Annotated in this window: 50 protein-coding genes and 1 tRNA gene (1 of these 51 running past the window's edge); 4 read left to right on the top strand and 47 right to left on the bottom strand. The window is 50.2% G+C overall.

Annotated elements, in window-relative coordinates; genetic code table 11:
* Both DW677_RS02640 and recQ read right to left on the bottom strand, forming a co-directional pair.
* Positions 1 to 295: the start of an ABC transporter substrate-binding protein gene (locus DW677_RS02640; protein WP_117566436.1), read on the bottom strand. The gene continues 743 nt to the left of window position 1, outside the view; the window shows 295 of its 1,038 coding nt (coding positions 1–295); its start codon is at positions 293 to 295; its stop codon lies beyond the left edge, outside the window.
* Positions 296 to 511: 216 nt separating this feature from the next.
* A complete protein-coding gene (gene recQ / locus DW677_RS02635) occupies positions 512 to 2,380 on the bottom strand; it encodes a DNA helicase RecQ (RefSeq protein ID WP_117566435.1) in 1,869 nt (622 codons plus the stop codon).
* 480 nt (positions 2,381 to 2,860) lie between these two features.
* On the opposite strand from recQ, the gene DW677_RS02630 reads away from it, so the two are divergent.
* Positions 2,861 to 3,445 carry a xanthine phosphoribosyltransferase gene (locus DW677_RS02630; protein WP_015554861.1) on the top strand — a complete coding sequence of 195 codons (585 nt, stop codon included), beginning with the start codon at positions 2,861 to 2,863 and terminating at the stop codon, positions 3,443 to 3,445.
* A gap of 71 nt (positions 3,446 to 3,516) precedes the next feature.
* Here DW677_RS02630 and DW677_RS02625 read toward each other — a convergent pair whose 3' ends face one another.
* The 13 genes from DW677_RS02625 to DW677_RS02565 all read right to left on the bottom strand — a co-directional run bounded on the left by DW677_RS02625 (position 3,517) and on the right by DW677_RS02565 (position 18,242).
* Positions 3,517 to 4,863 (bottom strand): hemolysin family protein, encoded by a 1,347-nt coding sequence (locus tag DW677_RS02625; protein ID WP_117469857.1) that lies wholly within the window; start codon positions 4,861 to 4,863, stop codon positions 3,517 to 3,519.
* Positions 4,864 to 5,129: 266 nt separating this feature from the next.
* Positions 5,130 to 5,480 (bottom strand): type II toxin-antitoxin system PemK/MazF family toxin, encoded by a 351-nt coding sequence (locus DW677_RS02620; protein WP_117469858.1) that lies wholly within the window; start codon positions 5,478 to 5,480, stop codon positions 5,130 to 5,132.
* A 176-nt stretch (positions 5,481 to 5,656) separates the two neighbouring features.
* On the bottom strand, positions 5,657 to 6,832 hold the full coding sequence (gene alr / locus DW677_RS02615) for an alanine racemase (RefSeq protein WP_117566434.1): 1,176 nt from the start codon (positions 6,830 to 6,832) through the stop codon (positions 5,657 to 5,659).
* On the bottom strand, positions 6,822 to 8,405 hold the full coding sequence (locus DW677_RS02610; protein WP_117566433.1) for an NAD(P)H-hydrate dehydratase: 1,584 nt from the start codon (positions 8,403 to 8,405) through the stop codon (positions 6,822 to 6,824). The genes alr and DW677_RS02610 overlap by 11 nt, the downstream gene beginning before the upstream one ends.
* Positions 8,402 to 8,770 carry a holo-ACP synthase gene (gene acpS, locus DW677_RS02605; protein WP_015554865.1) on the bottom strand — a complete coding sequence of 123 codons (369 nt, stop codon included), beginning with the start codon at positions 8,768 to 8,770 and terminating at the stop codon, positions 8,402 to 8,404. Before acpS ends, DW677_RS02610 begins: the two co-directional genes overlap by 4 nt.
* Positions 8,764 to 9,456 (bottom strand): redox-sensing transcriptional repressor Rex, encoded by a 693-nt coding sequence (locus DW677_RS02600; RefSeq protein WP_015554866.1) that lies wholly within the window; start codon positions 9,454 to 9,456, stop codon positions 8,764 to 8,766. Before DW677_RS02600 ends, acpS begins: the two co-directional genes overlap by 7 nt.
* A gap of 276 nt (positions 9,457 to 9,732) precedes the next feature.
* Positions 9,733 to 11,712 (bottom strand): ABC-F family ATP-binding cassette domain-containing protein, encoded by a 1,980-nt coding sequence (locus DW677_RS02595; protein ID WP_117552200.1) that lies wholly within the window; start codon positions 11,710 to 11,712, stop codon positions 9,733 to 9,735.
* A 433-nt stretch (positions 11,713 to 12,145) separates the two neighbouring features.
* On the bottom strand, positions 12,146 to 13,516 hold the full coding sequence (locus tag DW677_RS02590) for an MATE family efflux transporter (RefSeq protein ID WP_242992097.1): 1,371 nt from the start codon (positions 13,514 to 13,516) through the stop codon (positions 12,146 to 12,148).
* Positions 13,517 to 13,915: 399 nt separating this feature from the next.
* Positions 13,916 to 14,803, bottom strand: a complete 888-nt coding sequence (locus DW677_RS02585; RefSeq protein WP_117566431.1) for a MetQ/NlpA family ABC transporter substrate-binding protein — start codon at positions 14,801 to 14,803, stop codon at positions 13,916 to 13,918.
* Between the two features lie 179 nt (positions 14,804 to 14,982).
* Positions 14,983 to 15,663 carry a methionine ABC transporter permease gene (locus DW677_RS02580; RefSeq protein WP_015554874.1) on the bottom strand — a complete coding sequence of 227 codons (681 nt, stop codon included), beginning with the start codon at positions 15,661 to 15,663 and terminating at the stop codon, positions 14,983 to 14,985.
* Positions 15,656 to 16,690, bottom strand: coding sequence for an ATP-binding cassette domain-containing protein (locus DW677_RS02575; protein WP_117469863.1), 1,035 nt, complete (start codon positions 16,688 to 16,690; stop codon positions 15,656 to 15,658). The genes DW677_RS02580 and DW677_RS02575 overlap by 8 nt, the downstream gene beginning before the upstream one ends.
* Before the next feature lie 328 nt (positions 16,691 to 17,018).
* Positions 17,019 to 17,864, bottom strand: coding sequence for an Mrp/NBP35 family ATP-binding protein (locus DW677_RS02570; protein ID WP_117566430.1), 846 nt, complete (start codon positions 17,862 to 17,864; stop codon positions 17,019 to 17,021).
* A 114-nt stretch (positions 17,865 to 17,978) separates the two neighbouring features.
* Positions 17,979 to 18,242, bottom strand: a complete 264-nt coding sequence (locus DW677_RS02565; RefSeq protein ID WP_015554876.1) for an HPr family phosphocarrier protein — start codon at positions 18,240 to 18,242, stop codon at positions 17,979 to 17,981.
* Between the two features lie 298 nt (positions 18,243 to 18,540).
* On the opposite strand from DW677_RS02565, the gene DW677_RS02560 reads away from it, so the two are divergent.
* The gene (locus DW677_RS02560; RefSeq protein ID WP_117469865.1) at positions 18,541 to 19,545 is read left to right on the top strand and encodes an MBL fold metallo-hydrolase; all 1,005 of its coding nucleotides are present in this window, start codon (positions 18,541 to 18,543) and stop codon (positions 19,543 to 19,545) included.
* On the opposite strand, the gene DW677_RS02555 is transcribed toward DW677_RS02560, so the two are convergent.
* The 11 genes from DW677_RS02555 to DW677_RS02505 form a co-directional block, all read right to left on the bottom strand.
* Positions 19,525 to 20,187, bottom strand: coding sequence for an epoxyqueuosine reductase QueH (locus DW677_RS02555; protein ID WP_015554877.1), 663 nt, complete (start codon positions 20,185 to 20,187; stop codon positions 19,525 to 19,527). The genes DW677_RS02560 and DW677_RS02555 overlap by 21 nt on opposite strands.
* Before the next feature lie 230 nt (positions 20,188 to 20,417).
* On the bottom strand, positions 20,418 to 21,542 hold the full coding sequence (gene rpoD / locus DW677_RS02550; protein ID WP_021905985.1) for an RNA polymerase sigma factor RpoD: 1,125 nt from the start codon (positions 21,540 to 21,542) through the stop codon (positions 20,418 to 20,420).
* Between the two features lie 168 nt (positions 21,543 to 21,710).
* The gene (locus DW677_RS02545) at positions 21,711 to 22,646 is read right to left on the bottom strand and encodes a YegS/Rv2252/BmrU family lipid kinase (protein ID WP_347473012.1); all 936 of its coding nucleotides are present in this window, start codon (positions 22,644 to 22,646) and stop codon (positions 21,711 to 21,713) included.
* Between the two features lie 218 nt (positions 22,647 to 22,864).
* Positions 22,865 to 24,001, bottom strand: coding sequence for an A/G-specific adenine glycosylase (gene mutY, locus DW677_RS02540; RefSeq protein WP_242990529.1), 1,137 nt, complete (start codon positions 23,999 to 24,001; stop codon positions 22,865 to 22,867).
* Entirely contained in the window at positions 23,994 to 24,974 is a 981-nt protein-coding gene (locus tag DW677_RS02535) for a biotin--[acetyl-CoA-carboxylase] ligase (protein WP_015554880.1), read from the bottom strand. Before DW677_RS02535 ends, mutY begins: the two co-directional genes overlap by 8 nt.
* 4 nt (positions 24,975 to 24,978) lie before the next feature.
* The gene (locus DW677_RS02530; protein WP_015554881.1) at positions 24,979 to 25,287 is read right to left on the bottom strand and encodes a DUF6637 family protein; all 309 of its coding nucleotides are present in this window, start codon (positions 25,285 to 25,287) and stop codon (positions 24,979 to 24,981) included.
* A 104-nt stretch (positions 25,288 to 25,391) separates the two neighbouring features.
* Positions 25,392 to 26,537, bottom strand: coding sequence for a patatin-like phospholipase family protein (locus DW677_RS02525; RefSeq protein WP_117469867.1), 1,146 nt, complete (start codon positions 26,535 to 26,537; stop codon positions 25,392 to 25,394).
* Positions 26,521 to 27,456, bottom strand: coding sequence for an SPFH domain-containing protein (locus DW677_RS02520; protein WP_015554882.1), 936 nt, complete (start codon positions 27,454 to 27,456; stop codon positions 26,521 to 26,523). The genes DW677_RS02525 and DW677_RS02520 overlap by 17 nt, the downstream gene beginning before the upstream one ends.
* A 160-nt stretch (positions 27,457 to 27,616) precedes the next feature.
* Entirely contained in the window at positions 27,617 to 28,060 is a 444-nt protein-coding gene (locus DW677_RS02515; protein ID WP_117469869.1) for an NfeD family protein, read from the bottom strand.
* A gap of 12 nt (positions 28,061 to 28,072) precedes the next feature.
* Positions 28,073 to 28,855 (bottom strand): RNA methyltransferase, encoded by a 783-nt coding sequence (locus DW677_RS02510; protein ID WP_117566429.1) that lies wholly within the window; start codon positions 28,853 to 28,855, stop codon positions 28,073 to 28,075.
* A complete protein-coding gene (locus DW677_RS02505; protein ID WP_117469870.1) occupies positions 28,852 to 30,783 on the bottom strand; it encodes an NAD(+) synthase in 1,932 nt (643 codons plus the stop codon). Before DW677_RS02505 ends, DW677_RS02510 begins: the two co-directional genes overlap by 4 nt.
* An 850-nt stretch (positions 30,784 to 31,633) precedes the next feature.
* Here DW677_RS02505 and DW677_RS02500 point away from each other — a divergent pair.
* Positions 31,634 to 33,052 (top strand): spore germination protein, encoded by a 1,419-nt coding sequence (locus DW677_RS02500; RefSeq protein WP_117566428.1) that lies wholly within the window; start codon positions 31,634 to 31,636, stop codon positions 33,050 to 33,052.
* A gap of 125 nt (positions 33,053 to 33,177) precedes the next feature.
* Here DW677_RS02500 and DW677_RS02495 read toward each other — a convergent pair whose 3' ends face one another.
* The 17 genes from DW677_RS02495 to DW677_RS02415 form a co-directional block, all read right to left on the bottom strand.
* Entirely contained in the window at positions 33,178 to 34,731 is a 1,554-nt protein-coding gene (locus DW677_RS02495) for an ABC-F family ATP-binding cassette domain-containing protein (RefSeq protein WP_117552203.1), read from the bottom strand.
* A gap of 201 nt (positions 34,732 to 34,932) precedes the next feature.
* Positions 34,933 to 35,832, bottom strand: coding sequence for an AEC family transporter (locus DW677_RS02490; protein WP_117552204.1), 900 nt, complete (start codon positions 35,830 to 35,832; stop codon positions 34,933 to 34,935).
* A gap of 114 nt (positions 35,833 to 35,946) precedes the next feature.
* Positions 35,947 to 37,401, bottom strand: coding sequence for an IMP dehydrogenase (gene guaB, locus DW677_RS02485; protein WP_117469874.1), 1,455 nt, complete (start codon positions 37,399 to 37,401; stop codon positions 35,947 to 35,949).
* Between the two features lie 256 nt (positions 37,402 to 37,657).
* Positions 37,658 to 38,749, bottom strand: coding sequence for a histidinol-phosphate transaminase (locus tag DW677_RS02480; protein WP_117552205.1), 1,092 nt, complete (start codon positions 38,747 to 38,749; stop codon positions 37,658 to 37,660).
* A complete protein-coding gene (locus DW677_RS18215) occupies positions 38,746 to 39,981 on the bottom strand; it encodes a bifunctional adenosylcobinamide kinase/adenosylcobinamide-phosphate guanylyltransferase (RefSeq protein WP_117552206.1) in 1,236 nt (411 codons plus the stop codon). Before DW677_RS18215 ends, DW677_RS02480 begins: the two co-directional genes overlap by 4 nt.
* A gap of 12 nt (positions 39,982 to 39,993) precedes the next feature.
* The gene (locus DW677_RS02470) at positions 39,994 to 41,202 is read right to left on the bottom strand and encodes a cobalt-precorrin 5A hydrolase (protein ID WP_165859968.1); all 1,209 of its coding nucleotides are present in this window, start codon (positions 41,200 to 41,202) and stop codon (positions 39,994 to 39,996) included.
* 88 nt (positions 41,203 to 41,290) lie between these two features.
* The gene (locus DW677_RS02465; protein ID WP_021905969.1) at positions 41,291 to 41,521 is read right to left on the bottom strand and encodes a small, acid-soluble spore protein, alpha/beta type; all 231 of its coding nucleotides are present in this window, start codon (positions 41,519 to 41,521) and stop codon (positions 41,291 to 41,293) included.
* 82 nt (positions 41,522 to 41,603) lie between these two features.
* Complete coding sequence (locus tag DW677_RS02460; RefSeq protein ID WP_117552208.1) at positions 41,604 to 42,353, bottom strand: hypothetical protein; 750 nt, start codon at positions 42,351 to 42,353, stop codon at positions 41,604 to 41,606.
* A gap of 451 nt (positions 42,354 to 42,804) precedes the next feature.
* A complete protein-coding gene (rpsA, locus tag DW677_RS02455) occupies positions 42,805 to 43,884 on the bottom strand; it encodes a 30S ribosomal protein S1 (protein WP_117469879.1) in 1,080 nt (359 codons plus the stop codon).
* Complete coding sequence (ispH, locus tag DW677_RS02450; RefSeq protein ID WP_117469880.1) at positions 43,872 to 44,717, bottom strand: 4-hydroxy-3-methylbut-2-enyl diphosphate reductase; 846 nt, start codon at positions 44,715 to 44,717, stop codon at positions 43,872 to 43,874. Before ispH ends, rpsA begins: the two co-directional genes overlap by 13 nt.
* Before the next feature lies 1 nt (position 44,718).
* Positions 44,719 to 45,390, bottom strand: a complete 672-nt coding sequence (cmk, locus tag DW677_RS02445) for a (d)CMP kinase (RefSeq protein ID WP_117469881.1) — start codon at positions 45,388 to 45,390, stop codon at positions 44,719 to 44,721.
* A gap of 102 nt (positions 45,391 to 45,492) precedes the next feature.
* The gene (locus DW677_RS02440) at positions 45,493 to 46,722 is read right to left on the bottom strand and encodes an NAD(P)/FAD-dependent oxidoreductase (protein ID WP_117552209.1); all 1,230 of its coding nucleotides are present in this window, start codon (positions 46,720 to 46,722) and stop codon (positions 45,493 to 45,495) included.
* Positions 46,719 to 48,200, bottom strand: a complete 1,482-nt coding sequence (gene pap, locus DW677_RS02435; protein WP_117552210.1) for a polyphosphate:AMP phosphotransferase — start codon at positions 48,198 to 48,200, stop codon at positions 46,719 to 46,721. The genes DW677_RS02440 and pap overlap by 4 nt, the downstream gene beginning before the upstream one ends.
* Positions 48,201 to 48,276: 76 nt before the next feature.
* The gene (locus DW677_RS02430; RefSeq protein ID WP_117469921.1) at positions 48,277 to 48,651 is read right to left on the bottom strand and encodes a DUF3783 domain-containing protein; all 375 of its coding nucleotides are present in this window, start codon (positions 48,649 to 48,651) and stop codon (positions 48,277 to 48,279) included.
* A 159-nt stretch (positions 48,652 to 48,810) separates the two neighbouring features.
* Positions 48,811 to 48,884 (bottom strand) — tRNA-Pro (locus DW677_RS02425).
* 145 nt (positions 48,885 to 49,029) lie between these two features.
* Entirely contained in the window at positions 49,030 to 50,646 is a 1,617-nt protein-coding gene (locus tag DW677_RS02420; RefSeq protein WP_117469922.1) for a Na+/H+ antiporter NhaC family protein, read from the bottom strand.
* Between the two features lie 135 nt (positions 50,647 to 50,781).
* Positions 50,782 to 51,510 carry a YebC/PmpR family DNA-binding transcriptional regulator gene (locus DW677_RS02415; protein ID WP_015554900.1) on the bottom strand — a complete coding sequence of 243 codons (729 nt, stop codon included), beginning with the start codon at positions 51,508 to 51,510 and terminating at the stop codon, positions 50,782 to 50,784.
* Positions 51,511 to 51,887: 377 nt separating this feature from the next.
* Between DW677_RS02415 and DW677_RS18635 the strand changes: the two genes are divergently transcribed.
* Positions 51,888 to 53,816 (top strand): S9 family peptidase, encoded by a 1,929-nt coding sequence (locus tag DW677_RS18635; RefSeq protein ID WP_242992096.1) that lies wholly within the window; start codon positions 51,888 to 51,890, stop codon positions 53,814 to 53,816.
* A gap of 89 nt (positions 53,817 to 53,905) precedes the next feature.
* Here the strand turns inward: DW677_RS18635 and DW677_RS02405 are convergent, their stop codons facing one another.
* The 4 genes from DW677_RS02405 to DW677_RS02390 form a co-directional block, all read right to left on the bottom strand.
* On the bottom strand, positions 53,906 to 54,676 hold the full coding sequence (locus DW677_RS02405) for a TraX family protein (protein ID WP_117552211.1): 771 nt from the start codon (positions 54,674 to 54,676) through the stop codon (positions 53,906 to 53,908).
* A 149-nt stretch (positions 54,677 to 54,825) separates the two neighbouring features.
* Positions 54,826 to 55,824, bottom strand: a complete 999-nt coding sequence (locus DW677_RS02400; RefSeq protein ID WP_117552212.1) for a nucleotidyl transferase AbiEii/AbiGii toxin family protein — start codon at positions 55,822 to 55,824, stop codon at positions 54,826 to 54,828.
* Positions 55,821 to 56,435 carry a DUF6088 family protein gene (locus DW677_RS02395; protein ID WP_117502980.1) on the bottom strand — a complete coding sequence of 205 codons (615 nt, stop codon included), beginning with the start codon at positions 56,433 to 56,435 and terminating at the stop codon, positions 55,821 to 55,823. Before DW677_RS02395 ends, DW677_RS02400 begins: the two co-directional genes overlap by 4 nt.
* Before the next feature lie 298 nt (positions 56,436 to 56,733).
* A complete protein-coding gene (locus DW677_RS02390) occupies positions 56,734 to 57,600 on the bottom strand; it encodes a Sir2 family NAD-dependent protein deacetylase (RefSeq protein WP_117552213.1) in 867 nt (288 codons plus the stop codon).
* Between the last annotated feature and the right edge of the window lie 71 nt (positions 57,601 to 57,671).

Below are 57,671 nucleotides of genomic sequence, written 5' to 3'. Positions count from 1 at the left end.
AATCGCCGGATGCGTTCTGAAGATCAAATTTAACATTGTCACCGAGTTTATCTTTTAATGCAGCCTCAAAGCCTTCTGTCGCCGCGTCAAGTGCCGGATGCTGGACTAACTGGCAGATACCTACGTTATAAGTCTTGCCGTCCTCTTTTGCCGCCTCAGTGGAAGCTGCTGCCGCAGCTTCTGTTTTTGCCTCTGTGGCTGCTGCTGTTGTCTCCGCTGTGGAACTGGATCCACAGCCCGTCAGTGCAGAAGCCGCAACGACGGCTGCCATTGCAAGTGCTGTTACTTTTTTCATAATATCGATCTCCCCTCAATTTTTCTCTTTTCGGAATCCTTTCCTTCATGCGGAATCCCGTTCTTAAATGCGTTGTTGCGTTACGCTTTAACGCGTGTGAGTGAAACTGTCATTATCATACACCCGTTTCTGTGATTCGTCAAGTCGATTTCCTATTTTTATCTATGCAAAAAGCGCATAAATTTCGATATTTCGAAACTTTCTGCGCTTTTAAATTTATAATTCCCCACTCAAAGAGTCCCTGATTTTATCCAGGAACCTCTCCCCGTACTTCTCAAACTTAAACTCTCCAACGCCGGAAACCTTCAGCATTTCCCCCTTATTTTTCGGTTTTATAAGGCACATATGTACCAGCGTCTTGTCGGAGAATACGATGTAAGGCGGGACTTTTTCTTCCTTTGCGATCTCCCTGCGAAGTTCCTTTAAGAGGTCGAAAAGCGTCGTCTCCTCCTCCGTGAAGTTCTCGCTTCCGGCCGTCATCTTTGTCTTCTTCGCACCGGAAGTCTTTCCAGTCTTCACTCTCTCCTGCTCCTTCGGGAGCTTCATCGTGACTTTCTCATCATCACTGTTTAAGAGGGCCGCCGCGTTCTTTCCGAGTTTTACGATGGTGTACTCGTCGGAGGTCACCACAAGATATTCTTTCACCTGGAGGAAATTTAAGATCTGGCGCAGTCTGTATGTAGGAACCTTCGATGACTCTCCGTAATGGGAATTCTCATCCATGTGGTAGTTTCGGATCTTCACCGTCGCTGCCCCGTGGACAGTATCCAGGATCACCGTGGTTCCATACCGCTCCCGGCACTCTGCGACGCAGCCCACGATAGCCTTCGCAATCTCCGTCACATCCATCTCCTCAAACTGTGTCTTGCAGTTCGAGCAGTTCCCGCAGTATCCGCTTCCATACTCCCCGAAATACCGCAGGATATACTCTCTCAGGCAGTCGTTCGTAAAGCAGTAGAACGTCATCTTTTTCAAGCGATCCCGGTCTCTCTCCGCAACGATCGCTCTCGTCACATCGTCAAGCTCCTCATTATCCCGGTTGTTGTCGATAAACATCTGGTTTGTCACCACATCTCGGCCGCCGTAGAGCAGCAGGCAGTCCGCCGGTTCCCCGTCACGCCCCGCGCGGCCGGCTTCCTGATAATAGCTCTCCATGTTCTTCGGCATATTGTAGTGGATCACAAAGCGGACGTTCGACTTGTCAATTCCCATGCCGAAGGCATTGGTCGCCACCATGATCTGCGCCCGGTCGAAGATGAAATCCTCCTGATTCTGTTTTCTCTCGCTGTCGGACAGTCCCGCGTGGTATCTCGTCACGGAAAAGCCGTCCTTCATCAGCTTCTCCGTCACCTCCTCCACGAGTTTTCTCGTCAGGCAGTAAACGATGCCGCACTGACCGGCGTGTTCTTCGATATATGTCTTTACCGCCGCATACTTGTCCTTCGGGCTCTGGACCTCGAAATAGAGGTTTGGACGGTCGAATCCTGTTGTCGTCACCACCGGATCCTGGAGTTTCAGGAGATCGATAATATCATCCCGAACCTCCGCCGTCGCCGTTGCCGTGAAGGCGCTGACTACCGGACGTTTCGGGAGTGTACACAAAAATTCTTCTATTTTTAGGTAACCGGGCCTGAAATCCTGCCCCCACTGGGAGACACAATGGGCCTCGTCCACCGCCACCATAGCGATCTTCGCGTGGACGGCAAAATCGAGAAATTCCGGTGTCAGAAGGCGCTCCGGCGCGACGTAGATGATCGGATATCGACCCTCGCGGGCATATCCCAGCGCTTTATAATACTGCCCTGGCGTCAGGGAACTGTTTAAATAGGCCGCATGGACTCCCGCCTGGTTCAGCGCGCTGACCTGGTCCTTCATTAAGGAAATTAACGGTGAGATCACAAGCGTAATTCCCCCGTTCTCCCCCGCCATCAGCGCCGGGATCTGGTAACAGAGCGACTTTCCCGCACCCGTCGGCATGATTCCAAGTACGTCCCTGCCGGAGGTGATCGCGTCGATCATCTTTTCCTGTCCGTCCCGGAAAGCGTCATAGCCGAAATACTGTTTTAATACCTCATATTTATCCATAAAAGCATAATACCTTTCCAAATCTGATAAAGTATCGAGCAAAGTCTGCTATTGAAGCATTATTCAAATGGAACATAAAGAAAAACGATGCCGCAACGCAGCTAAGAGCATATCGAATATCAGATCATTCAGAATCAAGAATTTATTGTTGTTCCATAATATCACGCTCCTGCTCTCCGTGCAAGCCCGCAGTCCATAAACTTTTATAAAAGATGTCGCTTTTCCATCCCTGTGCCCATTCATTTTCCCGTTACTGTTCACGCTTTGCGCAAACAGTAACTGATTTTGCCGATGCTTCGCATTCCGAATCGGCAAAATCCACTACCACCACTGTATTGTACGGAATTTTCAGTTCAGAAAATTCCTACCCGTGTACAGTAATATTTTCCCCGACTTTTCATCTTGTAATCTCCCCCCAATATTGCTATAATTGGATACAATACAGATACACCCGAAAAGGGGAATTACGGAGGAAAGAACATGAACTTTTTAGAAGAGCGTATCGCGAAAGACGGTGTTGTAAAAGAGGGAAACGTATTAAAAGTTGACAGCTTTTTAAACCATCAGATGGATATCGAACTTTTTGACGAGATGGGCGCGGAGTTCAAGCGCCGTTTTGCCAATGAAAATATCAACAAGATCCTGACCATCGAGGCATCCGGTATCGGTATCGCCTGTATTGCGGCAATGCATTTCCATGTGCCGGTCGTTTTCGCTAAGAAATCCCAGAGCGTAAACCTTGACGGCGAAATGTATGTTGCTGAGGTAGAATCTTTCACCCATAAATGTAAAAATCAGGTCATCGTTTCCAAGAAATTCCTTTCCCCGGATGACCATGTTTTAATTATCGATGACTTCCTTGCGAACGGTTATGCCCTTCAGGGACTGATCTCCATTGTCCATGAGGCGGGCGCTACAGTTGAAGGAATCGGCATCGTGGTAGAAAAAGGATTCCAGATCGGCGGACAGGTCATCAGAAATCTGGGCTACCACTTAGAGTCCTTAGCCATCGTTGAGTCCATGGACCCGGCTGCCGGCACTGTAAAATTCCGCGAACAGGACTAATGTAAAAACGGATACTTTCGCTTCCGGCAGGAATGCCGGAGTGCAGAGTATCCGTTTTCTATTTCTTCTTTCTATTTCTTCTCTTCTTTCGGTAACGGAATCGCAAGAACCGTCTGGATCACCTTGTTCTCCACTTTCATGATCTTTAACAGATAGTCCCCGATCCGGACACTCCCCTTCTCTCCCGCTTTCGGGATATGTCCAAGCCTGGACACCATGAAACCGTTCAACGTGTCAAAGTTATCCTTATCTTCCTTATCAAATTCCACCCCAAGAGTCTCCTCCACATCATCTAAGAGTGTGAGACCGGTAAGCTCATATGTACCATTCTTTCTGGAAACGATATCTGGCTCTTCCTTATCATACTCGTCCAGAATATTTCCGACGATCTCCTCTAAGATATCCTCCATCGTGACGATACCCGCAAGCTGACCATACTCATCCACGACCAGCTCGATATGGATCTTCTGGGACTGCATCTCCTTAAAGAGAGAGTTGATATTCTTCGTCTCCGGAATAAAGTGTGGACTTCTGAGCAGACCCTTGATCTTTTTGATCGGCGTATTTAAATGTTCTTTCGAGTCTGTATAATGAAGCATGTCCCGCATGTGGAGAATACCGATGATATTGTCGATATCTTCCTCATAAACCGGGAATCTCGAGTAGTTTGCTTCCTTCACAACGAAATCCAGCGCTTCCTTAAGCGTGATCTCCCCGTCCAACGCAAGGACAGCCGTGCGGTGCGTCATGATATCCGCCGCCACTTTATCATCGAACTCGAAGATATTCGTGATCATCTCCGCCTCACTGGCCTCTAAGACCCCCTGCTCATGACCTTCATTGACCATATACATGATGTCTTCCTCGGTCACATTGTCATCTTTTTCGCGGATATTGATGCCCACCGCCTTCAGGGAGATATAGGCGAACTGATCCATCAGCCACGCGAACGGAAACAGAAATTTCGCCACGAGCTCCACCAGTGGAAGCACCTTATAGCAGAACCGGATCGGACTTTTCGCAGCGATGCGCTTCGGGATCACGATCCCCAGTCCCGTGAGCAGAAATGCGATTCCCACAAGTCCCGCGACATATGAAATTCCAACGGCTGCCAGATGCGGCAGCTTTGTGCGCACTCCGAGCAGTGCCGTCAGATTTCGTACCACAAACAGCAGGGAAGACGCTCCCATTGCCAGTGTCAGGATACTCGTTGCCAGCTGGTTTGTGCGGATAAAGAGATACGGATCCTCCTGGATCTTCAGAAGCTTTTCCGCCCTCTTATTCCCCTCGTCGCGCTCATCCTCCAGTGCACTGGTGTTCAGCGCCTGAACCGCCGCACCGAATCCGTACATCACCGCAAACAGGATCACCGATGCGGCAAATAAAACAATTCCTATCCACGAATTGCCATCGTCCATGAGAATTACCTACACTCCTTTATCATTTTCAGTACTGCATCCAGCCGTTTCCAGATCCACGGCTGAATTGTTTCAAAGATCCATTCCAAATCGGCTGTGCCGATAGGATTTTTGCCTTCTATTCTAAGTTTTCTTACGGTCAGCGCAGTAAATTCGCAGACCTACTGAACAGTTACTATTTGTCCACTATAGCATTAAATCCATGCCCCGTCAAGGAATACACCCGCGATTATGTAACAGGTTCCGCCCCTTTCACAGGCATTTTCCTAATAGCCTCCAAGTTCCAGGCTGACCTTCAGCGCCTCGTCCACCCGGCCTAACAGCTCCCCGTCGATATGGCAGATCTTTTCCCTGAGCCTCTGCTTGTCGATGGTCCGAAGCTGTTCTAAAAGGATCACAGAGTCCTTCACCATGTCACAGTCTCTGGCGGAAAGCTCCACATGGGTAGGAAGTTTTGCCTTATTCATCCTTGATGTGATCGCCGCGCAGATCACCGTGGGACTATGCTTGTTCCCCACATCGTTCTGGATCACGAGCACAGGCCGCACGCCTCCCTGCTCCGAACCGACTACCGGTCTCAGATCCGCATAATAGATATCGCCCCGTCTGATAATCACAAGTCTCACACTCCGCCTGAATTTCTATGCGGTCAGCAGATCCGGGGCTGTGCCTGCACCTGTCCCCGGCGGCTGCCGCGCTCCCTCAAGAAGCCTGCAACGCGTGCTTCTTATAGTCCAGAGTATTTCCCACTTATGATATTTTATTCAGACGTACCGGTTTTCGAGCATGACCGTCAGAAGCCTTCGTACTCCTCATCCCTGCACATCATGCCGCCCACTTCTTTTCCATTCTTCACGTACCGCCGCGGCACACGTTTTCCTATCAGGCATGGGATCTCGTAATGGAATCCGCCGGAAATCTCTGCAAGCTCCTCCATAGTGATCTCCTGATTCCCGTCTCTGCCCACAAGAGTCACAGAATCTCCCTCTTTGGCCTCCGGGATCCCCGTAAGGTCCACCATAAACTGGTCCATACAGATCCGTCCTAAGATCTTTGCCCGTTTTCCATGGATCAGCACTTCTCCTTTTCCGGAGAGATTTCTCGGATAGCCATCCCCGTAACCTGCAGAGACCGTAGCGATCCGCATCGTCTTCTCCGCCTTAAAGGTTCCGCCGTAGCTGACCTCCGTTCCCGGTCCGATCTCCTTGATGTAAGTGATAAAGCTCTTTAACGCCATCGCCGGTTTCAGAGAAATGATATCCTGTTTTACCTCATCCGACGGGTACAGGCCGTAGATCGTGATTCCCGCACGGACCGCGTCCATGTTAAAATCCGGGAGCTCCACGATTCCTGCGCTGTTGGAACAGTGGCAGACCGGTACTTCCACTCCCGCTGCCTTCCCAGCATCACAGAACGCATGGAACCGTCTGTACTGCTCCCCTGCTTTCGTCTTATCTGCCTCATCCGCCCGGGCGAAATGGGTGAACATACCGGCGATCCTGAGAGCCGGAAGCTCTGCGATCTCCTTTACGGTCTCCACGGATCCCTCATCCGGGAAAAGTCCGATACGGCTCATTCCCGTATCCACCGCGATATGGATCTTCGCGGTCTTTCCCTCTGCCACAGCGGCATCTGATAATTCTTTTGCTCTCTGGTATTCAAACATAGGCAGACTGATGTCGTTTTCAAGACATTCCTGATAGCGGCCGGCTGAAACCGGACCAAGACACAGGATCTCTTTTTCGATTCCATGTCTCCTGAGCTTAAGCCCCTCATCCACCGTTGCCACCGCGTACCCACAGACAAAACGGTCGATGGTCCTCGCCACCGGAACTGCCCCATGTCCGTATGCATCCGTCTTTACCACGCCGTACATCTTCGTTCCCGGACGAAGATGCTCCTTCATGGCCTTCATATTTTCTTCAATACGCCCGAGATCCACCTCTGCGTAGATTCTGTCAAATTCCATCTCTGTATACCTCCGGAAGGCAATCTGCGATCTCTCCTGCTAACACTCCGTGGACTCCAAAGTGTTTCTCAGCGGCCTCACCGGCGAGACCGTGTACATAAACGCCAAGGGCCGCCGCGTCACTCTCCTCCAGTCCCAGCGCTACGAGCCCGGCGATCACGCCCGTAAGCACATCACCGGAACCGCCTTTGGCCATAGCCGGAGTCCCGCTTCCGTTCACGAACGTCTTTCCGTCTCTTCCGGCGATCACCGTCGCCGCGTCCTTTAAGACGCATACTACGCCGTACTGATCCGCGAACTCCCTGGAGGTGCGGACCGGATTCTCCTTCATTTCTTCTATCTGAATTCCTGTGAGCCGCGACATCTCCTTCATATGCGGCGTCACGATAATATTCTCCGTAAAATAACCTGTAAGTTCCCGGTATTCCGCCGCAAGATTCAGGGCATCCGCGTCAAGAATGATCGGAACATAGGCGTCCTTCAGGACATTTTCCACCATGCATCTGGCATAGTCCTCCATCCCGATCCCGGGGCCCAGAACGATCACATCGGCCCATTCCGTCTCCCTCGCGATCTTTCGCGCAAAGTTTTCCGGATCTTTCTCGGCCTCCTTCGTGTCGTAGGTGGCTAAAATGGCCTCCGGAAGCTTTTCCTGTACGATCAGCCGGTTCTCCTCCGGGGTAAAGACCTTTACAAGTCCGGCTCCCATCCGGTATGCCGCTCTGGCGGAAAGCAGGGAAGCCCCCGCCATATTCTTCGCTCCTGCCATCACAAGGACCTTTCCGTATGTTCCCTTGTTGGAATCAGCCATGCGGGCCGGGATCCTCAAAAGATCTTCCCGATCCAGCATCTGGACATGCTTTTCTCGTTCTGCGCTGCTCTCCGGCACAAAGCCCACATCTTTCACGAAAAGATGTCCGCAGAGCTCCCGCCCCGGAAACAGCACCTGTCCAAGCTTCTTTTCTCCGAACGTGACCGTCACATCCGCGCGGACTGCATCTCCCATCACGCTTCCGTTATCGGAGCTGATGCCCGACGGGATATCGACAGCAATGACTTTCATGTCTTCCTGTCCATTGATCCACCGGATCAGCTTCCGGTATGCGCCCTCCACATTTCTCGAAAGGCCGATCCCGAAGATTGCGTCCAGGATCACGCCCCGGCAGCTTCTTTTTCTCTCCCCGGCCTTTCTAAACGGCTGCGCCGGGATCTTCTTTTCCACCAGGTCCGACAGATCTTCCGCCGTCATCACCGGGATTCCCAGCCGTTTTACGACATTTAGCTGGGCTTCCAGCTCCTCGCTTCCTTTTCCGTCCCGCTGCGGGAAAACGATCTTCACATCGTACCCCTTTAAAAACAGCATTCTGGCGGCGGCAACTCCATCCGCCCCGTTATTTCCAAAGCCGCAGACGGACCAGACGGTCCCTGCCTCTTCTTTTTCCAGTATCTCCTCTGCTTTCTCTGCAACTGCCATCGCTGCCCGTTCCATCAGGACTAAGGATGGAATCCCATACCCTTTGATGGACCTTGCATCGAACTCTTTCATTTCTTTTCCGCTGAGAACTGCTTTCATCCGGCCTCCCCCTCTCCGACGGCAAACGCCATCGCATGGTCCTTCGTGTCTGAGATCGACACTTCGATCTTTGTGATCCCGAGATCTTCTGCTGTTTTTGCGGCTCCCTCATGAAGCTCCACATAGGGCTTTCCAAGAGGGTCTCTTAAGACCTCCACATGAATCGGCATAAACTCCCGGAATCCCGTTCCAAACACCTTCGCCACTGCTTCTTTAACGGCAAAAGTGCCGGCAAGGACCCGGGGATCTCCCTTTGCCTGCCGGCGCTCACGCTCGGTATAAATACGCGACAAAAAAGCCTCTTTATCACAGGCTTTTTTTACGCGCTCAATTTCGATCAAATCACAGCCAACTCCAATCAACATGTCTCATTGGTTCCCGTCTGTTCTGCTTTTTCCTTTGCTTTCCGCTCCCGCTCATCCTGCATGCTGCAGACACGATAGGAAAGTCGCATCAGGCTCTCGGAGAGGTGGACATTCTCAACGACCACATCATCCGGAACATTTAGGTCGGTATGGGCAAAGTTCCAGATCGCCTTGATTCCGGCCTTTACCAGGCGCTCTGCGATCTCCGGAGCCTTGGACTTCGGGATCGTGAGAGCTGCGATCTGCACCTCGTTATCGATAATAAACTGTTCAAGGTCATCGATCCCGCGGATTTCCACACCACGGACCACGAGACCGATCAGCCGCGGATTGGTATCGAACATTCCCTTGATCATAAATCCGCGCTTCTCAAAATTTGTGTAATTGGCGATGGCCTGTCCAAGGTTTCCGGCTCCGATGATAATGAGGTTGTGCTGTCTGTCGATTCCTAAAATCCTTGCGATCTCCGTGTAGAGATACTTAACATTATATCCGTATCCCTGCTGGCCGAAGCCGCCGAAATTGTTAAGATCCTGACGGATCTGGGACGCCGTCACCTTCATTCTGGCGCTCAGCTCATTGGAAGAAATCCTTTCGATCCCCTCCTCCATCAGCTCACCCAGATATCTGTAATAGCGCGGAAGTCTGGAAATAACCGCCTTTGAAATCTGTCTTTCGTCTGTCATTTTCTGGTTTCACCTTCTCAAAACTTTCATATAACGATGGAATCTATTATACTCATATCTATATTATTTGTCAAATCCTTGTCAAAGAATTTAGGCGAATTGGGGCTGGAACTGCCCTATCCCATAAAAAAGAAAATGTCCCGCCCATGATCTCCCCGACCGGACGGAACATTTTTCTTTTGAGTATATCTATATCTGTTCAACAGGTTTGCTGCTGTTCACACCCTGCGCAGGCAGCAACGGACCTGAGACTCAGCGGATATTAATGATTGCTGCTTATTCAGCCAGCTCCTCCCACTTTTCATACAGAGTCTCAAGTTTCCCTGCGATCTCCTCTTTTTCTTTATTTAACTCCATGAGCTTCGCCACATCGGAGAAAACACTCTCGTCGCAGAGAAGTCCGTCGATCTCACCGTCTCTCGTCTCAAGTCTGTGGATCTCGTCCTCGACCTTTTTCAAGTCATTCTGACGTTTTCTCTGGCGGGCCTGCTCTTCCTTCTGGGCTTTCCAGTCAAGCTTTCCGCCTGCGTCCGCGCTGCTCTCCGCCGCTTTTCCGGAAGTTTCAGCCGCCGCTCCCGTCTTTGATGCGCCGAATCCGACGATTCCGCCGGTAGGCTCCACATTCTCGGTCCCGAAATGGGCGTTCATCATGGCCTCATGTTTTTCCAGATAATAATCGTAGTTACCGATATAATTCATCATCCGCTTTCCGGTGAGATCCAGGATCCTCGTTGCGGTCTTGTTGATAAAATAACGGTCATGGGAGACGTAGAGCACCGTACCGCCGTAATGGCTTAAGGCATTCTCCAGAATCTCCTTCGAAGTGATATCCAGGTGGTTCGTCGGCTCATCGAGGATCAGGAAGTTTGCCTCGGAAAGCATGAGCTTCGCAAGGGAAACACGGCCTCTCTCGCCGCCGCTTAAGTCCCCGATCCGCTTAAACACATCGTCCCCGGTAAAGAGGAATGCCGCTAACGTACTTCTGATCTGGGTGTTGGACATTCCCGGGTAGGCGTCGGAGATCTCCTCAAACAAAGTCTTTTCCATGTGGAGCACCTGATGATCCTGATCATAATATCCGATGTGGACTCTGGAACCAAGAATGATCTCACCGTCATCCGGCTCCACAAGACCGTTGATGATCTTTAAGATCGTGGTCTTTCCCGTTCCGTTGTCACCGATAATGGCGACCCGTTCCCCGCGCTTTACATCGAAATTCAGGTCTGTAAATAATGTCTGGGAGCCAAAGGATTTTGCCAGACCGTTCACCGTCAGCACATCGTTTCCGCTTAAGATATTCGGCTCCAGGCGGATATCCATGGCGTCATTGACCTCCGTCGGCTTCTCAAGGACTTCGATCTTATCTAACATCTTTTCCCGGCTCTCCGCTCTCTTAATGGACTTTTCCCGGTTGAAGGATTTTAACTTTTCGATGACCGCTTCCTGGTGCTTGATCTCCTGCTGCTGGTTTAAGTACGCCTTCATCTGGATCGCGCGCATCTGCGCTCTCTTTTCGCTGTAGGCCGTATAATTTCCGAAGTACACAATGGCATGTCCATTGTCCAGCTCAATGACCTTTGTGACGATCTTATCGAGAAAATACCGGTCATGGGCAACGATGAGAACAGCACCGCGGTAGTTTAAGAGATAAGTCTCTAGCCATGCGATGGAGGACATGTCCAGATGGTTCGTCGGCTCATCGAGAAGAATGATATCCGGGTTTGTGAGAAGAAGCTTGCCCAGGGAAACTCTTGTCTTCTGGCCGCCGGAAAGTGTGGAAATCTGTTTGGAGAACTCCTCCTCCGTAAAACCAAGTCCCTTTAAGACGCCCACGATCTCACTCTTCCAGGCATAGCCGTTGATGAGCTCAAACTCGTGGCTTAAACGGCTGTACTGATTCATCATGGTCTCCAGCTCTTCCCCGGATGCTGTCTTCATGGAATTTTCCAGATCCCTCAGACGATTTTCCATGGCGATGACGGACTTTTTCGCATCCAGCATCTCCTCATAGATAGTCCGGTGGCTCAAAAGATCCTGGTTCTGCGCCAGGTAGCCCAGCGTCTTCCCGCTTCCAAGCACCACCTCACCGGAATCCGGTGCCAGCTCGCCGACAATGATCTTTAAGAGCGTCGATTTTCCCGCTCCGTTGATGCCGACGATGGCAGCTTTTTCATGATCCTCAATATGAAAGGAAGCGTTCTTGATAATATCGTCGCTTCCGAATGATTTGCAGATATTGCTGCAGGATAATATCATAAAATCCTCCTGTTTCTATCACTGTAACAGCCTCACAGCCGCATACTTTTTGTACACCGCAGTTATTTTTACAACTGCTCTTTTATCTTTCAACCGCAAATACAGACTCTGTATTTGCCGTCATTTACTTTTTTATTTAAGCCCAGGGAAAATACGGCCACACCGACGTTTATGATCGTTCCAAGTCCAAACATTTTGTCCTTACAACCAACCGCTTTTTCAGTCCGGCTGCCTGCCTCTTTTCTCTTGTCAGTGTCATGTCACATCAAATCCGCCTGATATAACACCATATCGTATTCATATAAAACGACATACGCAGTTAAGTATAACACATATCTCCCATCAGCGCAACGAACACAAAATCAAAAATCCGCTGCCGTTTTCCATGACATTCCGTTCATGTTGAACCAGGCAGCGGACATCTTTATTCATTTTATGCTTCTTTCTCCACCTGCTCTTCCCATCTGCTTTTCTTATAGTAAAAGTAGGAGATAACCGCGCACACGATCCACCCAACCGGGTAGCCGAGACCTACGGTGTACTCGTTGAAGGCGATCTTTGTCACAAAGAACAGATAGATCTGCCTGCAGACAACGAAGCTGAAGAGCATGATGCACATCGGACCCTTCGCGTCCCCAGATCCCCTTAAGGAACCAGCCAGGATCTGGTTGAAGGAGCTGCAGAAGCGGAACGGCACGGTCATCAGGATAAACAGAGTTCCGTAATGCAGAACCGACGGATCCCTGTTAAAAAGGGATACCAGAGATCTCGCGGAGAGTGCCATGACGATGGAGATGCAGATCAGCGCGCCGACACCCATGAACACCGCCTGTCGGACGCCTTTTCTGGCACGCTTTACATTCTTCGCGCCGAGGTTCTGTCCCACGAAGGTGGTTGCCGCCTGGCCCATGCTCTGGGCCGACAGGATCGCGAACTGGTCGATCTTCGAGTGGCAGCTCCAGCCCGCCATGATCACCGAGGAACCAAGACCGTTGACGTATGCCTGTACCAGAGCATTGGAAAACGCTGTGAGTCCCTGCTGGACACCGGCCGGAAGTCCGATCCGGAAGATCTCACCGAGACAGGTCTTATTGATATGTAAATCTCTTAAGACAAGTTTATGGGCTCCATCTGTTCTTGTGAGTGTCATGCAGGCCAGGAACGCGGAAACTGTCTCCGCCATCACCGTGGCGATCGCTACACCGCTGATCCCCCAGTGGAATACCGCCACAAAAAGGATATCCAGAACAATATTTAAGCAGCTGCTGATGATCAGGAACAGGAGCGGACGTCTCGTATCCCCCACAGCCCTTAAGATCGCACTTCCCATATTGTAGAGGAACAGCACCGGAACTCCGACAAAGTAGATCTTTAAATACTCACCCGCCGGTCCGACCACATCATCCGGCGTGGACATCCACTTTAACATCACCGGAACGACCCCGATAGAGATCAGGGAGACAAAACATCCGACGATCACCGCGAAGAGGATCGTCGTCTCCACCGCCTCGTGAAGCTTCTCGAGGTTTTTCGCGCCGAAACTCGTGCTGATCACCACACCGGCTCCGATGGAGATTCCGTTAAAGAAGTTCACCAGCGTGTTGCAGATCGCCGTGGTAGCTCCCACAGCAGCCAGGGCCGACGTTCCGAGATAATTTCCCACAACGATGCTGTCCACGGTATTGTAGAGCTGTTGGAATACGTTTCCCATGATCAGCGGGATCGCAAACAACACCAGCTGTTTCCAGATCACTCCCTCCGTCATATCAATGTTTGTTTTTCGTCCACCTTGAGGTCTCGACATCCACATTGCCCCTTTCTGACTGTTATTTCTGTTTTATCTCATTTTTCATGTAAAATTTACCATTAAAATATAATATCTATGTAAATCATACGGGATTTCGGGAGAAAAAGCAAGCAGTTCCATGGCGTCGCTGTCACAGGAAAACCGTTGTCTGTTTCACAAGAAAATTTTGTGAATTCAAGTAACTATTCACCAGGTCTGCACATTTGCTGCTCTGACCGTAAGAAAACATAGACTAAAAGTCAAAAATCCCATCGTCGCAGCCGGTTCGGAATGGATTTTTGCTTGTAATTATGAAGGTACTGAATCATTACGAATTCACATAAAAGAAGCAGGAAACCCGCAAGTAAACGGGATATCCTGCCTCTTTGGCCATTCGCACTATTTAGATTCTAAAAATTACTCCCATGTTGGAATGTAAGCGCCCTTGTAAGTCTCCTCGATCACTTTCGCAACTTCCGGTGTGCGGAAATAATCTACAACTTTCTTGTAAAGCTCATTGTCCTTGTCCGCTGTTCTCGCAACGATGATGTTTACATACGGGTTGTCGCTTCCCTCTTCAACACTCTCAAGGAAGATCGAATCTTTCTCCGGGTTTAAACCGTTGTCAACCGCATGGCCGCCGTTGATGACTGCCGCTGCGACGTCCGGAAGAAGGCTTGCTGTGTTTGCTGCCTCAACCTCTTTAATGTCAAGGTTTAACGGCTTCTCTGTGATGTCCTTCTTCGTCGGTGTGTAACCAGCCTCCGGATCAACCTTGATGAGACCTGCGGACTCTAAGAGCTTTAACGCACGGCCGCCGTTTGTAGCATCGTTCGGGATCGCGATGATATCGCCGTCCTTGATCTCGGAAACGTCTTTGATCTTGTTGGAGTAAAGTCCTAACGGAGCGATGATGGTCTCACCGATGATGGAAAGATCATATCCGTTGTTCTTGCAGTCATCCTCAAAATATGCGATGTGCTGGAAAGAGTTTAAGTCGATCTCGCCGTCGTTTAACGCACGGTTCGGAAGCGGATAATCCGCAAATTTTACAAGTTCAAGATCAATGTTCTCCTCAGCAAGCTTCTCAATGACCGGCTGCCACTGCTCATTGTTCTCGCCGACTACGCCGAGCTTGATCACTGTCTTCTCGCCGGATGCTGCTGTCGTATCTGCTGCCGCGGAACCTGCTGCTGTTGTGTCTGCTGCCGCTGCTGTTGTCTCTGCCTTCTGGCTGCTTCCGCATGCAGTTAAGGATAATGCTAAAACTGCTGCAGTACCAAGTGCTAAAATTCTTTTCTTCATAATATGTCTCCTCCTAAACTGATTTGTCGCTGCCCGGTTCTGTCCGCATTCGCTGTACGGACCGGACAGTTCCATTCTATTGATACGGCTCAGAAAATTTCCGCGCCGCTTCAAGCTATATGATCGCTTCTTATGACCGGTATTGAAACATACCGACCGCCCAACAAGGGGATACCCTCTTAATGGGTCGTCTTTTTAATAACATAAGAACCTGTACTCTGAATGAGGCTTACCATAATCAGAATGATGATCACAGTCACATATGTGACGTCTGTCTGTCCTCTGGAATGACCGTAACGGATCGCGAAGTCTCCGAGTCCGCCGCCGCCGACAGCACCTGCCATCGCGGTAAGGCCTACCAGACTGATGAACGTGATCTGCATCGCGCGGACGATTCCCGGTACACTCTCCTTCAGATATACCCGGAAAATGATCTCCCAGGGACTGTTCCCCATGCTTTCCGCCGCCTCGATCAGTCCGTAATCCACTTCAGCGAGCGCACTCTCGATCTGTCTCGTGAAAAACGGGACAGTACCGAAGATCAAAGGTAAGATCGCGCCCTTCGTACCGATGGCGGTTCCCACTACCATACGGGTCAGCGGGATCAGAGCTGTCAGAAGGATCACAAACGGAATCGAACGGAAAATATTTACCAGCTTGTCTAAAATATTGAAAACAACCTTGTTTTTTAAAACACCCTTCGGAGCGGTCGCCGTGAGGACAATTCCGAAGAAAAGTCCGAATACCATGGAGATTGCTCCTGATACGATCACCATGTAGATCGTCTGTCCAAAGCTTTCAAGAAGTTCATCCGGCTTCGACATGACATTTGGGATGATTGCATTTAAAAAATCAGCCATTCTCAATCACCTCCACTCCTACATTCTTTGCTTTCAGATATTCAACTGCACCCTCAATATCCTCTTTCCTGCCGCTGGCGATCGCTACGGTTCCGCCGATCGGCGCGTCCTGAACGATCTCCAGATCCGCAAAGATGATATTTAAGTTGATGTTGAACTTTCTGGAAGTCTCGGAAATCAATGCCTCCGATGTATTTTTCTTAATATAGTTCAACCGAAGGATCTTCTCGCCCGGCTTTAATTCTACAAGCGGTGACTTATCCTCGATCAGTTTTTCGATCTTCTGAAGGTTTGAGGTGGTGCGGATGAAATCTCTCGTGATACCAGCCTTCGGTGCCGCAAAGATCGAGAACACATCGCCTTCCTCAACAACATTTCCGTGCTCCATAACAGCAACCCTGTCACAGATCTCCTTGACAACTGCCATCTCGTGGGTAATGATCACGATAGTGATTCCAAGCTTCTTATTTAAATGCTTTAAGAGCTGTAAGATCGCCCCCGTAGTCTGCGGGTCCAGAGCGCTGGTGGCCTCATCGCAGAGAAGAACCTTCGGGTCATTCGCAAGGGCCCTTGCGATCGCGACTCTCTGTTTCTGTCCGCCGGAAAGCTGGCTCGGATACGCATTTTCCTTCTCTGCGATATCAACGAGCTCCAAAAGCTCCTTCACTTTCGCCTTGATCTGCTGTTTTGTAAGCCCGCTTCCCTTTAACGGGTAAGCGACATTCTCTCCTACCGTTCTGGAACGCATCAGGTTAAAGTGCTGGAAGATCATTCCGATCTTCTTTCTCGCCTCTCTCAATTCCTTTGCTGGAAGATCCGTGAGGACCTTTCCGTCTACGGTGACGGTTCCGCTCGTCGGTCTCTCAAGCAGGTTGATGCATCGCACCAGTGTGGATTTTCCGGCTCCGGAGAATCCGATGATACCGAAGATCTCGCCGCTCTTGATATGGAGCGTTACATCGGAGACCGCGTGGACTTTATCCGCGCCGGTATCAAAGGTCTTTGTAATATGGTCTAACTGAATCAATTTTATCCTCCTATGTACGTACCAGTCGTACATTTTCTAATTTCTGTGTGTGCTAATAAGATATCACGTTTTCACTGATCCGTCCAATACAGATAAGAAATAAGTCATTATAGGTTTTTTCTATATCAGAGAGTCTTTTATGAATTTTTCCGGCTCTGACATTCATCTGTCTTTCTGTGGTGGTCATTTACCAGATTGAACCCTTTGATTTTCGATTGCATAAAAAGAATGTGCCTTTGGTGTAACAGGGAATTTCCTGTTACACCAAAAATACGGGCAGCTATTGCCTTAGCTGCCCTGTGTATCATACCTTATTTTTTTGCTTTTCCTAAGCTTCCTTCACTGCCTTCACCGCATTGTCTAAGAAGTCTGCTTCTATATACTCTACCGTTCCCTCGTCGACAGCTTTCGCGATCGCCGGACGGATCGGGATCTGAGCGAGAACCGGAATTCCGTATTCCTTTGCGACATCATCAATACGGCTCTCGCCGAATACGGAAATCTTCTTTCCGCAGTCCGGACATTCGAGGTAGCTCATATTCTCAACAAGACCGAGGATCGGAACATTCATTTTCTTCGCCATGTTGACCGCCTTCTCAACGATCATGGAGACAAGCTCCTGCGGGGAGGTAACGATGATGATTCCATTGACAGGAAGAGACTGAAATACAGTAAGCGGCACATCGCCGGTTCCCGGAGGCATATCTACGAACATATAGTCGATATCCTGCCAGAGTGTCTCACTCCAGAACTGTTTCACTGCACCTGCGATCACCGGACCACGCCAGATCACCGGATCTGTCTCATTCTCCAGAAGCATATTGGAGGAGATCACCTCAACACCAGTGGAGGAAGTCGCCGGGACAAGGAGCTTTCCATCCGGAGTCACTGTCACGCCATCATGAATCCCAAAGGCTCTCGGGATCGACGGACCTGTGATATCCGCATCAAGGATTCCTACTCTCGCACCCGTCGCGCGCATGCGGCAGGCCATCAGGGATGTCACTAAGGATTTTCCGACACCGCCTTTCCCGCTGACAACGCCGATCACTTTCTTTACAGAGCTCGCCGGATTTAACTTCTCAAGGAAGCTCTGCGGCTCATTTGTTCTGCTTCCGCAGTTTGCAGTACAGCTTCCGCAGTCATGTGTACAATTTTCTGCTGTTTCGCTCATGATTCTCTCACTTTCTATCACTTATTCTCCCACCAGATCCTCTACCTGTGAGTTTGACGGGAGCCATGGCAGCCTGATGCTGCCACGTTGCTTATTTTTCTTTTTACGCTGTTCTTATTCCTTTAAACCTGTCTCGATCAGGTCACATACAGCCTCCAGGGCTTCTTTCTCGTCCGGGCCATCACAATGTACTGTGATCTCATCGCCGCACCGGATCCCGGATGCCATTACGTTTAACACACTCTTCGCATTGATTTCTTTTTCTTTATAAAAAATCATCACTTTAGAATCGAACTTCATGGATGTCTGGCAGAGCAGTCCCGCCGGGCGAAGATGAAGACCTGTCGGGTTTACTACTGTAACTTTTCTTTCTACCATAACCTGTTCCTCCTATTTTGTTTGTAAACATGTAACTATTCAGTACCTTCATAGTCACGAGCAAAAATCCATTCCAGATCAGCTTCGCTGATGGGATTTTTGCTTTCTATCCTATGTGTTCTTACGGTCAGCGCAGCATATGCGCAGACCTACTGAATAGTTACGTAAACATTTTCATTTTATACCACAAACCCCATGATGTCAACGAAACGCTCCGGAATGATTTGACATTTTACAAAGCCCGGGATAAAATCAAAACGATCTACCTTAAAAACCACGTTCAAGGAGTTCCCACGAAATGAAACTACTCGCTCCCAATCTATATAAAGTCATTCTCACCAATAAAGCCATGCGGACCTCATCGAGAAACCTCTATATTATAAAAGGAAATGGCCGCAGCCTCATGATCGACACATCCTGGAAAGTTCCGGAGTGCCTGAATGAGATGGAACATGTCTTAAAAGAGCTTTCCATCGACTATCGGGATCTCGACATCTTTGTGACCCACAATCATGCAGATCACAGCGGATACATCTCCCTTTTCATAGAGCGCGGTGCCCGGGCCTTCATGAACCCCGTGGAGATCTCCGAATGTTCCGACCGCTACCATCGTCTTTATGAGGACAACACCATGCGCCGCTCCTACACCAGAGAATGCGGAGTCACAAAAGAACTGGCTCCCGATGCCTGGCAGGAAATCAACACCGGAGCTGACCAACTTGCAAGGGAAAACAATATTTCTTTTCATTTTCCCTTTACCCCCATTGCGCCGGGGGACACGCTCTCCTGCGGCGGCTATGATTTCGAGATCGTCCCCCTATACGGTCATACAGCCGGTCAGTGTGGGCTCGTGGAGAGGAAGAAAAAGCTTTTCTTCTGCGCTGATCAGGTGATCCTGGGGCTTACTCCCATCGTCATCACATCAGGAAAAGACCAACATCTCCTTGCTGAATACTTTGCATCCCTTAAAGCACTGGCTGCCGATTATGCCGGTTACCGTTTTCTCCCCGGACACTACGGAGAATTCACCGAGATCCGTGAGGAGACCTGCCGCATCATCGACGAATATGAGACACGCTGCACCCAGCTCCGGCTGGCTCTGGCAGAAAGCCGCCGCCCCATGACTCTTTTAGAGCTTGATCAGGCGCTCTATGTCCAGCGCATGCAGACCTACCGCTATTCCTATCTTTTCTCCTATCTCAATACATGGCCGAAACTCTTTTCCTGTCTGGACTGGCTGGCAGAGACAGGGTCGATCACCCGGACAGAGAAGGACGGGGTCTTATTCTGGTCTCTCCGCTGAGCGCGCCTCCGACTCCCTCTTTGAGAACACGCAGCCACAGTAATTCTGACGATAGAGCGCGTGTTCTCTGGAAAGCTCCGTGGATCTTTTATATCCGTTTCTCTTCTTGAAATCTGATGACAGAAACTCCACACCATACTCGCGTCCCATCTCTTCCCCGATCCGGTTTAACCGCTCCGCGTCCTTTAGGGGGCTGATCGTAAGCGTCGTCGTAAAGAAATCGAAGTACCCGGCTTTTGCCTCTCTCGCCGCCTCGGAGAGGCGGAGTTTAAAGCACTCCGTACATCTTGCGCCGCCTTCCGGCTCCTGCTCGAGCCCTTTTGCCGCTGCATAGAAATCGTCGGGCACATAGGTTCCTGCCACAAAATGGATCGGGTGGCGGTCTGTCTCCTGTTCCCACTCTCCATTGAATTCCCGGATCAGACGTTCCTGCTCCGATGTCCGCTCCTCGTACTCTGATGGCGGATAAATATTCGGGTTATAATAAAATACCGTGATCTCAAAATATCTGGAAAGATATTCCAGAACATAACTGCTGCAGGGCGCACAGCAGCTGTGTAGAAATAAAGTGGGAACCTTTCCCTCTTTCTGCAGTTCTTCCAGTTTTTTGTCTAATTCCTTCTGATAATTTCTCTTATTCATATGATCTCCCGGCAGGCTATGCTGCCCCGATGCTTCAATCCCCTGTGTCTCCTTCTGTCTCAGCCTTCTGCCCGGTTGCCGTCACCGGCACTTCACCATTACAGGATACCGGCAAAAAGACCGCAACGGAAAAAGGCAGCCGGATCTTCTCCCGCTGCCTGCATTTCTATTTTCACCGAATCCGTTCAGTCTGCCCCCAACGATCCGCTTCCAATATCCTTTTCCCGGTCTTACAGGAAATCCCGGATCCGTTTGCTGCGGACCGGATTTCTGAGCTTTCTCAATGCTTTCGCCTCGATCTGGCGGATACGCTCTCTCGTTACGTTGAACTCTTTTCCAACTTCTTCCAGAGTTCTCGGATGTCCGTCTTCAAGACCGAATCGAAGAACGATGACCTGACGTTCTCTCTCTTTGAGATCACCAAGTAATGCGTCGATGTGCTCACGTAACATTACGGATTCCACGTTTCCTTCCGGAGTCACCGCGTTGCTGTCCGCAACAAAGTCGCCGAGATTGGAATCGTCCTCCTCACCGATCGGAGTTTCTAAGGATGCAGGCTCTCGCGCGATCTGCATGATCTCCATAACCTTGTCCTCGGACATCTCAAGCGCTTCCGCGAGTTCTGTCACGGACGGCTCATAGCCGAGTTCCAGAGTCAGCTTTCTCTGCATCTTTGACATTTTGTTGATCGTCTCTACCATATGCACCGGAACACGGATCGTTCTCGCCTGATCCGCAAGGGCTCTCGTCACAGACTGACGGATCCACCAAGTCGCATATGTACTTAACTTATATCCTTTTGTATAATCGAACTTCTCAACGCCCTTGATCAGACCAAGGTTTCCCTCCTGAACAAGATCCAGGAAGCTCATTCCACGTCCAGTGTAACGCTTTGCGATACTTACAACAAGACGAAGGTTTGCCTCGATCAGGCGCTCTTTTGCAGACTCGTCTCCCTCTGCTTTTCTCTTCGCGAGACGAAGCTCCTCATCCGCGGAAAGAAGCGGCACGGTACCGATCTCCTTTAAGTACATGCGGACCGGATCCTCTGTTCCGATACCCTCCAGAAGGTCAATGGCGTCTAAGTCAATGTCCTCTCCGTCCTTGTCCTCTCGGTAGTCATCATCCAGATCGTCCAGAAGCATGGAATCATCCGCAAGCATTGCGTCATCGATTACCGGCACAACATCGATATTGCTGTGCTCTAAGTAATTATAAATTTCGTCCATCTGCTCCGGTCCGAGATTATCTCCGGCAAAAAAGTCGTTGATCTCTGTCGCGTCAAGCGCGTTCTGTTTTGACTTGCCCAGTGCGACAAGTTTCTTAAGTTTGTCTAAAAATACTTCTTTTTCCACTGAATAACGTCCTTTCAGGTTGGGGCTGCTCAAACTGCTCCACGATAGTTCATTATATACTATCCAGCGACAATTTTCAATGCTTTTCTACGCCTTTTTTGTTGAATTTTAACATTTTATTAGCACTTTTTGTAATTATTCAGCAGGTCTGCGCACTTGCCGCCCCTGTCATCCCGCCGTCTTCTCCTCCTGCTTCTCCGGCTCCGGGCTGCAGCTTAAGGTCACTGCTTCCTTCACATTCTCGATCTTTGCCTCAGTAACCGATCCGCCAAACTCACCGTCGAGGACCCACGGGATCTCTTCCTTGGCGGTGACCGTAAACTTTGAAGATTTCACGCGGATCACGTCCTTATTTTCCTGTTCCGGGAACAGAAGCAGACCACTTATAATATTCGGAAGATCCGCCGGAGTCTTCGGTGTCCGGATAAACACGCCCTCAAACAGGCCGTCATGGAAGGAAACATCCTTCGGCGCAAGTCCTCTGAAGCCTCCGACACTTGTGGTGTTCGTCACCATTCCGAAAATGAACTCTCCATCCGTCTCACCGTCATCCCATGTCAAATGCATCCTGTAGGATTTGAGATTTCCCAGTGCCTTGATGGACTCCAGGATATATGCCTGATGCCCAAGAACGTTCTTGATGTCCTGGGGCGTGCTGTACGACACTTCCGTGAAAGCGCCAAATGCGGCGATATAAACAAAATACCGCTCATCCCCAAATTTTCCGATGTCGACGCCGTAGGACTTTCCGCTCACCACATCCTGCGCCGCCTTCGTGAGATTCGCCGGAATCTTTAAGCTTCTCGCGAAATCATTCGTGGAACCTGCCGGGAGATATCCGATCTCCGGGCGTTTTTCCAGCCTCATGATGCCGGAGATCACGCTGTTCAGCGTTCCATCCCCGCCGCTGCAGACGAAAAGTTCCACATCCTTACCGTATTCCTCGGCAATCTTCGCCGCATCCCCCGGTTCCTGGGTCACATAGACAGAGGGCAGATAGCCTGCTCCACAGAAAATCCCGAGAATATCGGACAACTGGTTCTTGATGGCTTCCTTCCCGGAACGGGGATTAAAAACAAATAACATTTTTTTCATTTTCATCATGAACACGCTCCATAAAAGACGCCCTTATGCGCCATAATACTAACAAATGTCAATACTTTCTATTTCTAATATGGGACACTGACAGATGCATCGGTACTACTGTACGGAATTTTCAGTTCAGAAAATTCCTACCCGTGTACAATAATGATGCATCTTCTGCATTCTGTCCGCCCTGACAAACAATATCTGTGGGTTCAAGAGAATTTACAGCCATTATATCATGACTGGCTTTCCAGCAGCTTTCTATACGCCGCAAACGCGTTCGGGATCGGGTACTTCTCCTTCAATTCCCCTCTGTCCGCAAACAGCATTCCCGGGATCTCCTCCCCTGCCTTTACCAGGTACCCGCTCATATGCCACTCCACATGGCTAAAAATGTGCTTTGCCTCCGGCAGTTTTTCCTCCACCGATGCCCCGCCACCGAGGCGTTCCAGTACCTCTTTCTCTGAAAGTTTTCCTTCCAGATTCGGAAATTCATACAGGGATGCCAGCAGTCCGGTGTCATCCCGCTTTCTAATGGCTATTTTATCCCCGTATTTCACTAATAATACGGTCTTTTCCTCAATTTTCCTTTTCTTTTTCGGTGCCTTCACCGGGATCGCAGAGATCAGGTTTCTTTTTCTCGCCTCGCATACCGTATAGAATGGACATGGAAGATCGCAGAGAGGGGCACCATTGGGGACGCAGACGATGGCTCCGGTCTCGATGAGCGCCTGGTTGAAATCTCCTGGCTCATCCTTTTTGAGTGTCTTTAAGACCTCTTCGACCGCAGCTTCTGTCTTCTTCTTTACCGCTTGTTTTAAGATATCTTCGTAGCTTCCGGCAACTCTCGAAAGGACCCGCATGACATTTCCGTCCACCGCTGGGACAGGGAGTCCGAAAGCGATGGATCCAATGGCACCCGCCGTGTAGCTTCCGATTCCCGGAAGCGCAAGAAGCGCTCTGCGATCTGCCGGAAGTTCTCCGCCGTACTGGGAAACGATGATCTTGGCCGCTTTCTTCAGATTTCTGGCCCTGCTGTAATATCCGAGACCTTCCCAATACTTGAAAAGCTCTTCTTCCTCACACTCAGCCAATGCCTGCACCGTCGGAAAACACTCCATAAACCGGGCAAAGTAGGGCTTTACTGCCTCCACTCTCGTCTGCTGCAGCATGATCTCCGAGATCCAGATCCGGTAGGCATCCTGGTTCTCCCGCCAGGGGAGATCTCTTTTATTCCCCCGATACCAGGAAAGGAGTGGTCCTCTTGCGGCTTCCAGACGCTCCGTCAGGGTGAGGTCTTTCTCATCCGGAAAGATTTTCTGGAGACCGGAATAAAGATCCGCCCCCGAAACATTCATTTCTTCCTTATACATATCCATAGACTCCGCGGACGGAAACTTCCCCGGAGATAATCTCCTTTAATGTGCCATCGGAGAGACGGACTAAAAGTGCGCCTTCCTTGTTGATTCCCTCAGAGACACCGCGGTACTCGCCCGCCGGATCCAGAACGCACACCTCGTTGCCGAGATTTACAAGGTTTGCATTGTACTCTTCAATAAGTCCCGACATGTCCTGTGTCTCGATGAAGGTGTCATAATATCCCTCAAATGCCTCCATGATCGCCGCGATGATCTCACTTCTCTTCTGGATCTTTCCGCTCTCGATCCGCAGGGAAGTCGCTGTTGCCTTGATATCATCTGGAAATTCCATCTGGTTTACGTTGATGCCGGTTCCCGGGATCACGTACTGGATTTCCATGAGCTCCGTGCTCATCTCCGTTAAGATTCCGCAGATTTTCTTCTTATTTAAAACAAGGTCGTTCGGCCATTTGATCTCAGATTTCAATCCTGTCGCCTTCTCGATTCCCCTTCTCGTGGACAGCGCCATGACGAGCGTCAGCATGGAGGCCGCCATGGGATCGATCTGTGGTCTTAAGAGCATGCTCATCCAGATCCCAACGCCCGCCGGAGATGTCCAGACACGACCTCTTCTGCCCTTTCCGCCGAGCTGGCGTTCCGCGACAGCCAGGGTTCCGTGGGGCGCGCCCTGTTCCGCGAGACGGCGGATCTCATTGTTCGTGGAGTCGGTCTCCTCGAAGAACGCCACCTGCGTTCCTGCCCATTTCGTGTGGATCGTGCTTTCCAGCTCTTCCTTTGAGAGCACATCCGCCGATCCCTTTAAAATATATCCTTTATTCCGGACGGCCTCGATCTCGTAGCCCTCCTCCTTTAACTGGTTGATGACCTTCCAGACCGCCGTTCTCGAGACACCGAACTTCTCGCAAAGCTCCTGACCGGAAATATAGCCATCTGTCTCCTTCAATAATTTCAGGATCTCTCCCTTCATCTCATTACCTCCACCAGATACTCATTGCGCTTAAAAATGTAAAGATCAGCAGAGTCGTTCCGAACACCATCTGGAACACCGCCGCCGTTCTTCTCCGCCTCTCCCGTTTTGCCCGGGACAGCCAGTATTTTCCTGTGACCAGATTTAAAACTGCCGCCAGGAAAAATATCGCCGGAAAGAGGAACATATACCTCTCCGTGTCAAGGAACGAGATAACTGCCATCACCACCACAGCGATGCCGATGATGATGTGCATGGCATCAAGAGCCATGGACTCGCTCCTGACTTTTCTTCTCTTATTGTTTTCCGCCATATTTCAGCGTTCTCCTCATATTTTCTGCCGGATCTGTCGTTTTCCCAGGATCAGCCGTGCTGCCTGGTACTTTTGAAAGACTTCCGATGTGCTGCCACGCTTCCCTATCCTATCGTCAGCCTGTCTGAAAAAAGTTCATGGATCTTCCCCACGATATCGTCCGGCGTGTAAACCTCGTAGACTTCCATCTGCATCTTTTTCGCGAACACTTCCAGGACTGCCCCGTAGAGATCCCTGTAATCCCATTCCGGCTGCAGCCGAAGCTTCCTGGCAAGAAACGGAAATATCTTCTCCGTGTATACACGATAGCCTGTGAGCTTTGCAAACTCATGTTCCTTTACATAAGGTCTCAGCCACTCCTTAAACATGTCAAGTTCCGACATGATCCTGCCAAAATAATACGCCTCGGAATATGGCATGTCAAGATAATATTTCCTTCCGCAGAGTCCGTAGAGGAATCTCAGCCCGTCAAAATAGCCGAGCTTCATGTTTTTCCTCGTTCTCGCACTGTCAAATTCCAGGATCCCGCCGAGATTTCTTCTTGGCGCGATCTCGTGGACCGTCACGTCCTCCGGGATATCCATGAACCTTCGCCGGTCCACGCCGATCCCATAGAGGCGGATCACGATGATATCCTTATATCCCCGGTCCGTCAGGAGATCCACCGGCACATTGTTGACGCTGCCGCCGTCAAGATACGTCTTTCCACCCAGCTTTTCCTGCTTAAATCCTGGGAAATAGGCGCTGGCCATCATTATATCCTTTATGGTCCCCAGAGGTGCTGCCTTTACATCGAAGTCCTCCTCTTTCCGGTCCGTGACTGAAAAGGACGCGGCGCAGAAATCCCGTGGTGAGCGCCTGATCCGCTCCTCATCCACCGTCTCTTCCAGAAGTTTTTTGAGTGGGGCGATATCGAGCCCCCTGTCTGAAAACAGCCGTCTGAATTCTGCCGCCGCGTCGGTCACTTTCATGGATCGCACGCCAAATTTCTTTAATTTTCCGATCATGGAATCGTCCACATTGAACACGGTGGAGTAGGTCATGTTTCCCCAGATCTCCTCCGCCTTCCCGAGATCATCCATGCAGATCAGGGCGCCGTTTAACGCCCCAACGGACGTTCCCGCGACACCCTTTATCTTCATGCCGGCTTCCCGGAGCGCTTTCCAGACACCGATCTGGTATGCGCCCCTGGCACCGCCGCCCTCTAAAACGATTCCATATTCCTTTTCAAGATCAATTCTCAGTTTCACTCTTTTTTGCGATCTCCGTTACACTTGTCACAAGACCTGCGAGGGATTGGATCTCAGACGGGATGATGATCTTTGTTGCCTTGCCGTCTGCCGCCTTCGCGAACGCCTCAAGACTCTTTAACTGCAAAACTGTCTGGTCTGCTCCGGCTTCCTTGATCATGCGGATACCATCGGCGTTCGCCTGCTGGATCTTGATGATCGCCTCCGCCTGGCCTTCTGCCTCGCGGATCCGTTTCTCCTTCTCCGCCTCCGCGTGAAGGATCGCTGCCTGCTTATCTGCCTCCGCGTCGAGGATCGCGGACTGTTTCTTACCCTCTGCCACGAGGATCGTGGACTTCTTCTCACCTTCCGCACGAAGGATCGCCTCACGGCGCTCACGCTCTGCCTTCATCTGTTTCTCCATGGCATCCTGGATCGCTGCCGGCGGAATGATATTCTTTAACTCCACACGGTTTACCTTGATGCCCCACGGGTCCGTGGCAACATCCAGGGCGGAACGCATCTTTGTGTTGATGGTCTCACGGGAAGTTAAGGTCTGGTCGAGCTCCAGGTCACCGATGATGTTTCGAAGCGTGGTGGCTGTCAGATTCTCGATGGCCATGATCGGGTTCTCAACACCGTATGCGTAGAGCTTCGGGTCTGTGATCTGGAAGAACACGACCGTATCGATCTTCATGGTGACGTTATCCTTTGTGATCACCGGCTGCGGAGCGAAGTCAACGACCTGCTCTTTTAAGAGGACCCGCTTTGCAACGCGGTCAATAAACGGAACTTTGAAGTGGATTCCCACATTCCATGTCTCAAGGTACGCGCCGAGTCTCTCCACTACCATCGCCTGTGCCTGGGGCACGATGCGGATGCAGGAAACGAGGATCAGCAGAATGATAAAGATCAGTACTAATACTAAAATTGTTGGCATATTTATGTCCTCCTTTATGTTTTATGGGGAATTATTTTTTCCCTTTTTTCTTCGACCCGTTCATATTCCTATGAGCAAGCCTGAAACTTTTCTTTTGAACAACAGACATGTATTTTTCAGGTCTGTAAACTTCCAAAATGAATCTTCTTCATTTTAGATTTTACACATCCTTCTCAGAAACCGGCTCCACAATGAGCTTCACGCCCCGGACTTCCTTTATGACCACATGGGTCCCCACCGGGATCGTCACCGCGTCATCCATGGATCTTGCCGTCCACTCCTGACCGTCGACAACGGTGGCACCGGACGGTTCATTGTTGTCGATCTTTGTGATCACTTTTGCCCTCCTTCCGATCAACCCGTCAACGTTCGTCTTCACGGTTTCCCGGTTGACGAACCGCATGGCGAGCGGTCTTGTAAAGAGAAGCAGGATAAACGATACGATCAGGAACACCACAAGCTGCGTCTGTATGGAAAACCCAAGTACCGCAGCAAAGAACGCGAATACGGCCCCACCCGCAAACCAGATCGTCGTGAGCGCCATGGTCGCCGCCTCGATTCCGATCAGAATTACAAAGGCCACAAGCCATCCGATCATATCCATAAAATCACTCCTTTACGCGCGCCGCTGTCTTGCCGTCTCAAACATCAGGATCGATGCTGCGATGGCGGCATTTAAGGACTCCACCTTTCCCTCCATGGGGATCTTCACCCAGGTGTCTGCCATGTTGGAAAGCTTTTCTGTCAACCCGTTTCCCTCATTTCCGATCAGGAACGCCGTATTACCAGTATAATCTTCCTGCTCGTAATTATTCTTTCCTGCGAGATGGGCCGCAAATACCCGGATCCCCCGCGCTTTCAGATCCAGAACGGTCTGCTCCAGATCGTCCGTGTAGAAGAACGGGACACGGAACACGGATCCCATGGTGGAACGGATCACCTTCGGGTTGTAGATATCCACAGTATCACGGCTCATAATGAGTCCCGTGATCCCCGCGCCCTCTCCGGCTCTCAGGATCGTTCCCAGGTTTCCTGGATCCTGAAGATTTTCCAGCACCATCAGATGAGCTGGACGGTCACTCTTTAAGAGCTCGTCCATTCCGTAGGAAAACTGTCTGACAAGTGCCAGCACACCCTGGGGCGTCTGCGTGTCGGACATCACCGCAAACACAGAGTCGCTGACAAGTTCGTATCCCGGGTACTCCGCAAGAATTGCGGCATTCTCCGGATTTTTCGCGAAAGTTTCAGAAACATAGATACTTTTAACCTGATCCTTCGGGAGCTCAGCGGCCATCCGCACTCCCTCGACGACGAAAAGTCCCTGCTCATTTCTCGCTCTCGCTTTTTTCTTTAATTCAATGACTGCTTTTACCTGGTCATTTTTTGTGCTTGTGATCATCTCCCTTCCTCCGGGTCAAGTTTCTCCACTTCATCCATCCAGATCCGTCTCGCTGCGTCGCTCGGCATTCTGAGATCACCTCTCGGAGAAACCGCAACAGATCCGACCTTCGGGCCGTCCGGCAGGCAGGAACGCTTGAACTGCTGTGCGAAGAACCGGCGGTAGAAGGTATTTAACCACTTGTAGATCACCTTGTCCTCGTAAACTCCCGCGAAAGCGATCTTCGCCAGGCGGTAGATCTTCGCCGGATGATAACCGTAACGGAGAATATAATAGAGGAAGAAATCGTGAAGCTCGTAAGGTCCGACCAGGTCCTCCGTCTTCTGGGAGATCTTTCCGTCCTCCGGCGGCAGAAGCTCCGGGCTCACCGGGGTATCGAGAACATCGTTGAGTACATCTGCCAGGGCCTTGTCGCCGCAGGTATCCGCGTAGTAGCGGACAAGATGACGAACAAGCGTCTTCGGAACAGACGCGTTCACGCCGTACATGGACATGTGGTCGCCGTTGTAGGTCGCCCAGCCAAGAGCCAGCTCAGACATATCTCCTGTTCCGATGACCATGCCGTTCGTCTTGTTCGCAAGGTCCATGAGGATCAGGGTGCGGTATCTTGCCTGGGAGTTCTCGTAAGTCACATCATGGATCGCCGGATCATGTCCGATATCCTCGAAGTGGGTGGAAACTGCTTTTCTGATATTTACTTCTTTTAACGTCGCGCCCAGCTTCTTTGTGAGTGTGACTGCGTTGTTGTAGGTTCTGTCCGTAGTTCCGAAGCACGGCATCGTGACGGAGAGAATATTTTCTCTCGGAATGCCCAGCATATCGAAGGCTCTCGCTGTGACAAGAAGTGCCAAGGTGGAGTCGAGTCCGCCGGAGATTCCTACAACTGCGCTCTTGGCACCGGTGTGGGCGAGACGTTTCTTTAAGCCCATGGCCTGGATCGTTAAGATCTCCTCACAGCGGGCGGTTCTCTCTTTCTCGTTTGACGGAACGAAAGGTGCCGGATCGACATAGCGTTTTAATGTGAGCTCCGTTTTGTTTAAGGTGAAGTCCATGTAATCATAGTCCTCAGTCTCCGCACCCGGCTGACATGTGGTCATTCTTCTTCTCTCGTTTTTAAGTCTGTAAAGATCGATGTCCGCCGTGATCATGCCGTTTTTGAAACGCTCGGATTCCGCAAGGATATTTCCGTTCTCGGCAATGATATCATGTCCGCCGAAGACGAGGTCCTGGGTGGACTCGCCCTCTCCGGCATTGGCATAGATGTACGCACATACGAGGCGGGCAGACTGTCCGGCGATCAATGTCTCACGGTATCCCGCTTTTCCTGTGGTCTCATCGCTGGCGGAGCAGTTTGCGATCACGGTAGCTCCGGCTTTCGCGTGGGAGACGCTCGGTGGATCCATCGTCCATACGTCCTCGCAGAGTTCTGCGGCGACTATGAGTTCCGGGATATTCGTGCAGCGGAACAGGATCTTGCTTCCAAACGGGATCAGGCTCTCTCCCCACTCTACCACATCCGGTTTTACCGGACCCGGGTTGAAATGGCGTAGCTCATAGAATTCAGAATAGTTCGGAAGATGTCTCTTCGGAACAAGGCCTAAAAGCTCGCCATCCTTGATGGCAGCCGCTACGTTGTAGAGTTTTCCGTCCTTCATCCACGGAAGTCCGATGAAGGTCAGCATATCCATATCCTTTGATGCGTCTAAGAGCCATAAGAGTTCTTCCTTCGCCTGATCGATCAGGGTGTCCTGCAGAAACAGGTCACTGCAGGTGTATCCGGTGAGACCGAGCTCCGGGAACACCAGGATCTTTACATCCCGGGATGCTGCCTCCTGCATCATCTTCCAGGTCTGTTCCCGGTTAAACACAGGATCTGCAACCTTTAAATCTGGGGTGGCCGCCGCCACCCGGATAAATCCGTCTTTCATTTTGCTCTCCTTATTACATTCCGACTTTGATAGCCGCGCTGCAGCGCAGAATTTCAGTCAGTTTTGGAATATCTACCGTTATACAACAATTCAGTCATAAACGGGCTTTCTATTGTTTTGAAAATTTCCGTATGGCTGAATGATTACTTTTTATTATACACTTTTTTTCTGAAAAGGGCTATGGATTTTCATCTGTTTAAGAAATATTTCATGAATAGTCCGACCATGCGTCAGTCTGGCAAATATGTGTGCGCTGCACTCTTGCCTGCATAAGCACTCACATTCGCTGAACTGCATACGGGCAGCGCTTAAACGGCGAAAGGCTGTGCTCCCCCACTGAGCACAGCCTTTCATTCACGTACAATTTCCTTGCATTATACAGTTCCTCGAAATTGATACCCCTTCAATTTCAATGCTTATGCAGTATAACAAAATATTACCGGAAATGCTATGGTAAATATAGTTAAATTTGCACAATTTTATTGTATATATTTACTATCTTTCGCACAAATGTCCGCTGGGGAAAAGCAGATTCGTTGTTTTTACAAAAAAACAATCTATTCTATGGTGGTTCTGCCCAGTGGAATTGGGACTTTGTATACAGTACGCATTTTCGGCGGTTTGCAGGCCGCAGGTATGTCCCGTATAATTTCATGTTTTTTTGAAATAATATCTGCAAAATATCGTCTGAAGGAATCACTCCCCCTTCACGTGACTCATGACTGCCCCTTTCGATTATTGATCACCGGGTCTGCTTTTTAAAAGAAATGTACCTTGGCACATTCTCGCACCGAACGCGGTTGCTTGCAACACTCTACATCATCATAACTCTTGAAAGGACATGATATCCATGAACATTTCATCCAATTTCGATCAGAACATCTCCCGCTTTCACGAGATCCTGGATGTCCAAAAAAACTTCGATATCGTCTACCACACTCTCACTATTGCGGACAAAAAAGCCTGCCTGTACTTCATTGACGGCTTCACAAAGGACGAGATCCTTCTGCGCCTGATGCAGGATTTCGCCTCCGTAAAACCGGACTCGTTCCCATCATCTGCCCATGATTTCGCAAAGCAGTACGTCCATTACGGCGAGACCACCGTGGAGACCGATGATAAAAATATCTTTACACAACTCCTCTCCGGCCTCTCCTGTCTTTTAATCGACGGGTATGACCGGGCAATCCTCATCGACTGCCGTACTTACCCGGCCCGCGGGGTCTCGGAGCCCGAAAAAGACAAGGTGCTCCGAGGATCCCGGGATGGCTTCGTGGAAACCATGATCTTCAATACCGCCCTGATCCGCCGCCGGATCCGGGACGTGAATCTCACGGTGGAGATCATGCAGACCGGAGAAAGCTCCCACACAGACATTGCGATCTGCTACATGAAACGTCGTGTGGACGAGGACCTGCTAAATAAGATCAAGGACCGCATCGAAAATCTGCATGTAGATGCTCTGACTATGAATCAGGAAAGTCTGGCAGAATGTATCTTTCCCCACAAATGGTTCAACCCGTTCCCAAAATTCCGTTTTTCTGAACGTCCGGACACGGCTGCGGCGTCTATTCTGGAGGGAAACATCGTCATCCTTGTTGACAATTCCCCCGCCTGCATGATCCTGCCGTCCTCAGTCTTCGATATTATCGAGGAGGCAGATGACTACTACTTCCCGCCGGTGACCGGAACCTACCTGCGTCTCTCCAGGATGACAGTCTCCTTCCTCACCCTGTTTCTGACCCCGGTGTGGCTTCTCTTTATGCAGAACCAGAACTGGATCCCAGGCTGGCTGGAGTTTATCAAGCTGGCGGATGACATGTATGTGCCGCTGATCTTCCAACTCCTGATCCTGGAATTTGCCATCGACGGCCTGCGCCTCGCCGCTGTCAATACGCCCAGCATGCTGACCACACCGTTAAGTGTTATCGCCGGTATTGTTCTCGGTGAGTACTCCGTAAAATCCGGCTGGTTCAACCCGGAGACGATGTTATATATGGCCTTCGTCACCATCGCCAACTACTCCCAGGCAAGCTTCGAGATGGGTTACGCGCTAAAATTCATGCGTGTGATCCTGCTGATCCTGACCTCCCTCTTAAACGTCTGGGGCTTCATCCTCGGCACCGCCATCGCCGTCTGCTCCATCGTATTCAACCGCACCATCGCCGGAAAGAGCTATATCTATCCGCTGATCCCGTTTTCGTGGCCGGAGATCAAAAAGCGGTTTCTGCGGGGACGGCTGCCGCATACAGAGAAAAGCCAGCGATGAATCGTCTTAAAAAAGAATGTGCCTTTTGTGCAATAGGGAATTCCTCGGAATTTCTTATTGCACAAAAAATCCGTGTCCTGCAGATTTCGTTATGCAGGACACGGATTTCTTCAATTGTAAATATATCAAATCTTTAACGACCACTTACTGAGATCCCAAACCTTTGACACCAGTCCGTCATAGAACTCCGGCTCGTGGCAGATGAGGAGGACCGCTCCTTTGTACTCCGAAAGCGCTCTCTTAAGCTCGTCCTTTGCATCCACATCCAGATGGTTCGTCGGCTCGTCGAGAAGCAGAACGTTGGTCTCCCGGTTCATAAGCTTGCAGAGGCGGACCTTCGCCTGCTCACCACCGGAGAGGACGCGGACCTGGCTCTCGATATTCTTTGTAGTCAGGCCGCACTTTGCAAGGGCAGAGCGGACTTCGTACTGGGTGTAGGACGGAAACTCCTTCCAGATCTCCTCGATACAGGTCGTCGTATTTCCCGGTGCCATCTCCTGCTCAAAGTAGCCAGGAAACTGGTAATCACCGACCTCAACACTTCCGGAGATTGCCGGGATCAGGCCCTGAATGCTCTTTAAGAAGGTGGTCTTTCCGATACCGTTGGCGCCAATGACCGCGATCTTCTCTCCGCGCTCCATGAGGAAATTAAGCGGTTTTGAAAGTGGTTCATCATAACCGATCACAAGATCCTTCGTCTCAAAGATCAGTTTTCCGGTTGCCCTTGCATTCAGAAAATGGAACTCCGGCTTCGGTTTTTCCTTTGCAAGCTCGATGACCTCCATCTTGTCCAGCTTCTTCTGTCTCGACATCGCCATGTTTCTCGTCGCAACACGGGCCTTGTTTCTCGCAACGAAATCCTGAAGCTTCGCAATCTCCGCCTGCTGGCGGTTGTAAGCTGCCTCCAACTGGCTCTTTTTCATCTCGTAGACTTCCATGAACCGGTCATAGTCACCCACATAGCGGTCAAGCTTCTGGTTCTCCATATGGTAGATCAGGTTTACCACGCTGTTTAAAAAAGGGATATCGTGGGAGATCAGGATAAAAGCGTTCTCGTAATCCTGAAGATACCGCTTCAGCCACTCGATATGCTGTACATCCAGATAGTTTGTCGGCTCGTCGAGGAGCAGGATATCCGGCTTCTCAAGAAGAAGTTTTCCGAGGAGGACCTTCGTTCTCTGTCCGCCGGAGAGCTCGTCAACGTCCTTGTCAAGACCGATCTCGTCGAGGCCGAAGGCGCGTCCGATCTCCTCCACCTTGGAGTCGATAATGTAGAAATCATGTGCCATCAGAAGATCCTGGATCGTTCCCAGCTCCTCCATCATGGCGTTCATCTCATCCTCGGACGCATCTCCCATCTTCGCGCAGATGTCGTTCATCTTCTCCTCCATCTCAAAGAGGAAGGAAAAGGCACTCTTAAGCACGTCGCGGATCGTCATACCCTTCTCAAGCACGGTATGCTGGTCTAAGTAGCCCACACGGACATTTTTTGACCACTCAACCTTTCCCTCATCCGGCATCATCTTCCCGGTGATGATATTCATAAATGTGGACTTTCCCTCACCGTTTGCTCCGATGAGACCGATATGTTCCCCCTTTAACAGGCGGAAAGAAACGTCCGTAAAGATAGCCCGGTCTCCGAAACCATGGCTCAGGTGTTCTACATTTAAAATACTCATAAAACTTCTTTTATTCCGGCTTTTCCTTAAAATTCAGCCGTTTTCCCTTTCTCCTGGAACCCCAGGTAAACCTATATAAATGATGTTGAGGGCAAAAAGTCTTTTGACCTCCCTGATACCGGATTGCTCCGCACTACGTGCTCCCGCATCTACGCTCCGCTTCGGTCAGTGTTGGACATGTGCCACCGGCACATAGCACCCTCATATAAATAATGTCATGATCGGAATTGTGATCAGAGAGAACAGTGTATTGGTAAGCAGACATTTCGACGCATACACCGGATCCGATCCATATTTCTCCGCCAGAAGCGCCGTCGTGCTTCCCGCAGGCATCGCTGTAAGAATCACCGCGCACCCTGTCATGATCGGATCTGCATTTAACAGGCGCATGATAAAGAGCGCCAGAAATGGCAGTGCCACAAGGCGCATAAACGCCAGGTACACAGTACTCCAGTCCTTAAAGGACGCCGGCGTCAGTTCCGTCATCATCGTCCCGATCAGGACCATGGACAGCGGAGTTGTACAGTTTCCAAGTCCTGTGATAGACTTTGCCAGAAATTCCGACAGAGTAAAGTCTGTGAAGCTTCTGAAAAGTCCGATAAAGATCACGATCACGCACGGATTCAGCATGACCTTCTTAAACGCCGCCTTTTTATCCGCCTCCGCCGTGAAAATCGATACTCCCGCCGTCCACATAAAGATACGGTTCGGGATAATAAAGATCGACGCCAGGAACATTCCCGCCTCGCCGAGCACCGCCTTCACGATCGGCAGCCCCAAAAACGCCGCGTTATTGACGAGTGTGGCATACTGTAAGACGGATTTTTTCTCCTTCGGATACATGTTGTAGACAACTTTTCCACCTATCCATGCCGCGAAGCAGATAAAAAATGCCACTCCGAGACACAGGGCTGCCTGTTTTAACATGTCCAATGTGATATGCATGCTGAAGGAGTTAAAGATCATACAGGGCAGCGTGATCCTGAGAACAAAATCCGTGAGCTTTCCCTGCATCTTTTTTTCAATAATTCCACGCTTTCTGCAGTAAAATCCCACCGCCATGTACACGAGCAGGATCGCCTGGGTCGAAAGCATCTTCATAAAATTTTCCATCTGGTCCCTTATTTCTAAATACACACAGTCCGAAAAAAGGCTATGCAGGGAACAGCGTTTCCGCCGCCTGCACAGCCCTTTGCTGCCCTCTCGGGATTAAAATTATTCGTCTACGCTATAGTTCGGAGCCTCTTTTGTGATGTGGATATCATGCGGATGGCTCTCGCGGAGTGCGGCTGCGGAGATCTTAACAAAATGACTGTTCTCCTGAAGCTCTTTGATATCATGAGCACCGCAATATCCCATACCGGCACGAAGACCGCCCAGCATCTGGAATACGGTATCCTCAACGAATCCCTTGTAAGCGACACGTCCTTCAACGCCTTCCGGAACAAGCTTCTTCGCGTTCGACTGGAAGTAACGGTCCTTACTGCCGTTCTCCATAGCGGAAATGGATCCCATTCCACGGTAAACTTTATATTTTCTTCCCTGATAAAGTTCGAAGTCTCCCGGGCTCTCATCGCAGCCCGCGAACATGGATCCCATCATGCAGACATTACCGCCGGCTGCGAGAGCCTTTGTAACATCTCCGGAATACTTGATACCGCCGTCGGCGATGATCGGAATACCGTACTCCTTCGCAACTGCATAGCAGTCCATAACCGCAGTGATCTGCGGAACACCGATACCTGCAACGACACGTGTCGTACAGATCGATCCCGGTCCGATACCAACCTTGACAGCGTCAACGCCGGCCTCGATCAGGGCTCTTGTAGCCTCACCCGTTGCAACGTTACCGGCGATTACCTGAAGATCCGGGAATTTCTCCTTGATCATCTTTACGCAGTTGATAACGTTCGCAGAGTGTCCGTGCGCAGAGTCGAGAACAACAACATCGACCTTTGCATTTACAAGGGCTTCCGTTCTCTCAAGAACATTTGCTGTGATTCCGATTGCAGCACCGCAGAGAAGTCTTCCGTGGTCATCCTTTGCGGAGTTCGGATACTTGATCTGTTTCTCGATATCTTTGATCGTAATGAGTCCTTTTAAGTTAAAGTTTTCATCTACGATCGGAAGCTTCTCGACTCTTGCCTTTGCAAGAATGCGCTTTGCTTCTTCCATGGTTACGCCTTCTTTAGCTGTAACCAGATGCTCGGAAGTCATGCACTCTTTGATCTTCTTGGAATAATCTTCCTCAAATTTCAGATCACGGTTTGTGATGATTCCGACGAGCTTTTTACCCTCAGTGATCGGAACACCGGAAATGCGGAATTTTGCCATCAGCTCATCTGCATCTTTTAATGTATGTTCCGGGGACAAATAAAATGGGTCTGTGATTACTCCGTTTTCAGAACGTTTTACCTTATCTACCTCTTCAGCCTGCGCCTCGATCGACATGTTTTTGTGAATGATACCGATTCCGCCCTGTCGCGCCATAGCGATCGCCATGCGGTGCTCAGTAACGGTATCCATGCCGGCACTCATAAATGGAATATTGAGTTTGACTTTCTTTGTCAGGTGTGTTGAAACATCAACCTGATTTGGGATTACTTCAGAATATGCAGGTACAAGGAGCACATCATCAAATGTAATACCATCACCAATGATCTTACCCATTTTATGGTTCCCTCTCTTTCTTCTGTTTTATTATGTTTAAAAAAAATATAACTAAAAACCGTCATAACGTCAGTTCCAGTTATTACTGTAGAGTATAACAGCTTTGTCGAATTTTAGCAACAGGCAATTCATATAATTTTTTTGCGATTTTATATTATTTTTACTTATAAACATACAGAAAATTTCTTTATCCTTCTGTCATTTTCCAACGTATCTTTCGTTTTCTTCCAACGGCTGCGTTTTCCCTCCGGATGATCTACCTGTAATCCTTTAATATCTCCAGGAATTCCCGGTTTTCTTCATGGGAGCGGACGCAGATCCTGTAGAATCGTCTGTCAAGCAGTCTGTAATTCCTGCATGACCGGATCAGGATCCCCCGTTCCAGAAAATATTCGTACAGCCAGGATTCCTGACCGGTCTTGAAATCCTTAAACAGGAGGAAATTCGCGTCCGAGTGGAATACCGTGAATCCCGCTTTCGTCAATCCGTCAGAAAGATACTGCCGTTCTTTCGCCACCGTCTCCCGCATCTTTTTCAAAAAAGGGATCCGTTCTTCCGAAAGTGCCACATATCCCGCTTCCTGAGCCGGGATTGAAACACTCCAGGGCTGCCAGTTCGTCTCCATCCGGTCCAGGAGTTGCCTGCTCGTACAGAATCCATATCCCAGCCGCAATCCCGCCATGGCATATGTCTTTGTGAATGCCCGGAGAAGAAATAAGTTTCCGCCATGTTCCGGTCTTCCGGTCTCCCAGTCGAGAAATTCGCGGATACAGCCGCAGCTTCGCTCCTCATCAAGGAATTCCACAAAGCATTCGTCCAGAACCAGCAGGATCCCATGTTTCTTGCAGTAGTCTAAGATTTTTGAAAGATCTGCCTGACGGATCATGGCCCCTGTGGGATTCGCCGGAGTGCATAAAAATATGATCTCCGGCTGCTCTGCTCTCAAAAAATCCAGAAATTCCGATATATTTAAGAAAAAAGATTCCGCCTCTTTTAAATAGAAAAAAGCGATTTCTGTCCCACAGGATCTCAACGCCGTTTCATACTCCGCGAAAGATGGCGCAGGGATCACTGCCTTTTTCGGCCGTACCTCCTGTACCAGCCGGAAGATCAATTCCGCCGCCCCGTTTCCGAAGATCATCTGATCTTCCGGGACACCGGTAAGCTCTGACAACCGTCCCCGCAGGTTTTCGCAGGAGCTGTCCGGATATCCTGTACAGAAGGCAATGCTCCTCTGGGCTGCCTCCCAGACAAAATTCGGCATTCCCAAGGGATTTACGTTGACCGAGAAATCCAGCTCCACATTCCGGTTCCGGTAGATATCACCGCCGTGTCCGTACTCCATCATGTCTCACCGCCCTTTAAAGCCATCGGGATCCCGCAGACAACGCGGCATACCTTCACCGCCCGCGCCGCCAGATACTGGCAGGCGTCCCCACTCATCTCCCGCCACAGGCGGTCTGTTTTATCGATGGGAACGATTCCGCAGCCGATCTCGTCGCAGGTGATGACTGCGTTGGGATTCTTCTCAAGGATCATATCCAGATACCGGTACATGACCTCTTCGATCCGGATCTCGATATCTTCCGTTTCTTTCGTCTGCACTCTGACCATCTTTGTTTCTCCGGCAGATGTTCTTTCAGCCGGATCCCTCACAGCTTCAGTTCTCTCATTGATTTCACTGCGGATACTGTCGCAGAACACTCTGTCATCCTCTCTCTTCGCGTCATACTCACCCAGTACTGCGTCTATCAGCCTTCGAATATAGATATGAAGATTCAGAACAGCCTCCGAATCAAACGCGTCTTCCAACGGTGACTGTTCGCCGTCTGCCACAAGAATGAAGCGGTTTTCTTCCGTCACCGCCTCACGCATCGCAAGGTTTGATTTCCCCTGATACGCGCCTCCTACAAAAAGCCTGATCCCTCTCTGACGATCCACAGATCGATCCGTTCTTCTCTCTTCCACTTCCGTATCTTCCCTCTTCTTTTTCTTCACCATCACCGGCTCACCGCAGATCACCTCGTACACTTCATCCGCCTCCCCGGCCAACGTACAGTTGATTCCGCCCAACAGCTTCCGGTACGCTTCCGTCTCCTCCGAGTACGGCCCCTGATCCCCGGACACATCATTTGTCACGATCACCAGAAAGTCCGCATTTTTTCTGATCATCCTGATTCCTTCCAATATCCGTTCCATCGCGCCATTCTCCGGATCTTCCATGTCCCGGCGGTACATCTCGTTCGCCGCAAGATTGGAAACACACTCTAACAGACACCGGCTCCCAGCGGGGACCTCCGCCTTCGAAAGATCCACAGGGCACTCGATGGTCATAAAATTCTTTTTTTCCCGCATTTTGCGGTGTTTTCGGATCCGCTCCCTGCACTCCTCGTCCCAGGCGATCATGGTTGCAAGATAGAAGGACGGCTGATGGCGCAGATCCGTTTTCCGGGCGCCGCCGCGCATCGATTTTCCGGCGGCTTCCGCCATCACCTCTTCTTTCTTTGCCTGTTCTACGATCAGGGTCTCTGCAAATGCGGACTTTCCGCTGGAGCTTCCCCCATTTATCAGGATCATCATATTCTTTCTACTCTATCCTCTCGATTTTTCTTCCCGATCCGCATTTTCTCCGGACTTTCCGATCATATAATACGCTGCGGCCACTGTCACGCCGTCCTCCGCTTCCTTATGGATCAGGATCCTGCACTCAGAAGCTCTCACGCCCAGCCTGCACGCAGCCACTGCGGACCGCTCACAGACATTTCCGGTTCCCGTGGTCTTCCGCACAAATTCTGACTCCGGGAAATCCCCCGGCTGTCCATTTAACTCCTCACTGGAAAATGTCAGAAACGGCACCTGAAGTTCCTTTGCGAATTCGATGAGTCCCTGCTCCTGCTTCTTGATGTCGATGCTCGCCGCCGCAAAGACGCTTCGCAGATCGATCCCGTTCCGCTCCATCGCACTTTCCACCGCAGTCCGGATCTTCTCAACAGGTGTCCCGCGTTTACAGCCGATTCCAAGTGCCACACACCGTGGGATCAGGCGCAGGACGCGGTTCTCCGGAATCCCTTTCTTTTCTTTTCCGGACACCGTAATCCAGAGATTCCGCTTACAGATCCGATCCTCAAAAAGTCCCTCCGGAATCTTCTTCCACGCTGAAAATCCGAAATCTGAGAACACTCCCACCGGCTCACCCGCAAGGATATCAGCCGAAATCTCCTTCGCAAGTTTCCGGTCCGTGATCACAAATCCATGATCCTTTGCGAACACGTCCACCGCAAATTTCTTCTCCACATCCGTCGCCGTCGTCACCACCGGCACTGCTCCGATCCCGGAAGCCACCATTTCCGCCAGCCGGTTCGCTCCGCCCACATGTCCGGAGAGAAGCGGGATCACAAACTGTCCCGCCTCATCCACACAGACCACCGCAGGGTCCTGAAATTTATCCCGCACATATGGCGCAATGGAGCGCACCGCGATCCCACAGGCACCCACAAAAATAAGAGCATCGTCCCGCAGAAAAGCCTCCTTCGTCCACTCCGAAAGTCCGCCCTCCGGCACTGCCTGATAAGGCACTCCGGCATCCGTCGCCGCAAGCTGGAGCGCGTACCGCCCGGCGATCCACAGAGACTGATACAGAGTACCCCCCTCACAGGATCTGTCCTCGGTCTTTGCGCTCCTATCACGATGTTCCGGACAGGACGCATTCGCGAAAGCTTCAGAAGCTCCGGAAAGGGTGTCATTGATCCGCTTCATCGTCTCAAATCCGTCTCTCGTAAAACAAATAAGCGATATATTCATAATTGATTCCCTTCCGAGATCTGATTTTTCCATATCGTTGAATTGCCGCATCTCTCTTCCCTAATTATAAAAGAAAACCGCCATTGTTTCAATGGCAGTTTTCCTCTGGATTCTCCTTATCCTGCGTTTTCGCGGACATTTCTCTCTTCTTTTTTGTCACAAGACCGCCGATCCTGCCGCTCTCTTTTGCGGTAAGGCATCGCCAGCCACCGGCGATTACCTTGTCCGCCAGCCCCAGCTCCTTCGCAATCTCGAATTTCATCCGGTCCTCCGGCTTTAAGTGCTCCGGATCCACCGGTTCTCTTTTTTTCTTCGACACAGGCTCACGCTCCTTCCATAAGGAGAGTATACCCGCTGTCCAGTACTTTCATACAGATCGGTTTCTCTTAAGATCCCATTATTTATTTTGCGTATCCGTTCTCACCCTGGAACACGACGATCTTTTCTGCTTTATTTCCGTTCTCATCATTCCAGATCAGGATCTCGGTTCCTTCTGTGAGGTCTTCCTCGGAGACAATATTTCTTGTCAGATATGGAAGAAGTCTTGTTTCAGCGGTAATCATGTAATTGATCCCATTCTCGGCTGTGAGGATCCGCTCACCTTCTGTATTTGCAGCCATCAATTCCTTTACCTTCGTGTATCTCGGGAAATCATATCCCTCTGCCTGTACTAAGATCAGCAGACCATTTGTAATCGGCGGAAGGCTCAACGTCATTGCCTCGTCTACATAAGCGCTGATGGTATTTCCTTCTTTCAGATCACTGAGTTCCACCGGATAACCATTCTCTGCATCCAGAACCTTCGTATCCTCTGCGATCGTAATTACAACATCCTCATCAAATCCATTATCCTGGCGATGCATCGTAAGCTGTCCATCTTCCACAGAAACGATCGTTCCCATCATCGGATCAGACTCACTCGCGGACTCCGTGTCTGCCGCTCCACTTTCCTGACCGGTACCGTCCGGAAGTTTTCCCGCCTCGTTTTCCGTAGTCGCAGATGTCTCAGTTCCTGCAGGAGTCTCAACGGCTGTCGTTTTTGTCTCCTCCTTTGTCTGTCCATCCGCCTTGCCGCATCCGGTGATCCCCATAGATGCAATCATCATGGCCGCACAGGCCAGCGCTGTCATTCTTTTCATATTTTTCGTCATAATAAAATTCCTCCTGTTCTCTTGTATCGGTCTTTGCCGGACTGCATTGTTTTACAGCGTTCTCCTTCAAATACCGATTTGCGGCCGTCCTGATTTTCCAAGGTTACTGTTCACAGTAACTTTTCAGGTTCTTCCGCCGTCTTTTGCTTTTGTACGGTTATCTTAACATACAAACCTTGAGATTACACTATGATTTCAATTACAAATCCCTTACGCATTTTTGTAGTGCGGGCATAATTTGCGGCATTTCTGCGGCAGGCTTCGCGGCCTCTGAAATCCGTTTCGATCGGCATCGAAAAATAACTCCGACGCATGACAATGCCGCAGACCCCCGCAGGCATGAAATTTGACTCACTGTTTATAAAAATGAATGTGTCCTGTTGCGCAAAAAAGGACACCGCCCGTAAAGAACGATGTCCTCGAAAATTCTTATTTAAGAATCACCTTCGGATTACTCCTCTGTCTGCTCCTGTGCGTTGTCAGCCTCGAGAGCCTTCATGCTTAAGCTGATCTTTCTGTCTGCCTCGTTGAAGTCAACGATCTTAGCAGTGATCTCCTGACCGATGGAAAGTACATCAGCCGGCTTAGCAACGTGCTCTCTGGAGATCTGGGATACATGAAGCAGAGCGTCTACGCCCGGCTCAAGCTCAACGAATGCGCCGAAGTCAGTCATACGAGCTACCTTACCTGTAACTACGTTGCCTACTGCGTACTTCTCAGCAGCGTCAGCCCACGGATTTGTCTCCGGGAACTTCATGGAAAGGGCAATCTTCTCACCGTTGATGTCTTTGATGAGAGCTGTTACCTTATCGCCAACCTTGAAGACCTTCTTCGGGTTCTCGATTCTGCCCCAGGACATCTCGGAGATGTGGAGTAAACCGTCAGCGCCGCCGAGATCGATGAATGCACCGAAATCAGTTACGTTCTTAACAGTTCCTTCTACCTTGTCACCTACATGGATCTTCTCGAAGAGAGCTTTCTGCATCTCAGCCTTCTTAGCAACGATAAGCTGCTTGCGGTCGCCGATGACTCTTCTTCTTCTCGGATTGAACTCTGTGATAACGAATTCGATCTCTTTATCAGCATATTTGGATAAATCTTTCTCATATACGTCGGATACAAGACTTGCCGGGATGAAGATTCTAGCTTCGTCCACGATCACACTTAAACCGCCGTCAAGAACCTGGGAAACCTTTGCTGTAAGAACCTCGTGGTTCTCAAATGCCTCCTCAAGTCTCTTATTTCCTCTGTCTGCAGCCAGTCTCTTGTAGGAAAGAGCGACCTGACCCTCACCGTCGTTCACCTTTACGACTTTGGCTTCCATCTCGTCACCAACATGTACAAGATTTCTTAAGTCTACGTTGGACTCGTTTGTGTATTCACTGCGGGTAATGATGCCATCAGACTTGTAACCAATATTTAAAACGATTTCGTCTTCTTTTACGTCAATGACCTTACCGGTGACAACCTCTCCTGTACGTATTGTTTTTAATGATTCTTCTAACATTTGTTCAAAACTTAACTCTGACATTTAGTATGAACCTCCTCGATAATATTGTTTGGGGTTGACGCCCCGGCCGTAATACCTACACTGCGCACAGAACTAATACATTCAGGATTAAAGTCGCCCAGAGTCTGGATGTAATAGGTGTTTTTACATTCCTTCCGGCAGATATCGTATAGCTTCTGGGTATTCGAGCTGTGTTTCCCGCCGATAACCAGCATCACGTCCACCTGTGAGGCTATCCTCATCGCTTCCACTTGTCTTTCCTGTGTTGCATTGCAAATCGTATTTAAAACAGTTATATCATACCTCGTTTTAGAAATTTTTTCAACTATATCTTGAAATTTCTTGTAATTAAATGTCGTCTGGGATACAATACAAAGCTTCTCATTTTCCGGAAGCTGCAGCTTAAGAAAATCATCCATGTCCTCGATGACCACTGTCCGCTCATCTCCCCATCCCTTGATGCCCTGCACCTCCGGATGGTCCTCACTGCCTATGATCAGAACTTTTCTTCCTTCTGCTGACTGTTTTTCGACGATCCGGTGGATCTTTTTCACATAGGGACATGTGGCATCCACGATTTCCACATCGTTTTCCTTTAAGATCTCGTAGACATTTTTTCCGACACCGTGGGAGCGGATCACAACAACAGCGTTCCGGATCGTCTTCAATTCTTCTAAAGAGTCGATGACCTCCACACCCTTTTCCCTGAGATCGCCCACGACCTGCTCATTATGGATAATTGGACCGTAGGTGTAGATCCTTTTTTCCGTCCTGCCGATCTGATCATATACTTTTTCCACGGCACGCTTCACACCAAAGCAGAAGCCTGCTGTCTTTGCAACTGTTACTTCCATCTTACGCACCCTGCTTCTTATCGATCATCGCTGTGATCGTGTCCACGACCTCTTTTAACGTCATGTCGGAGCTGTCAAGGAGTACGGCGTCATCCGCCTGTTTCAACGGGGAATTCTCCCGGTGCATATCCCGGTAATCCCGTTCGATGATGTCCTTCTCGATCTCATCGAGATCGCAGGCTGTTCCTTTCTCCTTAAGCTCATGATAGCGGCGTTTCGCCCGGACTGCGGAGCTTGCGGTCAGATATACCTTCACATCGGCATCCGGCAGGACACAGGTTCCGATGTCGCGTCCATCCATGATCACGTCCGCCTTCTTTGCCAGATCTTTCTGGAGTTCCACGAGCTTCTCACGGACCTTCTTGTAGACGGATGTGGCTGAAGCCATGTTTCCGACCTCTTCGGTGCGGATCAGCCCGGATACATTCTCGCCGTTTAAGATCACCTGCTGCGCACCGTTCTCGTAACGGATCGTGATCTCCACCTTGTCAAGTACCGCGTTGATGGCGTTCTCGTCGGTCTTATCGATTCCCTGGCGCAGAAAATATAACGCCATTGCCCGGTACATTGCTCCGGTATCCACATAGATAAAATTCTTCAGAGCTGCCACAGACTTTGCCACGGTGCTCTTTCCGGCTCCTGCCGGTCCGTCTATTGCTACATTAAAAGACATGTTATTCTCCCCTTAGTTTATTCCAAGATTTTTTATTTATTCGTGATGGTTCCATATCTTTACAGCCATACGGGTTCAAAGCTGCTTCTCAGGTCCGGTGCTCTATACGCTTCTGCCTGCCAGCATTCCGGTCGACCAGGCGATCTGCAGGTTAAATCCGCCGGTCACACCGTCCAGATCCAGAACCTCGCCCGCAAAATAGAGGCCCTGCAGCTTCTTCGATTCCATAGTGGATGGATTCACTTCCTTCACATTCACTCCGCCCTGCGTCACGATTGCCTCATTGTACCCGCGGAGTCCTGTGAGCGTCACGGAAAACGCTTTTGTGAGATCCACCAGACGTTTTCTCTCCTCCGCAGTCACCTCGTTGACCTGTTTTTCCGGATCGATGCCGCTCCTCTTTATCATCACCGGGATCAGCTTTGCCGGGAAGAGGTGATTTAAGGAGTTCTTAAACTGCTTATTTTTCGCCTCATCGAAATCCCGCAGGATTCTCGCATCCAGCTGCTCTTTTGAGAGTGCCGGTTTCAGGTCGATATCCATTCTGAGCGGTGTTTTTTTGATGATCTTCGCCGCATAGCTGCTGGCACTCAAAACGACAGGTCCACTGACGCCAAAATGCGTAAACAGCATCTCGCCGAACTCTTTCCAGAGCACTTTCTTTCCGTTCCAGACAGTCACCTCGATGTTTCTCAAGGAGAGTCCCTGAAGTTCTTTCACATCATCTTCTGCACACACGAACGGAACAAGCGCCGGTGACAAAGGTGTCACCGTGTGACCCGCCTCTTTCGCAAAACGGTACCCGTCCCCCGTGGAACCTGTTGACGGATAGGAAAGTCCGCCTGTGGCGATCACCACTGCATCGGCATCCACACTCTTTCCAGATTTTTCCAGAATGATCCCTGCCGCCCTTTCGTCCCTGATCACGATATCCCTGACCGGTTCATTTAAGAAGATCTTTACGCCAAGAGTTTTCATCTTCCGCTCCAAGGCCCCCGTCACATCGGAAGCATGGTCCGATACCGGGAACATTCTTGCTCCCCGTTCTTCCTTCACCGGGCAGCCGTTTGCCTCCACAAGATCCACGATATCAAAGTTTGTGAATCCATAGATGGCACTGTAGAGGAACTTTCCGTTGGAGACCATATTTCTGAACAGGTCCTCCGTATCGCAGCCGTTCGTCAGATTGCAGCGTCCTTTTCCCGTGATATAGATCTTTTTTCCAAGCTTCTCATTTTTCTCATAAACGGAGACATCATGTCCGCACTCCGCGGCGCCGATGGCAGCAGCCATTCCCGCTGCCCCGCCGCCTATAATCACTACTTTGCTCATCTTTTTCTGTTCTTTTCCACTTCTTTTATCTTTTTTTCCATGGCATCCGCCACAGTTTCAAGGACCTTGATTCGCGCATACCACTTGGAATTTCCTTCCACAACGATCCAGGGGGCATCCTTTGTAGAGGTCTTTTCCAGCATTTCATTTACAGCAAGCACGTAAGCATCCCACTTTTCCCTGTTTCTCCAGTCCTCGTCCGTGATCTTCCACCGTTTTTCCGGGTTCTTCATCCGGTCATTGAACCGCCGCTCCTGCTCGTCCTTGTCGATCTGGAGCCAGAATTTTAAGACAAGAGCCCCGGAGTGCACAAAATGTGCTTCCATCTCGTTAATCTCCCGATATGCATGGTGCCAGTCCTCCTCGGAACAGAAGCCCTCGATCCGCTCCACCATGACTCTTCCGTACCAGGTGCGGTCAAAGATCGCGATGTGTCCTGCCTTCGGAACATGATTCCAGAAGCGCCAGAGATAGTGATGGGATTTTTCCACATCGTTCGGGGATGCTGTCGGGCAGACCTTATATCCGCGGGGATCAAGATGGCTCGTCAGACGTTTGATCGCTCCTCCCTTTCCGGCGGCATCCCAGCCCTCAAAGCCAAGGATCACCGGGATCCGCAGACGGTAGAGTTCTCCGTGGAGCACTTCCAGCCGTTTCTGGAGCTTGTCCAGTTTTTTCCGGTATTCCGCCTCCTCAAGGCGCTTTGTCAGGTCCGCTTTTGCAAGGATCCCTTTTTCATATCTGTCAGGCGGAACCGGTTTCTCAAAGATCTCCGCCTCTTTTCCCGCCCGTTTTTTCTCAAGCGCCTTTTCCAGAACATCTGCCACCGTCTTTATGACCACTAGCGCCGTCCCGCTCTTTTCCTTCGCGTCGATCACGTACCAGGGAGCATAAGGCATATCCGTTCTCCTGATCATCTCATCGCTGAGCTTCTTATATTTTCCGTAATGGGCATTTCTCGCAAGTTCTTTCTCTGTGACGCGCCATGCGGTATCCTTTGATTCCAGAAGTTTTTTAAACCGCTTTTCCTGTTCCTTCTCTGAAATATCCAGAAAAAATTTGATGAGAACGGTTCCGCCGTCCACCAGGCATCTCTCAAACGCGCAGATATCCTCAAACGCGGCATCTGCTTTCTTTTCATTCAGCTTTCCCTCGAACCGGTCCGCCTGAACCCTCCGGTACCAGCTTGTGTCATAGATCGTGATCCGCCCATCCGCCGGGGCATGGACCGCAAACCGCCAGAGGAACGGACGGAGCGCTTCCTCCTCGGTATCCTTATCTCCGGTGTAAACGTCAAAGCCTCTCGGATCCAGTGCCTGCATGAGCCGGCCGATCTGCACGCCCTTTCCGGCACCGTCGTAACCGTCAAAGGTAATATAGACAGGAATCTTTTCCTCTTTGCATTCCCGCTGAAGGTTCCCGAGTCTCAGCATTTCTTCCTTCAGAGCTTCTTTTTGCTGTTTCTTCTCATCTCTCATGGACCGATCCCTCCATTCCATTTTATGGACTGTCAAACAGTCAGGTTCATCGTCAGTCTTTCCGGATTCCGGTGATCTACCGGTTCATTTTCGCGTGTTCCTTCGCAAGCTCCCCGTATAATGTCAGCGCGTTCCAGCTCTGGTTCGTCGGCGTAAGGACTGCCTTGTAGTCAATCCTTCCGGCCCCCGTCTTTCTCAGCGCAAGGATCACCGTGTCCACCTGCTTTGAGGTGAGTCCCGCCATCACCATCATCTCTTTTTCAAAGTCATCTCCTGTATAGACCTTCCCACAGGGCACGAGTTCCTTCACCCCGGCAAGATATCCCACCGGTTCCAGATACTCTTCCTTTTTCACAGCCCGCAGCTTCATTCCAAGCGGGAACAGCGCCCTCTTGATCTTCGCAAGTCTCTCGCCTTCCGGCAGATGGTATAAAAGAATGATTGGTTTCATATATGATCTGACCTTTCCGTTTCTCGTCCCCGACGGATTGGGACCGCAGGGCATTATACTGTTCTCATTATAGCAATTCCCGTTTCTGTTTGCAACTTTTGGCTGTACCGGTAAAGCAAAAGCAGGGGCTGGTTCATTCCAGCTCCTGCTCATCAAAAATCGGGGCAACAGGATTTGAACCTGCGACCTCTCGGCCCCCAGCCGAGCGCGCTACCAAGCTACGCCATACCCCGGGAACAAAAACTATTATACCAGAAACCGGCAAAAAAGCAACCGGAAAATATCGTCAGAAACATACAGAACAGGAAAAGGACCCGCAGATTCCGCAGGTCCTTTCAAAACCGGAGCCATCCGGCACGTTCAGTGGCCACATGGAACTCACGCTTCTTCCTTCATCACTCCATTCACCGCGCGGATCACAAACATTGTGGCCACCATAAGCGCAATGGCGATCGGCAGGGCAATCCATGCGGACTGTACGAAGCCCGCGATAATGTAGGAGACGAAGGACACAACCGCCGCCGTGACCGCATACGGAAGCTGGGTCGTCACATGGTTTACATGTTCACACTGGGCTCCGGCGGATGCCATGATCGTCGTGTCGGAGATTGGAGAACAGTGGTCACCGCAGACAGCTCCTGCCATGCAGGCAGAGATGGAGATGATCATAAGATCCGGGTTGCTGTTTTCAAACACAGCAACAACGATCGGGATCAGGATCCCGAAGGTTCCCCAGGATGTTCCCGTCGCGAAAGCCAGGAAGCAGCCCACAACGAAGATGATCGCCGGAAGGAAATTTAAGAAGGAACGGGCGCTGGACGCAACCACCGTCGCCACATAGACATCTGCGCCGAGGCTGTCCGTCATCGCCTTCAGTGTCCATGCGAAGGACAGGATCATAATCGCCGGGACCATGGACTTAAAACCTTCCGGAATGCAGGCCATGCACTCAGAGAATTTCAGGACCCGGCGTACCTGATAGAGACCGATGGTGATCAAAAGTCCGAAAAAGCTTCCCATCGTAAGTCCCAGGGACGCGTCACTCTGGGAGAAGGCTGTCACAAAATCCTCTCCTGAGAAAAATCCCCCCGTATAGAGCATGCCGACCATGCAGCAAATGATCAGGGATATGATCGGGATCAGAAGATCCAGAACGGTTCCCCTGACAGAGACCTCCGGCTGTTTCTCCGTGTCATACGGACGTCCCGGCGTGGTATAAAGGTCCCCCTTGAGCGCATTCTTCTCATGAAATTTCATAGAACCGAATTCTGTCCGTAAAAGTACCATTCCGATCATCATCACGATCGTCAGGATCGCGTAAAAGTTGTATGGGATCGCCCGCACGAAGATAGAAAATCCGTCCTCGCCCTCAACAAATCCGGTAACCGCGGCCGCCCAGGAAGAGATCGGTGCGATAATGCAGATCGGAGCTGCCGTCGCGTCAATCAGGTACGCGAGCTTTGCTCTTGAGACTTTAAATTTGTCTGTCACAGGGCGCATCACGCTTCCCACGGTCAGGCAGTTAAAATAATCGTCGATAAAGATCAGACAGCCCAGCAGGATCGTCGCAAGCTCCGCGCCCACGCGGCCCTTAATATGATCCGCCGCAAACTGGCCGAATGCTGCCGACCCGCCGGCCCGGTTCATCAGGCACACCATCGTGCCAAGGATCACAAGGAAGATCAGGATTCCCACATTGTAGCTGTCAGAGAGAACGTTTATCATTCCGTCCTCAAAAATATGGGTGATCGTTCCCTCAAAGCTGAAACCGGAATACAGGATTCCACCCATAAGAACACCGATGAACAGGGAACTGTACACCTCTTTTGTGATAAGTGCCAGCCCGATCGCCACGACCGGCGGAACGAGCGCCCAGAACGTCGCATAGACCGCCGGCACATACTCTTCTGTCTGCTCCGCGCCAAATACGGTTATCGCGAACATCAGGACCAGCACCACAGAAAGCACTGCTGTCCTTTTTATATTTTTCTTCATATCCGTCATAACGGACTCCTCCCTCCTGTCTCCGGAGAGTTCCACGCTCTCCGATTTTCCTGTTACATGAAGAAATCCCCTCTCATCAGTACAATTCTGGTGAAAGGGGATCACAACATACACAATCACGATTTTTTATTCATCCCAGTTGTGGTATACAGCCTGTACGTCATCATCCTCGTCAAGGAGATCAAGGATTCTCTGCATCTTCTTGATCGCTTCCTCGTCAGTAAGTTCTACCCAGTTCTGCGGGATCATAGTAATATCAGCCTCTACCATCGGGATTCCGGCTTTCTCGAGAGCCTCGCGGACTGCACTGAAGTTGTCCGGATCTGTGATAACCTCGTAGCTGTCCTCCTCCTCGGAGAAATCCTCAGCGCCTGCATCGAGTGCAGCCATCATGAGCTCGTCGGCATCCATATCACACTCTTCTTTGTCGATCACGATCTGGCCCTTGCGGTCGAACATGAAGGAAACGCTTCCCTGTGCGCCTACGTTTCCGCCGCCCTTTGTGAAGGCGCTTCTTACGTTTGCTGCGGTACGGTTCTTGTTGTCAGTCAGTGTGTCAACGATGATCGCAACACCGCTCGGACCGTATCCCTCGTATGTTAAGTTTTCGTAGTTTACGGAGTTTAAGTCACCGGCTGCTTTCTTGATACCGCGGTCGATGGTATCGTTCGGCATGTTGTTTGCTTTCGCTTTTGCAATCACATCACGCAGCTTGCTGTTGTTAGCCGGATCAGCGCCGCCCTCTTTAACTGCGACAGCAATCTCTCTTCCGATTACGGTAAAGATCTTACCCTTTGCTGCGTCATTTTTCTCTTTCTTATGTTTGATGTTGGAAAATTTATTATGTCCTGACATCGGTTCAGCTTCCTTTCTCTTCGCATCTCGCTCTTTTTTATCTCTCGTGCACCAGTCCCAAGGATCTTTTCGTGCGCATTATACATAGTCTAAAATATTCTAACATCATTTTTCTGATATGGCAAGCGCTTTTTCCGGATACCCCTGCTCCACTTTTCCTTGACACATTCCACTCTGAGTATTTATACTCATTTCATAGCGATCCAGTGCCTTCCGGCCTATGATCTTCCGGGGTCAGCCCGGCAGATTCTGTGGATGGATGCATCTGACCTGCATTTTTGCGCAAGTGCGCATCATTGGCACATTAGTGCCTGTTTGTATAATAGGGAATTCCTCGGATTTCCTGTTACAAAATACTAATTATGGAGGACATGACGATGAAGAAGATTGAGATCGACACATTCCTGAAGTTCCGTTTTTTGAGCAACCCACATTTCTCACCCGATGGAACGAAGATCGCCTTCACGGTATCCGTACCGGACCGGGAGACCAATGGCTATCTGTCTGACCTGTACCTGTATGATCTCGGGAAGAAGACTGTCTCCCGTGTCACCTGCAGCGGTGACGCGAAGACCTGGAGCTGGACCGCGGAGAATACCCTGATCTTTACCGCAGCCCGGACTGCCGCCTTAAAAAAAGAAAAGGAGAACGGAACTTCTTTCCTCTATGAGATCTCTCCGTCCGGCGGAGAGGCCCAGTGCATCACGTCCATTCCGGCTACTGTCACAGGGATCCGCCTTCTCCCGGATGGACGTTACCTTCTGACGATCCGTCATGATAATTACAGAGATACGAGAAAGAAATCTTACGAGGTCTTCGACGAGCTTCCGTTCTGGGGCAATGGTCAGGGATACACGAACGCGAAGAGGAACCGTTACGCCATCTATGATATGGGATCCGGTAAACTCACTTACGTGGCGGACGACTGGACCGACTGTTCCCAGTATTCTGTCCTTGGAAATCTCCTGCTCTACAAAGCATATCCGTGGAAACAGGGTGTCATGGGGATTCGTCCGGGCGTTTATCTTTATAACCTCTCCACCGGAGAGACAAAAACCTTGATCGCGCCGGATTCCATGCGCACCGGAGTTGTCTCCCTCTTAGACGAAAAGACTGCACTCATTGCGGCAACGGATGACTCCTATAAGGATACGACGAAATACTGTGACTTCTACCATATGGATCTCGTGGACGGATCCATGAAGCTGATCCATCCTTATGAATCTTCCATCGGCGGCTCCTCCGTGGGCTCCGATTCCAGATTCGGCGCAGGACAGACATTTAAGGCTGTGGGCGGGGAATTTTACTATATTTCCACCGTGGGAGATTTTTCCCATCTCTATAAGATCTCCCGGGGCGGCACCGTCTCCGGGCCGCTGACGGCAGGAAGCTCCTGCGACAGCTTCGATCTCGCGGGCGGACACATCGCCTCCATGGAATTCCACGGACTCCACATTGCGGAACTCTTTGTAGACGGCGAGCAGGTGACCCACATGAATGACTGGCTCACCGACGAATATGACGTACAGACACCGGAGGCGTTCTCTTTCACCGCCAGCGACGGCTACGAGATCCACGGATGGGTCTTAAAACCGGCAGGTTTCGAGGAAGGAAAGTCCTATCCCGGCATCTTAACTATCCACGGCGGTCCGAGAACCGTTTATTCAGACGTCTACTATCATGAGATGCAGATGTGGGCAAACCGCGGATATTTCGTGTTCTTCTGCAATCCGAGAGGATCTGACGGACGGGGCACGGATTTTGGAAATATCAACGGAATCTACGGAACTGTGGACTATCAGAACCTGATGGATTTCACGGATGAAGTCCTAAAGCGGTATCCGATGATCGATCCGGAACATCTCGGTGTCACAGGCGGCTCCTACGGCGGATTTATGACAAACTGGATCATCGGACATACAGACCGGTTCCATGCCGCCGCTTCCCAGCGTTCCATCTCTAACTGGGTATCCTTTGAGCACAGCTCCGATATCGGACACACCTTCATCTTAAACAACCAGGGAGCCAATACGAGGACCGATGTGGAGCTCCTCTGGAAGCAGTCTCCGCTCCAGTTTGCGCCGAACTGCAAGACACCGACACTCTTTATCCACTCTGATGAGGACTACCGCTGCTATATGGCGGAAGGACTCGCCATGTTCAGCGCCATCAAGCGGAACGGCTGCCCGTCGAAGCTTTGCCTGTTCCATGGAGAAAACCATGAGCTGTCCAGAGGCGGAAAGCCGGAGAACAGGATCGACCGGATGACGGAGATCATTAACTGGATGGATGAATATTTAAAATAAAGGAAACGATCCTACCGCTCTTTTTTATATGTGCCACAAGATTTCAAATGGCTGCAGGGTCGTATTCCCTGCAGCCGCAGTTCTTATCATTATCGATTTACATAATTCAGCACCAATGCAAGAATCAGCATATGGACCGGATAAAACGCATAACAGCTATACTGGAAGACTTTCGTATGGCAGCCCTGCCGTCCACGATACAACCAGATCAGAAGCAGTGAAAGCAATGCAAGTCCCTGCTGGCAGAGTTCAAAGTCCATCCCAAAAAGCCGGATGGGGTACATCAGACCTCCCAGCAGCTCTACATTGACCCAATAGAGCGCCAGAATCTGTCCGGCAAAACACCACCATTTTCTTCCCCGGAAAAAGTAAAAAATAAACAGTGTCAATACACCGGCACCATAGTAATCTGCCATTCCTACCGTCCCAAGTGCACTTCCAACCAGCACGACCAGAACCGCCGTCGGCAGAAAGATCGTAAGCTTCTGTTTTTTTCGAGTTTTTTCCATCAAATGGATTCCAGCGAGTCCTATCAACAACGTCCAGATCACATTCTGATGAAACGGATAAAACCAGGTTCCGCCATACATCAGATCAAAGGGTATCTCCGACAGCACCGCAAACAGCAGCAGCCGGAGAATGTACTTTTTAAAGCTGTGCGTGTGAAAATATCCTTCCACTGCCATAAATGCAAAGATGGGAAACGCGAGCCTTCCTACGCAGGTCAGCCAGTCCTGAGCCGGAAGGAGCGTAGCCCAGAGATGATCCATCAGCATAAATGTCATGGCGATGATATGAAGCATTGCCGCACTGATGTCAAAGGTTCCTGACTGAGATGAATGTACTTGATTTTTTACCATATTGTCACTCCTGTTGTTTTCTCTCAGTCCAATTATACTTCCTTTTACCGTCTCTGGTCAAATCCTTATCAGTGACAACGTTTCTTCTACCTGCCGGGCTCACGAGTCAAGACCATCGGCTTAGCCGGTGGCTTTATAATATTAGGTTGTTACAGTGCGTTGATTTCTTTTTCTAATTCGCTGACTGCGCTCATGACAGTCTCAAAGGTCGGCACATCACCATAGAGCATATCCTTCATTGCTTCGTAATCTGCGGCCAATGCTGCAAAGCGATACTCCGGGGGAACAAGCTTCAAGGTGCCGGGAATAGCTTCCTGATACTTTGCCCAGGCTCTCGGATAAAACTTCATCTTGAAGTCCACCACTGTCTTCAGCAATTCCACCCGGGCAAAGGCAGCTTCTTTCACAGGTGTCATGGACATACGGTACAGATCATAGTAGTGCCGGGAATAACGCTGCGGCATTTCCGAACTCTCGGGTCTGTTGGCTTCATGGTGCAGAATCGTTGCCTTCTCCCAGAAAGTCCGCTCCGGCGCAACGGTCAGAATAGCCGTGTCCTTTTGCACAAATACTTTTGGGTAATAGGTTGCGGCATAGGGCTCGATCTGAGCGATTTTTGCGGGCGTCCAAGCGGCCAGCGCACCGATCTCCAAACGAATAACCTGCAAGGTAGCGGGATTTGTAAACAGGTGCGGATAGGCAAAGGTAACTGTCTGTTTGTCCTTTTCGTCTATGTAAATATTCGCCTCACAGCCAAGCTCCTGAGAAAGTTCTGCCTGAATGGTGGGACAAAACTGCTCCGCAAGAAAAACCTCTGCCCGAGCATTGGCTTCTTTGTTGAACGTATCCTGTTTGGTGTTGGAACGTTTTTCCCATGGCTCGTCCTTACCGTATCCCAGCACCCGCCAATCCAGAATCAGATCAATATCTTCGGAAAAGCGGCTGATCAGATTGAATGCCTTGGAAAGACTGGTGTCGCCTTTGAAGGTAATAGTCTCTTTCCACGGGCAGCGGTGGAACAGATAATCCAGCGTAAAGCATACCCAAAAATCTTTTTCTACGATGGCATCATTCAAGCCCATTTTATCGGCGGTATTTCGGAACAGTTCGCGCCGATCACTTTCCGGCAATCGTGCTACATTCCTCATTGTGTGTCACCTCCACACATTTTTCGTATCGTATCATAAACCCAATCCGTGGATTCCGTTGCCTCTTTCAGACAGGCTTGCTTTTCAGCCTCGGACAGCTTTTCAGAAAGCGTCTGTATGATCTCCGGCGTCACGTTGGTCCTTCCCAGAGTTTTCAGCGCCTGGATCACCAGACTCGTCATGTAAGACAGGCCAGTGATTTCCTTGTTGGTCCTATGCTTAAATTCCAGCTTGGTGGAATTCCACTCATAGGTCTTATACGGACCGTCGCTGATGTAGGACCAGACCGCTGTTACCTGTGTAGAGAGACCCAACAGGTTCAGGGCCGTATTTCCACATGGGGCAATGGTCCAGTGGTAACACCGTGCCAATGCTTTGGCAACTGCATCCGGGTCGGCCGCTACATATTCATCAAGCAGTTTGCTGTACTTTGGCTTTTCGTAAATGCCTCTGATAATTCTGCGGATAATGCCAGATTGGTAAAGCCGCTTCAATCCTTGGCGAATTGTTGCGGTGTCCGCAATATCTGCAAAATCAGGAGCAACAAAAACTGCACCATCCTCAGCAGCAAGAATTCGCGCTCGTATTTTCTGCATATATCCATTGTCCACGACCGTGCTCTCCTTTCATGATGTCACGAATATTATATACTATTCGTGACATGGTTTCAATACAAACATCGGAATTTTCACTTTATTATTTTCAAAATCTTGAGGTTTATTCGGAGAGCGTGATATAGCATAGGGTGCATATTCCGCAGGTGATGGTTGCACATGATGGTAAAGTCTTTCGTTTTTTCAACTCTGAATACAGCCATTACAAGACCTCCTTTCCTTTGAAAATGGGTATGAAAAAAGGGCATCCACTGGTTAAAGTGAAACGCCCACGGCAAGACAATATTGACTTTTCTTAAAGCTGAGACAGGATTTCTCCAATATCTCCATTGATACAAATGGACTTCTTTCTGATTTCGTCAGGCGCATACGCCTCTCCATAATTGAGACAGGCATAAGTGGCATCTTTCCAGTCATGAGCCATGCGCCAGAAACTGTACTTCACTATGGTTGGGGTGTTGTAGCCGACACCCAGCTCCAGAAAGAGAATTTTCTGCTCGCTTCGAGTTCGGAGAAAATTTTCGTACTGCTCCGCTGCCTTGTGCCAGCCTTCGTCCTCCACAAAGGTATCATCGCAGCGGAGATTCATGGTCATGGGCTTGCCGCAGTGAGGGCAGACGGGTAAAAGTTCTGTCGGTACTTTCATATTCTGCTGCCGCTTGACCATTTCACGAATCGCAGCTTCGTTATCAAAGGTTTCCTGACAGCACGGCTCACTGCACTGGAACAGGCCGTAATCGCCCTGCGTGTAAAACAGCCGCTTTTTATCAAAGCCTGCTTTCTGAAAACAGTGATCCACGTTGGTCGTGATAACGAAATAATCCTTGTCAGACACCAGCTTCAAAAGGTCATCGTAGACCGGTTTGGGGGCATCCATATAGCGGTTGATATAGATGTATCGGCTCCAATAGCTCCAATGCTCCTCCGGCATGGCAAAGGGATAAAAGCCGCCGGAATACATATCTTGGATGCCGTACTTTGCCGCAAAGTCGGAAAAGTATTTTTCAAACCGTTCGCCGGTGTAAACAAATCCGGCTGAGGTGGAAAGACCGGCTCCGGCACCGATCACCACGGCGTCACAGTCCTGCAATGCAGCTTTCAATCGCTCAATCTGCTCTGAGCAGCTTTTCGTATATGGCTTTGTCCAAATCCTTGAAAACATTGAAGATCACCTCCTTTACACTGGTATTTCTAAGTTAACCTGTTGTGCTAGATAAAATAATATAAAGAAAC

Origin of the sequence: Clostridium sp. AM25-23AC, assembly GCF_003435125.1 — a bacterium.
GTDB classification, from domain to species: Bacteria; Bacillota; Clostridia; order Lachnospirales; family Lachnospiraceae; genus Pilosibacter; species Pilosibacter fragilis.
The sequence above is the reverse complement of the archived record's forward strand: the minus strand, read 5'-3'. Positions and strand labels throughout refer to the sequence as shown.

Excerpts from the sequence above, each read along its gene's own strand:
- DW677_RS02630 (WP_015554861.1), top strand. The coding sequence starts at position 2,861 with ATGAACTTTTTAGAAGAGCGTATCGCGAAAGACGGTGTTGTAAAAGAG.
- DW677_RS18635 (WP_242992096.1), top strand. The coding sequence starts at position 51,888 with ATGAAGAAGATTGAGATCGACACATTCCTGAAGTTCCGTTTTTTGAGC.
- DW677_RS02430 (WP_117469921.1), bottom strand. The coding sequence starts at position 48,651 with ATGAAACCAATCATTCTTTTATACCATCTGCCGGAAGGCGAGAGACTT.
- DW677_RS02625 (WP_117469857.1), bottom strand. The coding sequence starts at position 4,863 with ATGGACGATGGCAATTCGTGGATAGGAATTGTTTTATTTGCCGCATCG.
- DW677_RS02565 (WP_015554876.1), bottom strand. The coding sequence starts at position 18,242 with ATGGTAGAAAGAAAAGTTACAGTAGTAAACCCGACAGGTCTTCATCTT.
- DW677_RS02580 (WP_015554874.1), bottom strand. The coding sequence starts at position 15,663 with ATGGCTGATTTTTTAAATGCAATCATCCCAAATGTCATGTCGAAGCCG.
- DW677_RS18215 (WP_117552206.1), bottom strand. The coding sequence starts at position 39,981 with ATGATGATCCTGATAAATGGGGGAAGCTCCAGCGGAAAGTCCGCATTT.
- DW677_RS02505 (WP_117469870.1), bottom strand. The coding sequence starts at position 30,783 with ATGAAAGACGGATTTATCCGGGTGGCGGCGGCCACCCCAGATTTAAAG.
- DW677_RS02440 (WP_117552209.1), bottom strand. The coding sequence starts at position 46,722 with ATGAGCAAAGTAGTGATTATAGGCGGCGGGGCAGCGGGAATGGCTGCT.
- DW677_RS02400 (WP_117552212.1), bottom strand. The coding sequence starts at position 55,824 with ATGAGGAATGTAGCACGATTGCCGGAAAGTGATCGGCGCGAACTGTTC.
- DW677_RS02555 (WP_015554877.1), bottom strand. The coding sequence starts at position 20,187 with ATGAATAAGAGAAATTATCAGAAGGAATTAGACAAAAAACTGGAAGAA.
- DW677_RS02585 (WP_117566431.1), bottom strand. The coding sequence starts at position 14,803 with ATGAAGAAAAGAATTTTAGCACTTGGTACTGCAGCAGTTTTAGCATTA.
- DW677_RS02590 (WP_242992097.1), bottom strand. The coding sequence starts at position 13,516 with ATGTCGAGACCTCAAGGTGGACGAAAAACAAACATTGATATGACGGAG.
- alr (WP_117566434.1), bottom strand. The coding sequence starts at position 6,832 with ATGGAATTTGACAGAATCTACGCAGAGGTGGATCTCGGGCGTATTGAA.
- DW677_RS02600 (WP_015554866.1), bottom strand. The coding sequence starts at position 9,456 with ATGACAGACGAAAGACAGATTTCAAAGGCGGTTATTTCCAGACTTCCG.
- DW677_RS02515 (WP_117469869.1), bottom strand. The coding sequence starts at position 28,060 with ATGGATATGATCGGATGGCTTGTGGCCTTTGTAATTCTGATCGGAATC.
- DW677_RS02460 (WP_117552208.1), bottom strand. The coding sequence starts at position 42,353 with ATGACGAAAAATATGAAAAGAATGACAGCGCTGGCCTGTGCGGCCATG.
- rpsA (WP_117469879.1), bottom strand. The coding sequence starts at position 43,884 with ATGTCAGAGTTAAGTTTTGAACAAATGTTAGAAGAATCATTAAAAACA.
- DW677_RS02500 (WP_117566428.1), top strand. The coding sequence starts at position 31,634 with ATGAACATTTCATCCAATTTCGATCAGAACATCTCCCGCTTTCACGAG.
- DW677_RS02610 (WP_117566433.1), bottom strand. The coding sequence starts at position 8,405 with ATGAAAGCAGTTCTCAGCGGAAAAGAAATGAAAGAGTTCGATGCAAGG.
- DW677_RS02560 (WP_117469865.1), top strand. The coding sequence starts at position 18,541 with ATGAAACTACTCGCTCCCAATCTATATAAAGTCATTCTCACCAATAAA.
- DW677_RS02470 (WP_165859968.1), bottom strand. The coding sequence starts at position 41,202 with ATGAATATATCGCTTATTTGTTTTACGAGAGACGGATTTGAGACGATG.
- DW677_RS02595 (WP_117552200.1), bottom strand. The coding sequence starts at position 11,712 with ATGATATTATCCTGCAGCAATATCTGCAAATCATTCGGAAGCGACGAT.
- DW677_RS02390 (WP_117552213.1), bottom strand. The coding sequence starts at position 57,600 with ATGTTTTCAAGGATTTGGACAAAGCCATATACGAAAAGCTGCTCAGAG.
- DW677_RS02530 (WP_015554881.1), bottom strand. The coding sequence starts at position 25,287 with ATGGCGGAAAACAATAAGAGAAGAAAAGTCAGGAGCGAGTCCATGGCT.
- cmk (WP_117469881.1), bottom strand. The coding sequence starts at position 45,390 with ATGTCTTTTAATGTAGCAATAGACGGACCGGCAGGAGCCGGAAAGAGC.
- DW677_RS02520 (WP_015554882.1), bottom strand. The coding sequence starts at position 27,456 with ATGCCAACAATTTTAGTATTAGTACTGATCTTTATCATTCTGCTGATC.
- DW677_RS02490 (WP_117552204.1), bottom strand. The coding sequence starts at position 35,832 with ATGAAGATGCTTTCGACCCAGGCGATCCTGCTCGTGTACATGGCGGTG.
- acpS (WP_015554865.1), bottom strand. The coding sequence starts at position 8,770 with ATGTTGATTGGAGTTGGCTGTGATTTGATCGAAATTGAGCGCGTAAAA.
- DW677_RS02405 (WP_117552211.1), bottom strand. The coding sequence starts at position 54,676 with ATGGTAAAAAATCAAGTACATTCATCTCAGTCAGGAACCTTTGACATC.
- mutY (WP_242990529.1), bottom strand. The coding sequence starts at position 24,001 with ATGTATAAGGAAGAAATGAATGTTTCGGGGGCGGATCTTTATTCCGGT.
- DW677_RS02535 (WP_015554880.1), bottom strand. The coding sequence starts at position 24,974 with ATGAAGGGAGAGATCCTGAAATTATTGAAGGAGACAGATGGCTATATT.
- DW677_RS02570 (WP_117566430.1), bottom strand. The coding sequence starts at position 17,864 with ATGAGCGAAACAGCAGAAAATTGTACACATGACTGCGGAAGCTGTACT.
- DW677_RS02545 (WP_347473012.1), bottom strand. The coding sequence starts at position 22,646 with ATGATGAAAATGAAAAAAATGTTATTTGTTTTTAATCCCCGTTCCGGG.
- guaB (WP_117469874.1), bottom strand. The coding sequence starts at position 37,401 with ATGGGTAAGATCATTGGTGATGGTATTACATTTGATGATGTGCTCCTT.
- pap (WP_117552210.1), bottom strand. The coding sequence starts at position 48,200 with ATGAGAGATGAGAAGAAACAGCAAAAAGAAGCTCTGAAGGAAGAAATG.
- DW677_RS02510 (WP_117566429.1), bottom strand. The coding sequence starts at position 28,855 with ATGATCACAAGCACAAAAAATGACCAGGTAAAAGCAGTCATTGAATTA.
- recQ (WP_117566435.1), bottom strand. The coding sequence starts at position 2,380 with ATGGATAAATATGAGGTATTAAAACAGTATTTCGGCTATGACGCTTTC.
- DW677_RS02420 (WP_117469922.1), bottom strand. The coding sequence starts at position 50,646 with ATGAAGAAAAATATAAAAAGGACAGCAGTGCTTTCTGTGGTGCTGGTC.
- DW677_RS02480 (WP_117552205.1), bottom strand. The coding sequence starts at position 38,749 with ATGATGGAGTACGGACACGGCGGTGATATCTACCGGAACCGGAATGTG.
- DW677_RS02495 (WP_117552203.1), bottom strand. The coding sequence starts at position 34,731 with ATGAGTATTTTAAATGTAGAACACCTGAGCCATGGTTTCGGAGACCGG.
- ispH (WP_117469880.1), bottom strand. The coding sequence starts at position 44,717 with ATGGAAGTAACAGTTGCAAAGACAGCAGGCTTCTGCTTTGGTGTGAAG.
- DW677_RS02415 (WP_015554900.1), bottom strand. The coding sequence starts at position 51,510 with ATGTCAGGACATAATAAATTTTCCAACATCAAACATAAGAAAGAGAAA.